47 protein-coding genes and 2 pseudogenes (1 of these 49 only partly in view) are annotated in these 57,387 nt (G+C 72.5%); 19 read left to right on the top strand and 30 right to left on the bottom strand.

What is annotated here, in order from left to right; all coding sequences use genetic code 11:
* The 3 genes from ACZ7L7_RS26430 to ACZ7L7_RS26420 all read left to right on the top strand — a co-directional run.
* On the top strand, positions 1–471 hold the 3' portion of the coding sequence (locus ACZ7L7_RS26430) for an effector-associated domain 2-containing protein (protein ID WP_453604788.1). 666 nt of this gene lie to the left of the window's left edge; only the last 471 of its 1,137 coding nucleotides appear in the window; its start codon lies off the left edge, out of view; the stop codon is at positions 469–471.
* Between the two features lie 202 nt (positions 472–673).
* Entirely contained in the window at positions 674–856 is a 183-nt protein-coding gene (locus tag ACZ7L7_RS26425) for a hypothetical protein (RefSeq protein ID WP_285512041.1), read from the top strand.
* Between the two features lie 14 nt (positions 857–870).
* Positions 871–2,751 (top strand): HEXXH motif domain-containing protein, encoded by a 1,881-nt coding sequence (locus ACZ7L7_RS26420; protein WP_285512042.1) that lies wholly within the window; start codon positions 871–873, stop codon positions 2,749–2,751.
* Here ACZ7L7_RS26420 and fxsT read toward each other — a convergent pair.
* The 5 genes from fxsT to sigJ all read right to left on the bottom strand — a co-directional run bounded on the left by fxsT (position 2,694) and on the right by sigJ (position 11,466).
* A complete protein-coding gene (gene fxsT, locus ACZ7L7_RS26415) occupies positions 2,694–6,488 on the bottom strand; it encodes an FxSxx-COOH system tetratricopeptide repeat protein (RefSeq protein WP_472077443.1) in 3,795 nt (1,264 codons plus the stop codon). The genes ACZ7L7_RS26420 and fxsT overlap by 58 nt on opposite strands.
* Positions 6,485–7,423 carry an AAA family ATPase gene (locus ACZ7L7_RS26410; protein WP_472077441.1) on the bottom strand — a complete coding sequence of 313 codons (939 nt, stop codon included), beginning with the start codon at positions 7,421–7,423 and terminating at the stop codon, positions 6,485–6,487. The genes fxsT and ACZ7L7_RS26410 overlap by 4 nt, the downstream gene beginning before the upstream one ends.
* Before the next feature lie 32 nt (positions 7,424–7,455).
* Entirely contained in the window at positions 7,456–8,904 is a 1,449-nt protein-coding gene (locus ACZ7L7_RS26405) for a VMAP-C domain-containing protein (protein WP_471431817.1), read from the bottom strand.
* A gap of 139 nt (positions 8,905–9,043) precedes the next feature.
* Positions 9,044–10,516, bottom strand: a complete 1,473-nt coding sequence (gene qcrB, locus ACZ7L7_RS26400; protein WP_285512046.1) for a cytochrome bc1 complex cytochrome b subunit — start codon at positions 10,514–10,516, stop codon at positions 9,044–9,046.
* A complete protein-coding gene (gene sigJ, locus ACZ7L7_RS26395; protein ID WP_285512047.1) occupies positions 10,513–11,466 on the bottom strand; it encodes an RNA polymerase sigma factor SigJ in 954 nt (317 codons plus the stop codon). Before sigJ ends, qcrB begins: the two co-directional genes overlap by 4 nt.
* A 187-nt stretch (positions 11,467–11,653) precedes the next feature.
* Here sigJ and ACZ7L7_RS26390 point away from each other — a divergent pair, with 187 nt between their 5' ends.
* From ACZ7L7_RS26390 to ACZ7L7_RS26375, 4 genes are all read left to right on the top strand, one after another.
* Positions 11,654–11,899: a hypothetical protein gene (locus ACZ7L7_RS26390; protein WP_453602309.1), complete on the top strand. Its 246-nt coding sequence runs from the start codon at positions 11,654–11,656 to the stop codon at positions 11,897–11,899.
* 3 nt (positions 11,900–11,902) lie between these two features.
* Complete coding sequence (locus ACZ7L7_RS26385) at positions 11,903–12,280, top strand: toxin Doc (RefSeq protein ID WP_285512049.1); 378 nt, start codon at positions 11,903–11,905, stop codon at positions 12,278–12,280.
* A gap of 9 nt (positions 12,281–12,289) precedes the next feature.
* A complete protein-coding gene (locus tag ACZ7L7_RS26380) occupies positions 12,290–12,703 on the top strand; it encodes a hypothetical protein (protein ID WP_472077438.1) in 414 nt (137 codons plus the stop codon).
* Positions 12,704–13,353: 650 nt separating this feature from the next.
* A complete protein-coding gene (locus ACZ7L7_RS26375) occupies positions 13,354–14,931 on the top strand; it encodes an RICIN domain-containing protein (RefSeq protein ID WP_453602303.1) in 1,578 nt (525 codons plus the stop codon).
* On the opposite strand, the gene ACZ7L7_RS26370 is transcribed toward ACZ7L7_RS26375, so the two are convergent.
* The 3 genes from ACZ7L7_RS26370 to ACZ7L7_RS26360 form a co-directional block, all read right to left on the bottom strand.
* Positions 14,825–15,901 (bottom strand): 2-hydroxyacid dehydrogenase, encoded by a 1,077-nt coding sequence (locus tag ACZ7L7_RS26370; RefSeq protein WP_471593091.1) that lies wholly within the window; start codon positions 15,899–15,901, stop codon positions 14,825–14,827. The genes ACZ7L7_RS26375 and ACZ7L7_RS26370 overlap by 107 nt on opposite strands.
* Entirely contained in the window at positions 15,898–17,067 is a 1,170-nt protein-coding gene (locus tag ACZ7L7_RS26365; protein WP_285512053.1) for a lactate 2-monooxygenase, read from the bottom strand. The genes ACZ7L7_RS26370 and ACZ7L7_RS26365 overlap by 4 nt, the downstream gene beginning before the upstream one ends.
* A gap of 80 nt (positions 17,068–17,147) precedes the next feature.
* Positions 17,148–17,843 carry an alpha/beta fold hydrolase gene (locus ACZ7L7_RS26360; RefSeq protein WP_472077436.1) on the bottom strand — a complete coding sequence of 232 codons (696 nt, stop codon included), beginning with the start codon at positions 17,841–17,843 and terminating at the stop codon, positions 17,148–17,150.
* 372 nt (positions 17,844–18,215) lie between these two features.
* Here ACZ7L7_RS26360 and ACZ7L7_RS26355 point away from each other — a divergent pair, with 372 nt between their 5' ends.
* On the top strand, positions 18,216–18,650 hold the full coding sequence (locus tag ACZ7L7_RS26355) for a subtilase-type protease inhibitor (protein ID WP_472077434.1): 435 nt from the start codon (positions 18,216–18,218) through the stop codon (positions 18,648–18,650).
* Positions 18,651–18,808: 158 nt separating this feature from the next.
* On the opposite strand, the gene ACZ7L7_RS26350 is transcribed toward ACZ7L7_RS26355, so the two are convergent.
* From ACZ7L7_RS26350 to ACZ7L7_RS26340, 3 genes are all read right to left on the bottom strand, one after another.
* Positions 18,809–19,609 (bottom strand): VOC family protein, encoded by an 801-nt coding sequence (locus ACZ7L7_RS26350; protein ID WP_472077432.1) that lies wholly within the window; start codon positions 19,607–19,609, stop codon positions 18,809–18,811.
* Between the two features lie 145 nt (positions 19,610–19,754).
* A complete protein-coding gene (locus tag ACZ7L7_RS26345; RefSeq protein WP_453602292.1) occupies positions 19,755–20,762 on the bottom strand; it encodes a Ppx/GppA family phosphatase in 1,008 nt (335 codons plus the stop codon).
* Between the two features lie 155 nt (positions 20,763–20,917).
* The gene (locus tag ACZ7L7_RS26340) at positions 20,918–22,417 is read right to left on the bottom strand and encodes an MFS transporter (protein ID WP_453602289.1); all 1,500 of its coding nucleotides are present in this window, start codon (positions 22,415–22,417) and stop codon (positions 20,918–20,920) included.
* Positions 22,418–22,590: 173 nt separating this feature from the next.
* On the opposite strand from ACZ7L7_RS26340, the gene ACZ7L7_RS26335 reads away from it, so the two are divergent.
* Complete coding sequence (locus tag ACZ7L7_RS26335; protein WP_285512058.1) at positions 22,591–22,935, top strand: ArsR/SmtB family transcription factor; 345 nt, start codon at positions 22,591–22,593, stop codon at positions 22,933–22,935.
* A gap of 6 nt (positions 22,936–22,941) precedes the next feature.
* Positions 22,942–23,469, top strand: coding sequence for an SRPBCC family protein (locus ACZ7L7_RS26330; protein ID WP_285512059.1), 528 nt, complete (start codon positions 22,942–22,944; stop codon positions 23,467–23,469).
* 64 nt (positions 23,470–23,533) lie between these two features.
* Here the strand turns inward: ACZ7L7_RS26330 and ACZ7L7_RS26325 are convergent, their stop codons facing one another.
* The 5 genes from ACZ7L7_RS26325 to ACZ7L7_RS26305 form a co-directional block, all read right to left on the bottom strand.
* Positions 23,534–26,350 (bottom strand): NHLP bacteriocin export ABC transporter permease/ATPase subunit, encoded by a 2,817-nt coding sequence (locus ACZ7L7_RS26325; RefSeq protein WP_453602284.1) that lies wholly within the window; start codon positions 26,348–26,350, stop codon positions 23,534–23,536.
* A 1-nt stretch (position 26,351) separates the two neighbouring features.
* The gene (locus ACZ7L7_RS26320) at positions 26,352–28,574 is read right to left on the bottom strand and encodes an NHLP family bacteriocin export ABC transporter peptidase/permease/ATPase subunit (protein ID WP_471593098.1); all 2,223 of its coding nucleotides are present in this window, start codon (positions 28,572–28,574) and stop codon (positions 26,352–26,354) included.
* Positions 28,571–29,377 carry a biotin/lipoyl-containing protein gene (locus ACZ7L7_RS26315; RefSeq protein WP_285512062.1) on the bottom strand — a complete coding sequence of 269 codons (807 nt, stop codon included), beginning with the start codon at positions 29,375–29,377 and terminating at the stop codon, positions 28,571–28,573. The genes ACZ7L7_RS26320 and ACZ7L7_RS26315 overlap by 4 nt, the downstream gene beginning before the upstream one ends.
* A 96-nt stretch (positions 29,378–29,473) precedes the next feature.
* Positions 29,474–29,689, bottom strand: coding sequence for a type A2 lantipeptide (locus ACZ7L7_RS26310; RefSeq protein WP_093723990.1), 216 nt, complete (start codon positions 29,687–29,689; stop codon positions 29,474–29,476).
* A gap of 470 nt (positions 29,690–30,159) precedes the next feature.
* Positions 30,160–30,573, bottom strand: coding sequence for a PaaI family thioesterase (locus ACZ7L7_RS26305; protein WP_453602276.1), 414 nt, complete (start codon positions 30,571–30,573; stop codon positions 30,160–30,162).
* Between the two features lie 203 nt (positions 30,574–30,776).
* Between ACZ7L7_RS26305 and ACZ7L7_RS26300 the strand changes: the two genes are divergently transcribed.
* A complete protein-coding gene (locus tag ACZ7L7_RS26300) occupies positions 30,777–32,120 on the top strand; it encodes a S1 family peptidase (protein ID WP_472077428.1) in 1,344 nt (447 codons plus the stop codon).
* Positions 32,121–32,201: 81 nt separating this feature from the next.
* Here the strand turns inward: ACZ7L7_RS26300 and ACZ7L7_RS26295 are convergent, their stop codons facing one another.
* The gene (locus ACZ7L7_RS26295; RefSeq protein WP_472077536.1) at positions 32,202–34,349 is read right to left on the bottom strand and encodes a SpoIIE family protein phosphatase; all 2,148 of its coding nucleotides are present in this window, start codon (positions 34,347–34,349) and stop codon (positions 32,202–32,204) included.
* Between the two features lie 232 nt (positions 34,350–34,581).
* Between ACZ7L7_RS26295 and ACZ7L7_RS26290 the strand changes: the two genes are divergently transcribed.
* The 5 genes from ACZ7L7_RS26290 to ACZ7L7_RS26270 all read left to right on the top strand — a co-directional run bounded on the left by ACZ7L7_RS26290 (position 34,582) and on the right by ACZ7L7_RS26270 (position 40,810).
* On the top strand, positions 34,582–37,023 hold the full coding sequence (locus ACZ7L7_RS26290; protein WP_472077426.1) for a SpoIIE family protein phosphatase: 2,442 nt from the start codon (positions 34,582–34,584) through the stop codon (positions 37,021–37,023).
* 82 nt (positions 37,024–37,105) lie between these two features.
* Positions 37,106–38,173 carry a glucose-1-phosphate thymidylyltransferase gene (locus ACZ7L7_RS26285; RefSeq protein WP_453602271.1) on the top strand — a complete coding sequence of 356 codons (1,068 nt, stop codon included), beginning with the start codon at positions 37,106–37,108 and terminating at the stop codon, positions 38,171–38,173.
* Positions 38,170–39,150 (top strand): dTDP-glucose 4,6-dehydratase, encoded by a 981-nt coding sequence (gene rfbB, locus ACZ7L7_RS26280; protein WP_453602268.1) that lies wholly within the window; start codon positions 38,170–38,172, stop codon positions 39,148–39,150. The genes ACZ7L7_RS26285 and rfbB overlap by 4 nt, the downstream gene beginning before the upstream one ends.
* Positions 39,147–40,022, top strand: coding sequence for a dTDP-4-dehydrorhamnose reductase (rfbD, locus tag ACZ7L7_RS26275; protein ID WP_472077423.1), 876 nt, complete (start codon positions 39,147–39,149; stop codon positions 40,020–40,022). The genes rfbB and rfbD overlap by 4 nt, the downstream gene beginning before the upstream one ends.
* Positions 40,019–40,810, top strand: coding sequence for a class I SAM-dependent methyltransferase (locus tag ACZ7L7_RS26270; RefSeq protein WP_285512068.1), 792 nt, complete (start codon positions 40,019–40,021; stop codon positions 40,808–40,810). The genes rfbD and ACZ7L7_RS26270 overlap by 4 nt, the downstream gene beginning before the upstream one ends.
* A gap of 10 nt (positions 40,811–40,820) precedes the next feature.
* Here ACZ7L7_RS26270 and rfbC read toward each other — a convergent pair whose 3' ends face one another.
* The 9 genes from rfbC to ACZ7L7_RS26225 all read right to left on the bottom strand — a co-directional run bounded on the left by rfbC (position 40,821) and on the right by ACZ7L7_RS26225 (position 50,947).
* On the bottom strand, positions 40,821–41,438 hold the full coding sequence (gene rfbC, locus ACZ7L7_RS26265; RefSeq protein ID WP_285512069.1) for a dTDP-4-dehydrorhamnose 3,5-epimerase: 618 nt from the start codon (positions 41,436–41,438) through the stop codon (positions 40,821–40,823).
* A gap of 5 nt (positions 41,439–41,443) precedes the next feature.
* Positions 41,444–43,369 carry a glycosyltransferase gene (locus ACZ7L7_RS26260; protein ID WP_453602260.1) on the bottom strand — a complete coding sequence of 642 codons (1,926 nt, stop codon included), beginning with the start codon at positions 43,367–43,369 and terminating at the stop codon, positions 41,444–41,446.
* Positions 43,370–43,443: 74 nt separating this feature from the next.
* Positions 43,444–44,070, bottom strand: a complete 627-nt coding sequence (locus ACZ7L7_RS26255; RefSeq protein WP_285512071.1) for an SRPBCC family protein — start codon at positions 44,068–44,070, stop codon at positions 43,444–43,446.
* 28 nt (positions 44,071–44,098) lie between these two features.
* Positions 44,099–45,199, bottom strand: coding sequence for an XdhC family protein (locus tag ACZ7L7_RS26250; RefSeq protein ID WP_285512072.1), 1,101 nt, complete (start codon positions 45,197–45,199; stop codon positions 44,099–44,101).
* On the bottom strand, positions 45,192–46,337 hold the full coding sequence (locus ACZ7L7_RS26245) for a vWA domain-containing protein (RefSeq protein WP_285512073.1): 1,146 nt from the start codon (positions 46,335–46,337) through the stop codon (positions 45,192–45,194). The genes ACZ7L7_RS26250 and ACZ7L7_RS26245 overlap by 8 nt, the downstream gene beginning before the upstream one ends.
* Before the next feature lie 31 nt (positions 46,338–46,368).
* Complete coding sequence (locus ACZ7L7_RS26240) at positions 46,369–47,226, bottom strand: AAA family ATPase (protein WP_453602253.1); 858 nt, start codon at positions 47,224–47,226, stop codon at positions 46,369–46,371.
* Positions 47,227–47,259: 33 nt separating this feature from the next.
* On the bottom strand, positions 47,260–48,114 hold the full coding sequence (locus tag ACZ7L7_RS26235) for an FAD binding domain-containing protein (protein ID WP_285512075.1): 855 nt from the start codon (positions 48,112–48,114) through the stop codon (positions 47,260–47,262).
* Entirely contained in the window at positions 48,111–50,480 is a 2,370-nt protein-coding gene (locus ACZ7L7_RS26230; protein WP_453602247.1) for a xanthine dehydrogenase family protein molybdopterin-binding subunit, read from the bottom strand. Before ACZ7L7_RS26230 ends, ACZ7L7_RS26235 begins: the two co-directional genes overlap by 4 nt.
* Positions 50,477–50,947 carry a (2Fe-2S)-binding protein gene (locus ACZ7L7_RS26225; RefSeq protein ID WP_285512077.1) on the bottom strand — a complete coding sequence of 157 codons (471 nt, stop codon included), beginning with the start codon at positions 50,945–50,947 and terminating at the stop codon, positions 50,477–50,479. Before ACZ7L7_RS26225 ends, ACZ7L7_RS26230 begins: the two co-directional genes overlap by 4 nt.
* Before the next feature lie 174 nt (positions 50,948–51,121).
* Between ACZ7L7_RS26225 and ACZ7L7_RS26220 the strand changes: the two are divergent.
* Together ACZ7L7_RS26220 and ACZ7L7_RS26215 are read left to right on the top strand one after the other, a co-directional pair.
* Positions 51,122–51,390, top strand: a pseudogene (locus tag ACZ7L7_RS26220) (GTP-binding protein); the annotation flags it as partial.
* 142 nt (positions 51,391–51,532) lie between these two features.
* Complete coding sequence (locus ACZ7L7_RS26215; RefSeq protein WP_453602243.1) at positions 51,533–53,392, top strand: cellulase family glycosylhydrolase; 1,860 nt, start codon at positions 51,533–51,535, stop codon at positions 53,390–53,392.
* An 11-nt stretch (positions 53,393–53,403) separates the two neighbouring features.
* Here the strand turns inward: ACZ7L7_RS26215 and ACZ7L7_RS26210 are convergent, their stop codons facing one another.
* Positions 53,404–54,660, bottom strand: a complete 1,257-nt coding sequence (locus ACZ7L7_RS26210; RefSeq protein ID WP_472077417.1) for a YncE family protein — start codon at positions 54,658–54,660, stop codon at positions 53,404–53,406.
* A 198-nt stretch (positions 54,661–54,858) separates the two neighbouring features.
* On the opposite strand from ACZ7L7_RS26210, the gene ACZ7L7_RS26205 reads away from it, so the two are divergent.
* A complete protein-coding gene (locus ACZ7L7_RS26205; RefSeq protein WP_285512080.1) occupies positions 54,859–55,521 on the top strand; it encodes a TetR/AcrR family transcriptional regulator in 663 nt (220 codons plus the stop codon).
* Here ACZ7L7_RS26205 and ACZ7L7_RS26200 read toward each other — a convergent pair.
* The 3 genes and pseudogenes from ACZ7L7_RS26200 to ACZ7L7_RS26190 all read right to left on the bottom strand — a co-directional run.
* The gene (locus tag ACZ7L7_RS26200; protein WP_453602392.1) at positions 55,508–56,746 is read right to left on the bottom strand and encodes a glycosyltransferase; all 1,239 of its coding nucleotides are present in this window, start codon (positions 56,744–56,746) and stop codon (positions 55,508–55,510) included. The genes ACZ7L7_RS26205 and ACZ7L7_RS26200 overlap by 14 nt on opposite strands.
* An 87-nt stretch (positions 56,747–56,833) precedes the next feature.
* A complete protein-coding gene (locus ACZ7L7_RS26195) occupies positions 56,834–57,172 on the bottom strand; it encodes a hypothetical protein (protein ID WP_285512081.1) in 339 nt (112 codons plus the stop codon).
* Positions 57,169–57,387, bottom strand: a pseudogene (locus ACZ7L7_RS26190) (aa3-type cytochrome oxidase subunit I); the annotation flags it as partial. The gene ACZ7L7_RS26195 and the pseudogene ACZ7L7_RS26190, both read right to left, overlap by 4 nt.

The raw sequence follows: 57,387 nt of genomic DNA, 5'->3' as shown, positions 1-57,387 counted from the left end.
TCCAAGGGCTGGCCCCCGGACCCCGCCCTGCTCATGGACCGCCTGCGCGACCGCTTCACCCGCCTGCGCGCCGACGGCCTGGCGGCCCAGACCCCCACCTACGTCTGGTCCCGCACCTGGGACGGCGACGAGGGCCAACTGCTGTCCAGGGGCAGCCCCGAACCGGACGGCGCCGCCCCGTCCCCCGACCTCACCCCCGAACGCCTGCGCACCCTCACCGACGCCCTCCTGGCGGTGGGCGAGTTCGTGGAGCCCCAGGGCCGCGAGGAGATCCTCGGCCTGCTCCGCATAGGCGTCCGGGCCGCCATTCCCCGCCATGCCCGTCCCCGCCTCGACGCCATCAGCATTCTGCGCACCTGCGCCCGACGCCCCGGAGCACTGCGCGAGTTGGGCGAGGCGGTGCTCCTGTGCGCCGGGGGGAGTGCCGAGGCGGAGAGGGCGCATCGGTTGTTGGGGGACGCGGGGGCGTGAGGCGTCTGCCGGTTCGGGGGACGCGGGGGCGTGAGGCGTCTGCCGGTTCGGGGGACGCGGGGGCGTGAGGCGTCTGCCGGTTCGGGGGACGCGGGGGCGTAAGGCGTCTGCCTGTCTGGGGGAAGCCGGGGCGTGACGCGTCTGCCTGTCCGGGGGCCGATAGGGCCGTAGCAGCCTTCCACGTACCTTAGGATCGGGAGCCATGTACGAGTCCCGTGATGCGGCGGAGTCCGCGAGCGTCGAGTCCTGGCTCCCGCGCCTTTCCCACCTGTCGCTGGACGAACTTCCCGAGGTCGGGCACGCCGCGCTGCGGCCCGCGATGGACACGCTGCTCGCCGGTGTCGACCGGCCGTTCAGTACCCGGGGCGGCAGCGAGCCCAGCTGAGGAAGGACGTGTTCGTGCACGCTTCGGACGCGGCCTCCGAGGGCTCCGGAAACAGCGCCCTGCGCCCCCACCGCCTCGACGAACGCACCCTCGCCGAGCTGTGCTCCGCCGGGGAGTCGCCGAGGGCGACCCGGGCCCTGCTGGACGCCGAGTACAGCCGACGCCTGCTCCTCCTGCGCGCCCTGGTCGACGAGGTGTCCTCCCGCCCCGCCGGGACCGGCCCCCTCCCACCCGCGCGCGCCGCCTGGGACCTGCTGGCCCGCTCCCAGCGCGAGAACCCCGAGGCCGTGCACCGGTTGCTGATGGACCCGCAGACCGGGCTGTGGGCGGCCCAGGCGCTGCGCCGACTGCGCGGCTCGCAGGAGGCCGACGGACCGCTCTGGTGCGAAGTGGGCCAGTTGCACGCGCTGGCCGCCGCCGCGGCCGTACGCGCCGGACTCGGCTTCCGGATCCGGGTCCCGGCAGTCGGCGGAGCGGTGCTCCTCCCCGGACTCGGCCGGGCGCACCTGGACATCCCCGAGCCGTGGACGACGGCCGAGGTCCACCGACAGGACGGCGTCACCCGCATCAGCACCAAGGGCGCGGTCGTGGACGTACCGGCGCACGCCGCCGAGGACGCGCCCCACTGGTGCGGCCTGCGCCAACTGACCCTGAGCCACCGGGGACTCACCCTCGACCTCACCTTCGACGACCTGGCCCGCTACCCCGTCATCGCGGGCACCGCCGCCCCCGAACGCCTGGACGAAACGGCTCTACGGCACTGGCGGCGCGGCCTCGAACGGGCGTGGGCGATGCTGGTCGACGACCACCGGGACAGCGCCGAGGCCCTGAGCGCGGGACTGTTCTCCCTCGTGCCGCTGCCGCCCGCCGACCGCTTCCGGCCGCGCAGCGCCTCCGCCTCCGAGGCCTTCGGCTGCGTGACCATGTCCGCGCAGCACCCGCACATCCCGGACGACGAGGCCACGGCGGAACTCGCGGTCACCCTCGTCCACGAGTTCCGGCACACCCTGCTCAACGGGCTGATGCACCTCACCCTGCTGGCCGAGGACTGCCCCGACGTCTTCCGGGCGCCCTGGCGGGACGACCCCCGGCCCCTGACCGGGGTCGTCCACGGCGCCTTCGCCTTCTCCGGCGTCGCCCGGTTCTGGCGGACCCGCGCCGAGCGGGATCACGGCAGCGCCCGCGACCGCGCCCGCTTCGAGTACGCCCTGTGGCGGCGCGAGTCCCGCGCCACGCTCGAACTCCTGCACCCTCACCCCGCGCTCACCGACACCGGCCGCCTGCTGGTGCGCGGCCTGCTCGCGGACCTGCGGTCCTGGGAGTCGGACCGGGTGCCCGAGTCGACACTGAGCCTCGCCGAGCAGGCCGCGGCCCACCACCGTGCCGCCTGGCGCGCCCACCACCTGGTGCCGGACGAGTCGGCCGTCCGGGCCACCGCCGACTCCTGGCTGCACGGCACCCCGCCGCCCCGCCCGGCGGCCGAGGAGCCCGGGAGCGTCGTCATCGATCCCGGCGGCTGCCGCATCGACGCCTACGCCCATCTGGTCCGCCTGCGCATCACCGACCCGCCCGCCTTCGCGGAGGCCGCCGACGGCGGCCCCCGCCCGAACGGCGTCACTCCCGCCGACGTGGCCCACGTGGCGGGCGACCTGACCGAGGCGGCCCGCCGGTACGCCGAGGACACGACACGCCCGGCCTCCTGGGGCGGCCTGAGCCTCCTCCTCGGCGCCGAACGCCCCGAACTGCTGCGTGCCGTCTCCCGGACGGTGACCCGTAGGACCGGACGGCCGCCGCACCCGGCGGAGCTGACCCGCTGGCTGGCCGGGGCCGAGGACGCCTACAGGGGGAGCGGGTCTATGTCGCAGTCCGCCCGGGTCTCCCAGTCCACGGCCTGACGCACCGCCGGATGGTCCGCTCCCAGCACCCGGTTCAGCCGTTCCGCCGTAGCGGTGTGCAGCCGCTCCGCCTCCTCGTGCTCGCCGAGGGCCCGTAGGTCCAGCGGGAGGTTCGCCGCGCAGGCCAGCGTGGAGGGATGGTCCGCGCCCAGCACGTCGGTGGAGAGCGCGAGAGTCCGTTCGTCCAGCTCCCGGGCCGCCGCGTACTCGCCGAGGGCGTAGAGGTCACTGGCCAGGTTCGTGGCACAGACCAGCGACGAGGGGTGGCGCTCGCCGAGCGCCCGGTGGAAGGCGCCCAGGGCCTGTTCGTCGATGGCCCGGGCGGCCTCCGTCGCACCCATGTGCCGCAGCGTCACGGCGAGATCCACCTCGGCCGACAGGGTGTGCGGATGGGTGCTGCCGTACGTCTCGGCGTACTGGACGTGGATACGGGTGCCCAGCTCCCGCGCGGTGGTCAGTTCACCCGCGTGCCGGAGGTCGATGGACAGCTCCAGCGTCGAGGCCATGGACCCCGGATTGTTCGCGCCGTACCGGGCGACGAGCGCGTCCTGCGCCTGCTCGGCGGTCTCCCGCGCCTCCTCGTGCCGGCCGGCCTTGCGCAGGGCCACCGCCAGGTGGCGGTGGTTCGACAGAGTGAAGGGGTTGACCTGCCCGAGCAGCCGCTCGCACCGGTCGGTGAGGTCCCGCTGATGGGTCAACGCCGCGTGGTAGTCGCCCAGTTCACGGTCGTCCAGGATCAGGCTGAGCCAGGTCACCAGGCTCAGCACATGATCCTGCCCGTACATCTGCTGCTTGCTGTGCCAGGTCCGCGCGTCCAGTCGGCGCGCCCGCGCGAACTGCCCCGCGAGCCGGAGGCTGACCCCCAGGTTGTGCGCCGCGCGCAAGGTCTCGGGGTCCTCCTCGCCGAGCTGGCGCAGATAGCGCTCGTGCACCGACTCCGACAGCTCCAGGGCGGCGCCGAAGTCGCCCTGTACCCGCTTGTCGATGGCCACGTTGCCGAGGGCGTCCAGGGTGTCCTCGTGGTCCTCGCCGACGGTGCGCCGGTACGCCTCCAGCACCCGGTCGTTGACGGCGGACGCCTCGGCATAGCGGCCCATGCTCAGCAGCACCGCGCCCATCCACTTGGACAGCTCCAGCGTCGTGGGGTCGTCCTCCCCGTCGCCCCGGCGCCAGGCCTCGTAGGCGGACTCGGACAGGTGGAGCGCGGCCTCGTAGTTGCCCCAACGCAGTAAGTACCGCACCTCGTTGATGATGAGTGTGCGCACGTACGGGTTGGTGGAGCCGACCGCCTCGGAGACGACCAGATGCGGGTACAGCTCGCCGTAGCGCGGCCACTGGTTGGCGTTGTACGGGTCCCGGGGATCGTTGGCGGCCAGCAGCAGGTGGATGCCGTTGCGGATGCGTTCCTGCTCGGACTCCGTCATCCGGGCGATCAGGGCCGTCTGCACGAGCCGGTGCATCTGGAGGGAGTTGGCGCGGAAGTCGAAGCGGGCCAGGGAGTAGCGGCCGATCTCCCGGATGGCCTGGCCGAGGCGGATCGGATCGCGCAGCACCAGGTCGAGTTCGGGGGTGATCGAGGCGCCCGGCAGCCCCGAGAACAGATTGCGCGAGATCGACTCCGGCGCGCAGAACGCGCACAGTTGCAGCAGTTGCATGGCGGCCGGGTTCCGCGTCTCCAACTGGTCCAGGGACACGTTCCAGGCGGCGATGACCGGCAGTTGGTAGTCGAGCGGCGGCGCAAGACCCAGCAGGTCCACCTGCTTCTCCTCCAGCAGGCGCAGGTATTCGTCCGCCGGCATCCCGGTCTCCGCCCGCCAGGCGGCGGCCTGTTCGAGGGCCAGCGGGAGATCGCCGAGCGCGGTCGCGAGCCGGTCGGCCTCGTCGTCGGTGATGTCCGGCCCACGCCGCCGCAGCAGCTCCACGCTCTCCTCGCGCTGGAAGACGTTCACCTCCAGCGGCTTGGCCACGCTCGCCCACTGCGGATTGCGGGAGGTGACGAGGATGTTCCCCGGCCCGCCGAGCGGGAAGTAGGGGCGCACCGCCTCCGGGCTGTCGGCGTTGTCGAAGACCAGCAGCCAGTTGGCGTACGGCTCCCCGCGGCGCAGCGCCTCCAGCACCGCCGCCACCGACCAGGACGCCTCGTTCCCGGCCTCCAGACCGAGATGGGGGGCCAACTCCACCAGGGACAGCGCGATCTGGGCGGTGCGCTCGGCGGAGATCCACCAGACGACGTCGTACTCCGCGAGATGCCGGTAGACGTACTCCACGGCGAGCATCGACTTGCCGACGCCCCCCATGCCGTGCAGGGCGTTGGGGAGGACGGCCGTCGCCTTCTCCTTGCGCAGCCTGCGGTGCAGGGCGTCGAGCAGCTCGGCCCGGCCGGTGAAGTTCGGGTTGCGCGGCGGTACGTGGCCCCACACGGCCGGGCTGCTGTTGCCCCGCCGTTCGGTCGTCGGGGCCGCACCGGACGGGACGTCGGTGCGCGGCTGCTTGGTCGGCTGGTTCACCAGGTCCTCCTGCTTCCGCAGGTACGAAGGGGACGGGCCGCAGGCCGGGGTGTCGGGCGGCCGGGGCTCGGCGGTCAGTTGCTCCAGCGCCCGCGCCTGGGCGGCGTGCGGGCCGGATACGGCGTGCAGTACGGCGATCTGGGGTTCCGCCCAGGCGCGGGCCTCCGCGCCGGGCCTCAGCGGAATGAACGACTCCGCGCCTGTCAGCAGCGCGGGCACCTGCCAGCGTCCGCGCGCGTATTCCCCGAGCGCCTCCCCGACCAGGTCGACGACCAGCCGGAGTTCCTCGGTGCGTCCGGCGGCCAGCAGTTCGCCGCGCACACCGGGTGCGAAGTCGTAGGCGAGCGGCGGGCCTTCGGCCGGGGGCGGTCCGGTGCGCGGGCGGATCAGCCGGTGGGTGAGCAGTTGGGTGAAGTCGAAGATCCGTGCCTCGGGGCGCAGCCGGGCGAGCACATGTCTGATCACCGGCACCGCGAGGGGCACGGCGGCGAGCAGGGTGGCGACGGCGAGTACGTCGGGCGTGACGGACCGGCGGAACGCGGCGACGCGTTCGGCGGGCCGGGGCTCGGGGCCCGGGGGCGGCGCGGGTTCGGGGCACGGGGTGGCGAACGTCAGCGGCAGCCGGGCCCGGGTGCCCCGGGCGCCCGTGACCAGCCGTACCCAGGAGCGCAGGCTGCGCGGTGCCGGCTCCAGGACCGGCACCGGGAGGGCGGGGCCGCCCTCGTCGGGCGCGCCGAGGCTGAGGTGGCGCGGGCCGGTGCCGTGGGCGCGGTTCGGCGCGCCGGGTCCCGCGGAGCGAAGCGACAGCGGCCAGGTCGGTACGCCGGTCTCGGGCCAGGCGTGGTGGGGCAGCAGATGCACCACGGCCACCGGTCCCGCGCCCGCCCACCGGTGCAGGATCCGGGACCGGGCGCCGGAGCGCCAGGGGGGCGCGTTGCCGTCGGTGACCACGAGCGTCAGCCGGTCGGCGCAGCCGCCGGCGGGCGGCAGCGGTCCGAGACGGCGGCGGTCCACCCGGCGGAAGACGCGTGCGCGCCGCAGCAGTTCGGTGAACTCCACGACCGTGTCCTGCCAGATGGCCATCCCGGGGTCCGGGTCCACCGCGACGAGCATGTCCCAGCCCCGGCGCGGGCCGCGCCCGCGCAGTCCGCCGAGGGCCCGCACCACGCCGTGCGGGTCGGTGATGTCCGACCAGCGCGTGACCGGGTCGCCCGCGTCGAGGCTTGTCATGACCCCTCCATGGCGGCCCAGCTCCAGAGGGTGTCCAGGGCCGCGCTCCCTTCCCCGTCACGTTCCCGGATCGCGGCCAGGGCACCCGTGGCCACCAAGTGCAGCACGTCCAGGAGCTGTTGGGCCGACGCCGGTTCCGCGGCCGCCCGGTCGAGGAGCGGTTCGAGCACGTCGTCGGCAACGGCCGGGAAGCGGGACCTCGCCAGCTCGGCCAGCCGCTCCCGGGTCGGCGGCGGCAGCTCCAGCCGGACGCAGGCCCGCACGAACGCGGGCGGCAGCTCACGCTCCCCGCCGGTCGTGGCGACGACGACGGGCAGCTCCCGGCAGCGCACAAGCCCGTCGCGGAGCGCCGCCGTGCCGCCCGGCTCGCAGGTGTGCACCGTGGCACTGCCGGAGCCGAGGAGGCCGGGGACAGTGAACTCCCCGTCGTGCAGCACCGCCAGCAGTTCGTCGGGGAGGTCGAAGCCGCCCCGGTCCAGATCGTCGACGAGGACGACGCGGGGTAATCGGCGCGGGAGCAGCGCCGTGCCGAGCGGACCCAGGCGCACCCGTCCGGGCGCCGTCTCTGCGTACAGGGCCTCGGCGAGCGTGCTGCCGCCCGTCACCGGCCAGCGCAGTACCGAGCCCAGGCCGAGCTCCCGGGCGATCCGGTGGGCCAGCGCCGACTTGCCCACGCCCGGTTCACCGCCGACGAGCAGCGGTCGGCGCAGCCGCAGCGCCGTGTTGACCCGGGCCACCTCCTCGGGGGCCGGGGTCCTGGGCGTGCCCGGCGGACCGAGGACCCGGGCGGCCGTGTCGTCCCGGGCCGGTGCCGGGGGCTCGTCCGGCGGGTGACCGGCGTAGGCGCGCCAGGGCGGCGGTGCGGGCCAGCGGCGGTCCCGCTCGACCGGGTCGAGCGGGATGCCCGTGCCCCGGTACAGCCACCAAGTGTCCATGGACGTGTCCTCCCTGCGCGGTGATGTCACGGTCACAGCGGTTTGCGGTCGGGGTCGTCCCACAGCACCGCCAGATGCCGGCCTATGTGGTGCTCCGGCGTACCCGCGCCGAGCGCGGCGGCCTGCCGCCGGAAGCGGGTGATGCGCGGCAGCAGGTCGGCGAAGCCACCGGCGAACAGCTCGCTGATCACCTGCCGGAACTCCGTCGTGGACTCACTGGTGCGATGCCAGACGACCACCGGATAGCCCATGCGGAGCGCGGTCTTGAACTCCTTGCGGCCGTGCGGGCGGCCCTCCTCCGGGGGTTCGCTGAGCACGGCGGCGACATGCTCCTCGTCCAGCAGTCCGGGCAGGCCCGGGTGCCGGCCGTTGGCGCCGGGGATGCCCATGTAGACGGAACCGGCCGCCGGTTCCTGCCGCAGCCTCTGCCAGCGCAGCCGCCATCTGCCGTGCCAGCTCTGGTCGAGCAGCCGCTCCAGGCTGCGGATCACCACCGCCGGGTAGGTCATGCCGAGCGGCAGATGCGGGTCCTCGGCAGCGTCCAACGGCCAGGACTCCACCGGCAGGTTGATCAGTTCCAGGGGCAGTACGAACTCCAGCCGAAGCTGCCCGGGTCTGTCCCCCTCGGCGCGCTCCACCTCGCAGATCACCTCGCTGACGCTGCGCTGGAGATCGTCGAAGGGGATCACCGCGCTGTCCCGGCGGCCCTCGAAGTCCGGCCCCCGAGCGTCGGAGTGGAACCAGTACGACACCGTGTAGTGGCCCTCGTCGAACGGCGCGGGCATGATCCGGATGGCCAGGTGCTCGTCATGGGTGGCGGGCTGCCGGTCCGCGCCGCGCGTGTAGCGCAGGCGGTCGAGGGTCTGCGCGATGCCCCAGCGCGCCGCTCGCCGTCGGTTGAGCGCCCGGATCTCCTGGGACGCCCCCGCGTCCGGGAGCCAGTCGGCCGTCTTGTCCAGGTAGGCCATCCACGGCGGCACCCGTTCCGGCGCGGAGTTCTGCCCCACCAGGTACAGGAAGTCCGACCAGGGAGTGGTGGAGTGCGGGGGCGGGTCGGTCAATCGGCTCTCGGTCGCCAGGGACAGCAGCCGCCGCCGTTGGTCGGCGGGCAGCGGCAGGGGTTCCAGGGAACGCGTCAGCAGCTCCCAGACATCGGGGTACTCGGGCGGCAGGCTGCGTACGGCCCGCCACTCGTCACCGAGCCGGAACATCTGCAGCGCTTCCGCCGAGTCGGGGTCCAGCAGATCCACCGTGGCGGCGAGGCAGGACAGGCCGTCCGGTGCGTTCTTCATACAGAGCCTGAGCAGGGCCACCCACTGACTGCGCGGTACCGAGTGCCGGGGGAGCTGACCGCCCCGCCCGAGCCGGTCGAGCACCAGATCCAGGAACTGCTCCCGGTCCTCGGGCGCCCGCGCACCGTCCCAGCCGACCAGGACGTCCACGGAAACGCGCCGTATCCGGTCCTCGATCTCCTCGCGCAAGGAGGCCCCCCTCCGGCGCCCCCGTCCCGGGGCGCGCTCCCTCGCCCTGCCCGACGACCCCCGTTGGTACCGCCGGTGACACAAGATTAGGGGCCACGGTCGCCGACGGAAGGGGATCGGCGGACAGGGCGGGCGTGTGCTAGGGGATCTCCGCCCGGGACTCGTGTTCGACGAACTCCCCAGGCCGTTCGTGCGCCGTCAGTGTGTGGAGGCGGCCCCGGTCGAGGGGCTCGTGGATCTCTGCGTACTCGCCGTGCGGGAGGCGTTTGACGATGCCGGTCTCACGGCCGTGGGCGACCAGTTCACGGTCGCGCAGTTGCAGGCCCAGGCAGATGCGGCGGGTGAGGACGTAGACCAGGACGGGGACGACGAAGACGGCGACGCGGATGGTCCAGGTCACCGTGTTGATGGACAGGTGGAGCCGGGTCGCCACGATGTCGTTGCCGCCGCCCGCCAGCAGGATCAGGTAGAGGGCGATCCAGGCCGCGCCGAGGCCGGTGCGCACCGGGTGGTTGCGGGGGCGGTCGAGCAGGTGGTGCTCGCGTCGGTCGCCGGTCACCCAGGACTCCACGAAGGGGTACGCGCCGATCAGGACCAGGAGCAGGGGGAAGACGACGATCGGGATCAGGACACCCAGGACCAGGGTGTGGCCCCACAGCGTGATCTCCCAGCCCGGCATCACCCGCACCAGGCCCTCCGCGAAGCCCAGGTACCAGTCGGGCTGGGCGCCCGTGGAGACCTGGTCGGCGCGGAAGGGGCCGTACGCCCAGACCGGGTTGATCGTGGCGACCGCGGCGAGCAGGGTGAGGGTGCCGAAGACCAGGAAGAAGAAGCCGCCCGCCTTCGCCAGGTACACGGGCAGGAACGGGGCGCCCACGACGTTGCGTTCGCTGCGGCCGGGACCCGCGAACTGGGTGTGCTTGTGGTAGACGACCAGCAGCACATGGGCGACGACGAGAACCGCCATGACGCCCGGGATCACCAGGATGTGCAGCGCGTAGAAGCGCGCCACGACGTCCTCGCCGGGGAACTCCCCGCCGAACAGGAACATCGAGAGGTACGTGCCCACGATCGGTACGGACAGCAGCGCCCCGTTGACGAACCGCAGGCCCGTGCCGGAGAGCAGATCGTCCGGGAGCGAGTAGCCGAACAGGCCCTCGAACAGGCCGAGAAGGAGCAGCAGCCAGCCGAACAGCCAGTTGATCTCCCGGGGTTTGCGGTACGACCCGGTGAAGAAGTGCCGCATCATGTGCGTCAGCATCCCGGCGACGAACACCAGCGCCGCCCAGTGGTGCAGTTGCCGGATGAGCAGACCGCCGCGCACGTCGAAGCTGATGTCGAGGGTGGAGGCGTACGCCTCGGTCATCCGCACGCCGTTGAGGGGGACGTAACTGCCCTGGTACGTCACCTCGTTCATCGACGGGTGGAAGAAGAGGGTGAGCCAGACGCCGGTCAGGATCAGCACCACGAAGCTGTACAGGCAGATCTCGCCCAGCAGGAACGACCAGTGGTCCGGGAACACCTTGCGCAGGTACTTGCGCCCCAGCGCGTGGATGCCGAGGCGGCCGTCGAACCAGTCGGCGACCCGTTCGCCCCCGGACGCCTCCGTCATGACCCAAGTCCTTCCTCTTCGTCGTCGCCGCGTTCGACCCGGGTGAGCTTCTCGGGGTTGCTGACGATGTAGATGCCCGAGACCCGGTCGCCCTCCGGGGTGAGGTCCATGACCATCACCGCGAACGGCTCCTCGCCCTGGAACAGCACCGCCGCCTCGTCGCCGTTGACCCGCCGGAACGTCACGTCCAGGTCGCCCACACCGTGCCGGGTGACATGGCCGGTCAGCAGTCGGGCCACCTTGTCCCGGCCGTGCACCGGGCGCAGCCCGGCCCCGCTGCGGTTGCCGCCGCCGTCCGACCACACCGTGACGTCCGGCGCGAGGATCTCCAGCAGCGCGGCGATGTCCCCGCCGAGCGCCGCCCGGACGAACCGTTCCGTGGCCTCCCGGCGCACCCGCGGATGCGCCTCGTACGCCGGCCGCCGCGCGTGCACATGGGCGCGGGCGCGCCGTGCGAGCTGCCGTACGGCAGCGGGGGTGCGGTCCAGGATGTCCGCGATCTCGGTGTGCGGGTAGCCGAACACCTCGTGCAGGACGAACACCGCGCGCTCCAGCGGGGACAGCGACTCCAGCACCACCAGCAGCGCCAACGACACCGACTCGGCGCGCAGGGCCGTCTCGTCCGCGCCCTCGTCGGTGGAGACCAGCGGCTCCGGCAGCCAGGGGCCGACGTAGGTCTCCTGGCGGCGGGTGATCGTGGCGCGTCGGCGCAGCGCGTGGTTGACGGCGACGCGGACGAGGTACGCCCGCGGGTTGGCGACGTCCGGCGGCTGGCCGCCGCCACCGCGGGCCGTCCAGGACAGCCAGGTCTCCTGGAGGACGTCCTCGGTGTCGACGACGCTGCCCAGCACGTTGTAGACGACGCCGAACAGCAGCTCGCGATGGGCGACGAAGACACCGGTCGCCCGGTCCAACCGGTCGCCGGTCTCGGGCAGGGATGTCTCGGACATTCGGGGCCTCCGCAGCGGTGCGCTCACCACTGGGAGCCTTCGAGGAGGTCCGTTTGTGACAGGAACAGGGGGCAATGTGACCCAGGTCTCATCGAGTCGTGCCCGCATTGGTTCCGCAGGTACCGTTGCACACCTGTTCTGACCTGGGTGTATTTACGGTTAAGTACCCGCGCGGTACCGTGAGGTCATGCCAGCTCTCAATGTGGAGTTCAGCGACCGCGAACTTGAGGACCTCAGGCAGATCGCCAAGGAACGCGGCACATCGATGAAGGCGCTCGTACGGGAGGCCGCGGCGGCGGACATCGCCCGGCACCGGGCGCTGCAGGAAGGCGCCGCGGCGTTCCGCCAGTTCTTCTCCTCGCACGCCGACGAATTCGCGGCCGCCTTCCCGGACGACGAACCACCCGCCAAGGACGAGGGGCGGGCCGCCTGAGCGATGGCACCCGTCATCCATATCGACGTGCCCTGGCTGCTCCAGCGGCACGAAGAGGTCCTGCCGGACCAGCCGACGATCAACGACTTCTCGGCGCTGGTCGCCGCGGTAGCCCGGCACCGCGTCGACCCGCCGCGGCTCGGTGTGAACTCCGACGCCGCCTGGCGGGCGGCGGCGCTGCTGCACACCCTGGCCCTGCTCAAGCCGCTGCCTTCCGCCAACGCCCGCTTCGCCTGTGCCACCGCCGTGGCCTACATGTTCGTCAGCGGAGTCGGCATCGATCCCCCCTACGGTGCCCTCGTCGACCTCGTCCGCGACCTGATCGACGGCAAGACGGACATCTACGGCGCCGCTGACCGCCTGCGGTCCTGGCAGATCTGAGCGGCGCCCGTGCGGGAGTCGGTCACCTGGCCGGCGCCCTGCCCGGACTGCGGGGCGGAGCTGGAGTGCGCCGGCGTCCAGGCGCTGGTGGCCGGACGGCTGCGGTGGGACGTCGAGTCGGCGTGCCCCGGCTGCGGGTTCGCGCTCGCCGAGTGCGGCGGGGACCTGCCGGGGGAGCGGCGCGAGCACCTGCTCGCCGCGCACGGTCCGGCCCGGCTGCGGGTGAGTGACGCGGGGCTGGCCGGGCGCGTCCGGATCATGCGGGTCCTACGGGCCGAGGCAGGACTCGACCCGGCGGGCGCCAAGGCCGAGGCGTGGCGCGTGCTGGACGGCGAGTACGCGGGGACGCTGCCCGAGATGGAACTGCTGGCCGGGAAGCTGCGGGCGGTGGGGGTCGATGCCGCCGCGGTGCGAGAACGCTGAAGCCGGGGGTTCCCTTCGGACGACTCAAGGCGGGCATTCCCCTTGGGGCGGCTGAAGCCGGGTGCCCCCTTCGGGGTCGGCTGAAGGTGGGTGTGCTTCGGGGTGGGCTGGAGCCTGGTGTCCCCTTTCGGGGCCGGCTGAAGGTGGGCGTTCCCTTTGGGACGGGCTGAAGCCTCGTGTGCCCGTGCGATCGGCTGAAGCCGGGTGTCCCCCTCGGGGCCGCCGGCCCGGTGTCTCCCCCTCGGGGCCGCCGACCGAGGGCGGGAGATCGGGGTCGGCGGCCCGTTCGCGCGGGAGAGCCGCCGTCCTGCGCGTGGCCTTCCGAGGGGCCGGTACCAGTTCATCGCGCGCGGGTCCGGGCCGGGAGCGTGCGTCGTGGACCGGTGCGGGTGTGTGTTTCACACGGGGCGCAGGGCAAAGCCGAAAGTCGGTGCCGGTGACGCGAGTTGCCGTCGATTCTGACTTAGTTTCAAAGGTGCTGATGTTGCCCGAGTGCCTTGTTGGGCGTGAGTGTGATGTGCGAGGGTTAAGTGCCCGTGCGGGGGGTAAAAGCCGGGTCGCATTCGGACCGATGGGGGATCGGCTTCGGATGGGAGAGGGTGAATTTCACTCCCCGCGCTGTTCTCCGCGCGTGGGAAGGAATCCGCTCAGTGCCCACCCCCCACCCCCCTCGCCCCCCATACCCCCCGCCCGCGGGTGTCCACGAGGAATCGGACGACGCTCTCGCGGCCCGGCTCAGAGGCCGGTCCGACGGCGAGACAACCACCACCGTCGCCCTGCTCATGGCCCGCCACTGGCGCCCCGCCCAGGAATACGCCGCGATCTGCCTCGCCTCCCGGGCCGACCTCGCCGCCATGGTCACCGCCGCCGCCTTCCACCAGGTACTCGACCGGCTGGCGCTCGGCGAACCGGCGTCGGCGCTGCGCCCCTTCCTGCTGGTCGCGGTCCGCGACACGGTCCGGGTATGGGCGGCGGAGGAACGGATATCGGCCGTTCTGCCGGAGCTGGGGAAACCGGCCGGAGGGCGCGGTATGCGCACCGCGAAGTCCATGACTCCGGAAAACCGGAAGCTCGCCGGTCGTTCATTCAACGGTCTTCCCGGACTCGCCCGGTGTCTGCTCTGGCACACCGAGGTCGAGGCGGAACCGATAACCGTCCCCGCCGGACTGCTCGGCATGGATACCGACACCGCGACCGCCGCACTCGAACAGGCGCGTGAAAAATTCCGCGAAGGTTGTGTACTGGCACATCGCGAACTCGCTCCGACCAAGGATTGCCGCTTCTACAACCGGCTCCTCGACGTCCCCATTCGCCGTGGCGGGGCCCTGCTCCCGGATGTCGAGCAGCATCTCTCCCAGTGCCGATACTGCCGTTCCGCCGCCGAACAACTGAGCCATTTCGAGGGCAATTTGGGCATGCTGCTGGCCGAGGCGGTACTCGGCTGGGGCGGCGGCCGCTACTACGACTCCCGGCCGGGCCGCGAGCGGCCGGGCACCCGCCCCCGGGGCCGGGCCCGGCACGGCGGCGGACGCCGGGGCCTGCTGTCCCGGGTGCCCCCGCAACTGCGCCGCGTGCCGCACGCGCCGCGCCCGGCCCGGGTGCTGCGCACCGGCGTCGGCATAGCCTCCGTCGGGCTGATCGCCTCCGTGCTCGCCGCCACTCTCTGGGCCGACGACGGCACGGCCCCGGCACCCTCGGCGACCAGCGGCGACACGGGTAGTGAGACCCCGGGGGTGTCGTCCGCGCCTCCTGACCAGGCCCAGCTGCCCGTCCCGCCCCGGCAGACCCGGCTGCGCAACGACGGGGCAGACCTGTGCCTGGACATCCGCGACGAGCCGGAGCCCGGCGCCGCGGTCGAACTCGCCACCTGCTCGACGGCCCGCACCCAGCAGTGGTCGTACGAGGAGGACGGGCTGCTGCGCAGTGCCGCCGACCGTGACCTGTGCCTGGACTCACGGGTGGACGCCGGTGTCGTCGTCCTCGGCGAGTGCGCCGACGACGACGGCAAACGTGCCGGCGATGTGCGCTACGACCTCAGCGTGCGGGGCGAGTTGCTGCCCCGCTGGGACGAACAGCTCGCCCTCGCCTCCACCACCGGTGACGCGGGCGCCGACATCGTAGTCAAGGCCCGCGACGGCTCCGACGGACAGCGCTGGCTGGGCGATTTAGGCAGATCTCAGAAGCCGGGGTCGCTGTCGGTCGCCGCGCCGTCGCCCCGGACTGGTTGACGACGTCCCTCGGGGTGCCGCCCTCCAGGTAGGAGGTCACGTTCGCCACTGCGGCGAGCGCGATACGGACCAGGGTCTCGCGGGTGACGCCGCCCGCGTGCGGGGACAGCACCACGTTCGGGGCGCGCAGCAACCGCAGGGCCGGGGTGGGCGGTTCGGGGTCGAAGACGTCGATTCCCGCCCCGGCCAAGGCGCCCTTCTCCAGCGCGTCTGCCAGGGCGTCCTGGTCGATCAGGGCGCCCCGCGCAGTGTTCACCACGAACGCCGTCGGCTTCAGCAGCGCCAGCCGCTCCGCGTTCAGCAGGTGCCGGGTGTCCTCGGTGAGCGGGGCGTGCAGGGTGACGTAGTCGGCCGTGCGCAGCAGGTCCTCCAGCGGGAGCCGACGGGCACCGAACCGGGCCTCCGTCTCGGGGGAGACCTGGTTGCGTCCGGCGTAGACGACCGTCATGTCGAAGGCGACCGCGCGCCGGGCGACCTCCTGGCCGATCGCCCCCAGGCCCACGATGCCGAGCGTCTTGCCGGACAGCTCCGTCAGTGAACTCCGCAGCCGGGGCAGCGCCCAGTCGGCCTCGACGAGCGCGGTGTGCGCAGCAACCAGCTGCTTGGCGAGCGCGAGCATCAGCGCGAAGGTCTGCTCCGCGACGTTCTGCGCCTCGGCGCCGCTGGAGCCGATGGTGCACACCCGCACACCGCGCTCGCGCGCGGCGACGGTGTCGACGTAGTCGAACCCATGACTCGCACACTGCACCAGTGCCAGCTCCGGTGCGGCGGCGAGGTGTTCGGCGGTGACGGGGGCGAGGGCGGTGATGATCGCGTGCGCGGAGCGCAGCGCGTCCGGGTCCTCGTCCGCCGCCTCCACGACGGTGACGCGCGCGTCGGCGGGGAACAGCGTCGCCAGTGCCGCTCCGGCGGCCCGACCGCCGACGTGCGGCGCTATGACGGCGAGGACGCTGCGGGAGTCGGCGGTCACGCGGGGGCCTTTGTCAGGTCGGCGGGGCCGAGCGATGCCGGGCCGGCGTGGCCCGACAGGGCGAGGGTGAGGTCGAGTTCGGCCAGCAGGCAGCGGATCACGTGCTCCACGCCCTGCCGGCCGTCCAGGCCGAGGCCGTAGACGTAGGGGCGGCCGACGAGAACCGCCCGGGCGCCGAGCGCGAGTGCCTTGGCGATGTCGTCGCCGGTGCGGATGCCGCTGTCGAAGAGGACGGTGAGCCGGTCGCCGACCGCCCGCACCACGCCGGGCAGCGCGTCCGCCGCCGCGACCGAACCGGCGACCTGGCGTCCGCCGTGGTTGGAGACGACGACCCCGTCCATGCCGGCGTCGACGGCGGCCCGGGCGTCGTCGGGGTGCAGGATGCCCTTGAGCACGATCGGCCCGTCCCAGTGCTCGCGCAGGAACGCGAGGTCCGGCCAGGTCTTTCCCGGGTCGGCGAACATGCCCACGAAGTGCATCACCGCCGCGTTCGGGTCCTCGTGCACCGGCTTGGCCAGGCCCGCCTGGAACGCCGGGTCGGTGAAGTAGTTGGCGGTGCCGACCCCGTGCAGGAACGGCAGGTACGCCTGGTCCAGATCACGGGGCCGCCACGCCAGCAGCGGTGTGTCCAGGGTGACCACGAGCGCGGTGTACCCGGCCGCCTTCGCCCGGTTCAGGAAACTGAGCGCGACCTCGGGGTCCTTGGGCCAGTACAGCTGGAACCAGCGCTCGGCGTCGCCCATCGCCTCGGCGACCTGCTCCATGGGGGTGCTGGAGGCGGAGGACAGCACGAAGGGCACGCCCTGCGCGGCGGCGGCGCGTGCCGCGGCGGACTCGGCGTCCGGGTGCATGATCGACAGCACGCCCACCGGGGCGAGCGCGAGGGGCGCGGGCAGCGAGCGGCCCAGCACCTCGACCGACAGATCCCGCTCGTGCACGTCCCGCAGCATGCGCGGCACGATCCGGTGCCGCTTCAGGGCGGCCCGGTTGGCGTGCGCGGTGCTGCCGTCCCCGGCGCTCCCCGCCACGTAACCGACCGGCCCCGGCCCGAGCCGCCGCTCGGCCATCTCCTCCAGCCGCGTCAGGTCGGTGGGCAGCCGGGGCACGGCCCCCGTCATCCCGTTGAGGTAGATCTCGTACTGGAAATCCGCCCAGTGCTTGGCCATGCCGACCGTCCCGCCTCTCGTCGTTGAGAACGCGCAGTACGCAGACCATACCGACCAGTAGGGAGGGGTGGGACGGCCGGTCAGGCCTCTCCTGCCGACGCCCCCAGGATCCGGGCGAGTTCCCGGGGCCAGGAGAACATCGGCCAGTGCCCGGTGTCGAGCTCGACCAGGTTCCACCGCGGGCTCTTGAGCAGTTCGGCCGCCGCACCCCACGGCTCCTCGCCGTCCAGCAGGCACTTGACGTACGTACCGGGCAACTCGCCCAGCGGGCGGGACAGGACCACCGGTTCCACGAGCGTGGTGCCGGGGTGCGGGGTGGCATCGACGAGCAGGCGCGCCACCTGCTCATCCGTCAGGCCCTGGCCCGCGAACTCGGACGGGTCCGGAGGCGGCCACACCCCGTCGTGCGCGGCGATCGCCTCCCGCACGGGGTCGCTGGGCCACCCGTCCAGGAACGACTCGCCGTCGACGGGGACGTTGGCGTCCACGAGCACGACGTGACGCAGCCGGTCCCCGATCCGCTCCGCGGCCTGCCCCACCGGCACCCCGGCATAGCTGTGCCCCACGAGCACGACATCCCGCAGCCCCAGCCGTTCGACCTCGTCGACGATGTCCCGCACATGGGTCCCCGGCCCCGCGTGGGCGCCTCGCTTCTCCGCGAGCCCCGACAACGTCAGCGGATGCGCCGCGTGCCCGTCGGCCCGCAGCCCGTCCACCACGTCGTCCCAGGCCCACGCCCCGAGCCAGGCACCCGCCACCAGTACGAAGGAAGTCATGCCCGCAACGTAACCGAGGGGTCTGACAACGGCCCTCCGGAGGCGCGGAGTTCGGGGTCGACGTGACGCCCCGATGAACAAATGGGGCAACCGGGTAGTCGTTCGCGAGCAGAATCGGAATGTTTCAGGCCGATTAATGAACGTATTGATTTAAGCCACTTGGCTGCTTCGGGCGATCAAGAATGGCGTGCTCAAGGGGTTGGAACGTTCGAATTCCGTTACTTCACGCCACTGATTCAATACGCAAGGTTACCGAAACGTATGGGGTCGATGTGTGTTCCGGCGGCGGACTCGGCAGACTCGCGCTCGCCGGTTCCGGCCCGATCGGGCGGGCTCCGGCACACCCCCGAACCGAGCGGAAGGATGCACACAATGCGGACCACCGCGCGCTGGGCAGCGACCTTCGGCCTGACGGCCACCGCCGTCTGCGGCCCCCTCGCCTCGGCCGCCCCCGCGGCCCCCGGCAACGCGCCCGCCTCGCTCTACGCCCCGTCGGCACTGGTACTCACCGTGGCGCACGGCGAGAGCTCGGCGCTCGCAGCCCCCGAGCGCGCTGTCACCCTCTCCTGCGCGCCCACGCCCTCCGGCACCCACCCGGCACCCGCCGAGGCCTGTGCCGACCTGCGCGCGGCCCAAGGCGACTTCGACGCTCTCGCGAGCGGCGACAACGTCCTGTGCACCCGGGAGTACAACCCCGTCGTCGTCACGGTCAACGGCGTCTGGCGCGGCCAGCGGGTCTCCTACGAGCGGACCTACTCCAACGAGTGCATCAAGAACGCCCTCGGCGCGAGCGTCTTCGCGTTCTGAGGGACCGGGATCGCACGGTCTTCCGTGAACACGTGCAGCGGCCCGCAGCTGGGGAGTGCGAGTCCTGTCGCGGGACCGGTGATCTCGAACAGGGGGCCGGCCGGGCGGAGTGGGGCCGCCCGGCCGGCACCTCGAAGCAGGCGCCCGTACCGGCGCGTTCAGCGCTGGACGGGCTTGAGCACAACGAAGTCCGCGCCCGCCGGGTCCACGCACACGGCGAGCCGGCCGACGTCCTCGGCGTCGTCCGGGCCCATCTGCACCGAGCCGCCGTTCTCCGTGACCCGGGCGACCGCGGCGTCGCAGTCCTCCACGTCGAAGACCGGATGCCAGTACGGCTTCCCACCGTTGAGGCCGAGGGCCTCCGCGGGCAGGGCCATGATGCCGCCCTGCATCCGCTCCTGAGGCAGCCCCGCGGGGGTGATCAGCGAGTACGCCCCGCCCCCGCCCGGCAGTGCCATGTCGCTGTAGGACCAGCCGAACACATCGGCGTAGAACGCCTTCGCCGCGTCGGCGTCGGTGGTGTACAGCTCCGTCCACGACAGCGAACCCGGTGCGTCCACCAGCTCCACCCCGGAGTCCGAGCCGGGCTGCCAGGCCGCGAACTGCCCGCCCTGCGGGTCGGTGAACTGGGCCATCCGGCCCCACTCGCCGAGGTCCACGGGCGCCACCCGCACCGTGCCGCCCGCCTTCTCGACCGCCTGGGTGGCGGCGTCCGCGTCGGCGACGTTGTAGTAGATCATCCAGGCCGAACGGGCGCCCTCCTCGGTGAGCTTGCCGAGCCCCGCGACGACCTTGCCGTCCCGGCGGAACATCCCGCCTTCCATGTCCTCGCCGCCGCCCTCCATGGCCTCGTACTGCCAGCCGAACACGGTGGCGTAGAAGGCAGCGGCGGCGGGTACGTCGGGTGCGCCGAGGTCGAGCCAACAGGGCACGCCGGGGGCGGGTTCCGTGGTGATCATGAGGCTTCCCTTCACTGTTCCGTGCCGTCAGCCTGGCACCGGCCCGCCATACGCGCGCGTCGGGCCGAGCGGCCGGACGGCCTCTCGAAGGACAGACCCGGACGGCCCCCGAAACTCATCGGCGCCCGTGCCCGATCACCTCGCCTCAGCCGCGGGCGCCCGCCAGCCGCAGCGGTACCGGCTCCGGCGGCGGCGCCGACTCGTCCAGGTGGGCGACCCGGTTCCACCATGACGCGCCGTCCTCGATATGGCGCAGGAGGATGCCCTCGCGGATGGCCCAGGGGCAGACGGTGAGGGCGCGCAGACCCGTGAGCTTCATCGTCGTGTGCGCCACCAGCGCCCCGGCCAGGCTCTGCGCGGCGCGCGGGGCGGAGATACCGGGCAGCAGCGCGCGCTCGGCGGCGGGCAGCCGGGCCAGCCGTTCGGCCGCCTCGCGCAGATCGCGGCGGGACAGCACGCGGTCCACGAACGGGCCGTTCCGGCCCGGCGCGGCCCCGCACAGGCGGCCGAGCTGCTGGAACGTACGCGAGGTCGCCACCGCCGTACGCGGCCCCTCCCAGCGGATCCGCGCCGCCGCGTCCCGCAGCTGGTGGCGCACCTTGCGGCGCAGCGCCCTGATCTGCTCGGGGTCGGGCGGATCGGTGTCGCCGAAGAACTCATGGGTCAGCCGTCCGGCGCCCAGCGGCAGCGACGCCGCGAAGTCCGGCAGCCGGCCGCGTCCGAAGGCCACCTCCAGCGAGCCGCCGCCGATGTCCAGCAGCGCGAGCGGCCCGGCCCGCCAGCCCATCCACCGCCGCGCCCCGAGGAAGGTCAGCTCGGCCTCCACCTCGCCGGGCAGGGTGCACAGATCCACCCCGGTCCGGGTGCGCACCGCGCGCAGCACCTCCGCCCGGTTCGGGGCGGAGCGCACCACGGCCGTGGCGAAGGCCGGCGGATCGGAGGCGTGCCAGCGGGCCGCCGTACGGCTCGCGTCCTCGACCGCGTGCACCAGCCGGTCGACGGCCTCCTGCGGAATCGGCTCCCCCGGACGGACGTATGCGGACAGCCGCAGGCGCCACTTGGCGGTGTGCACCGGAAGCGGCACCCCGCCCTGGGCGTCCGCCACCACCAGGCGAACCGTGTTCGAACCCACATCCACCACGCTGATTCGCATGGCCTCGTGGGTACCCCATTCCCGGCGTGTCGAACAGAGAGCGCTTCGCATGCGCATGGATTCGGCCGCCGTCCGGACACGGGACAGGGGCCGCCGTCCCCTGCGGACGGCGGCCCCTGCGCGGCTCCCCGGGTGGTCCTGGTGGACCGGGACGGTCACATGTGGACGACGGGCGCCGCCTCGGCGTCCTGCTCCGCCACCCCGCGCCGGAAGAGCAGGAAGGAGATCACCGCGCCCGCGGCGAACAGACCGGCCGACCACCAGAAGGCGGTGGTGTAGCTCTCGATCGACGCCTGCGCCTGCACCACCGGGCTGGTGGCGTCCTGGCCGGCCAGGTAGTCGGTCGCGGCGCTCGCGGCGAGGGTGCTCAGCAGCGCGGTGCCGATCGAGCCGCCCACCTGCTGCATGGCGTTGACGGTCGCGGAGGCCACTCCGGCGTCCTCGGCGGCCACTCCACCGGTGGCGAGCTGCATCGCGGGCGGCATCACCATGCCGAGGCCGACGCCGATGACGATCAGCTGCGGCAGCACGGAGGTCAGGTAGTCCGAGCCGACGCCGATCCCGGTCAGCCAGGCCATGCCCGCGGTGGCGACGGCGAAGCCCAGCGGCAGGACGACCTTGGGTCCGAGCCGCGGTACCAGGACCGTGGTGCCGAGCTGGGCCATCACCATCAGCGCGCCGACCATCGGCAGGAAGGCGACACCGGTCTTCGTCGGGCTGAAGCCCAGGTTGAGCTGGAGGTAGTAGGTGAGGAACAGGAACACGCCGAACATGCCCGCACCGGTGATCAGCACCGTGAGGAAGGAGGCCGCGCGGTTGCGGTCGAGCAGGATGCGCAGCGGCAGCAGCGGGTGCGCGGCGCGGGTCTGCCACCAGGCGAACACCGCCAGCAGCACCCCGCCCGCGAGCAGGAAGCCCCAGGTGAGCGGGGAGCCCCAGTCGTGGGACTCGGCGTTGGAGAAGCCGTAGACGACCGAGAACAGACCGGCCGCGACCAGGATCGTGCCCGGCACGTCGAGCTTGGAGTTCGCGGCGTCGCGGTGGTTGGACAGCAGCATCCAGCCGCCGGCCAGGGCGACCAGCGCGATCGGCACGTTCACGTACAGCGTCCAGCGCCAGTCCAGCGCGTCGGTCAGCACACCGCCGAGCAGCAGGCCGACGGCGCCGCCCGCGCCGGCGATGGCGCCGTAGACGCTGAAGGCCGTGGCGCGCTCGCGGGCGTCGGTGAACGTGGTGTTGAGCAGCGAGAGCGCGGCGGGCGCGAGCAGGGCGCCGAAGACGCCCTGGAGGGCGCGGGCGACGACGAGCATCTCGAAGCTGGTGGCGGCGCCGCCGAGGGCGGAGGCCGCGGCGAAGCCCGCGACACCGATCAGGAAGGCGGGCTTGCGGCCGAACAGGTCGGCGATCCGCCCGCCGAGCAGCAGCAGGGAGGCGAACGCCAGCGCGTACGCGGTGACGATCCACTGCCGGTTGCCGTCGGAGAAGCCGAGGTCGGCCTGGGCCGAGGGCAGGGCGATGTTCACGATGGTGGCGTCCAGCACCACCATGAGCTGGGCGACGGCGACGATCGCGAGGATCCACCACCGCTTCGGGGAGGCCGCCGGCGGCGACTCTACGGCGCCGGGGGCGCTGTCGGTGACGGTCTTGTGGGGCATCGGTTCAACTCCGGGAAGTCGCGCGAAGGCAGAGCCACGGTGAACGAAACGGTTTCGTTCACATGAGGAGGCTAGAACACCCCGAGCGAAACGGCAACGTTTCGCTAAGGCGATCTCGCATGGCGAGCGCATATTCCTTGACTGGCATATAACCCGCGAGGCATATTGGAGTCATGTCCGATGTCCCCGAGCTCTGGACCGCCCTCGCCGATCCGCACCGGCGGGCCATCGTCGCGCTGCTCCTTCAGCGGCCCCGCTCGGTCGGGGAGATCGTGGAGGCGTGCGGGCTGAGCCAGCCGAGTACGTCGAAGCACCTGAAGGTGCTCCGGGAAGCGGGCCTGGTCCGGGTACGACAGGACGCCCAGCGCCGGGTCTACGGCCTCGACCCCGCCCCGATCGCCGCGCTCGACGCCTGGCTGGCCCCGTACCGCAGGCTCTGGAACGAGCGCCTCGACGCCCTGGGACGCCGCCTCGACGAGACGTCGGACGAACCCGCACCCCCCACCCCCGAGGAATGAGCCACCATGCCCGTCGAACGCACCGGCACCTTCGTGACCCTGGACGACGGCCGTCCGGCCGTCCGCTTCACCCGCACCTACGACCATCCCGTCGCGCGCGTCTGGCGGTTCGTGACCGACGCCGACGAACTCGCCCAGTGGTTCCCCTCCCGCGCCGAGATCGACCTGCGCCCGGGAGGCACCATCACCTTCAGCGGTGACCCGAACATGGCGGACTCCACCGGCCGCGTCATCGCCGTGGACGCGCCCCGGCACCTGTCCTTCGACTGGGGCGGCGACGAAGTGCACTTCGACCTGGAGCCGCTGGACGGCGACCGCACCCGCTTCACCCTCACCAACGTCCTCGTCGCCGAGAACACGGCCGCCCGCAACGGCGCCGGCTGGGAGCTCTGCCTGGCCGCCCTCGACGCCAAGGCCCGCGGCGAGCGCTTCGAAGGGCCGCACGCCGGGGCCGAGGCGCCCTGGAAGGAGATCTACCGGGCGTACGTCGACGCGGGCGTCCCCTCCGGTGCCCCTGTGCCGGGACAGGACTGACCGGTTCGGGTGTCGCCGGGCTCTCGTCCTCGACGGCGCGCCCGCACCGGGACCTGCCTGACGCTCACGCCATCTGACGCCGTACCAGCTCGTGCAGCCGTCCGCCCGTGTCGGCGAGCAGTTGCGCGGGCGGGCCTTCCTGGGCCACTTTGCCGTCCTCCATCACGATCACGCGGTCGGCGTCCAGGACGGTCGACAGCCGGTGGGCGATGACGATCCGGGTGGCGTTCAGGGACTTGGTGCTCTCGATGACCGTCCGCTGTGTCTCGTTGTCCAGCGCGCTCGTCGCCTCGTCGAAGAACAGGATCCGCGGGCGCCGGATCAGCGCCTGCGCGATCATCAGCCGCTGGCGCTGCCCGCCGGAGATCGCGCCGCCGCCCGAGACGATGGTGTGCAGGCCCATCGGCATGCGCTTGATGTCCTCGGCCAGCCCCGCCAGTTCGGCCGCCGCCATCGCCTCCTCCGGCGTGTACGGCTCGGTGCCGCAGATGACATCGAGGATGGATCCGGTGAACGGCTGCGCGTGCTGCAGGACCACCCCGCACTGGCGGCGCACCGCCGACCGGTCCAGCGCCGCGAGGTCCTGGCCGTCGTAGAGCACGCTGCCGGAGACCGGCTTGTCGAAGCCGATCAGCAGGCGCAGCAGGGTCGACTTGCCGCAGCCGCTCGGGCCGACGATCGCCACGAACTCGCCCGGCCGGACCGCGAAGGACACGTCGTCCAGGACCAGTGGACCGTCGTCGGAGTAGCGGAACGACAGCCGACGGGCCTCGATCGCCCCGGTGAGCGGACCCGGGCGGGTGCTCGCCGAGCGCACCTCCGGGGCCGCCTCCAGCACCGGCTTGATCTCCTCGAACAGCGGCAGCGCGGCCACCACCGACACGAACGCGCCGGTGAGCTGCGTGACGGAGGTCAGCAGCATCGTCACCGAGGTGTTGAAGGCCAGGAAGGCCGCCGCCGACATCGAACCGCGCGCCGGGCCCGCCAGCAGCATGAACATCAGCAAGGTGCACAGCGGCAGGTAGATCGCCCCCAGCACCGCGCTGAGGTTCTTGATCCGGCCCACCTTCTGCTGCAGCTCCCGGCTGCGCGCGAACTGCGCGGCCCAGGCGGCGTACGCGTAGTTCTCCGCCGCCGCCACCCGCAGCTTGGGCAGCCCGCGCAGGGTCTGGAACGCCTGGTTGTTCAGCTTGTTGCTCAGCACCACGAGCCGCCGCTGCCAGCGCACCTGCCACATCCCGAGCCCCAGGAACACCGCCGTGACGACGACCAGCACAGCGATCGCCACGAGCGCCATCGGCACGCTGAACCACAGCAGCAGTCCCAGGTTCATCGCGCCGACCGTCACCGACTGGGCGACCGTGGGGCCGACCCCTGCCAGCAGTCTGCGGATCGCGCTGATGCCCATCGCCGCGCTCGCCAGCTCACCCGTGGAACGCTCGGTGAAGAACTTCGTCGGCAGCCGCAACAGCCGGTCCCAGACGGCGGGTTGGAGGGTCGCCTCGATCCGGCCCTCCAGCCGCAGGACGGTCAGGTTCTGCAGCAGCAGGAACGCCGCCGCCACCACACCGCTGACCATCACCGCCAGACACACCTGCGCGATGAGGCCGGTCTGCGCCCGCGGTACGAACTCGCCGAGCACCTTGCCCGTCGCGAGCGGCACCAGTGCCCCGATTGCCACCGTGACCAGACCGCTGAGCAGCAGGTTCAGCAGATCGCGTGAGGTGCCGCGCAGGGTGAACCGGAGCAGGCCGAGCGGGCCGAGCGCCCGGTCGGGCAGCGGCCGGTAGAGCATCACCGCGCGCGGCTCGAACTCCTCCGCGTTCGCCTTCTCCACCGGGGTCTCCCGGCCGGTCGCCGGATGCACGGCGACATAGCCGCCGCGCCGCCACAGCAGGGCGACCGGCGCCCCCGACAGGGCGCGCCGGCCCACCAGCGGGCCGATGTCGTCCCGCCACCAGCGGCCCTGAAGCCGTACCGCGCGGGTGCGGACGCGGGAGGCGAGGGCCACCCGCTCCACCGGGTCGAGCCGGTCGCTCTCGGTGCCGGTGCGCGCGGGGTCGGCCAGGGTGATCCCGGCGGCCCGGGCGACCAGTTCGCAGGCGGCGTAGGTGGCGTCCGCGTCGGCGGCCGTCGTGCGCGGTCCCGACCGCTTGCCGATGGACGCCAGCAGGGTCCTGTCGGCCTGGGCGCGCACCGCCTCACCGGCCCTGATGCCCTCGGCGGTGCGCGACTCGTGGGTGCGCTCCAGTTGCTCGATCCAGCGGTCGAGCGTGGTCAGCAGGCGGTATTGCTGGTCCACCATGCTCTGCCACAGCGCCGGGTCGATCAGCAGGTCGGCGGCGGCCTCCTGGCCGTACAGCGAGCCGTACTGGACGCTGCCGGGCGGCACCTGCATCCAGAACACGTCGTCGTCGGTGATCTGCGCGGCCCGCTCACCGGCCATCGGCGCCTGGAACAGGATCGACAGACTGCGGCCCACGCCGAGGGCGAGGGCGTACTCCAGCGGCCCGGCCTGCGGCGGCACGTACTGCGGGTTGCCGTAGGCGTCGTACGACCAGGTCTCGGTGGGCGCGGCCCGGTACAGCTCGCGCAGGGCGACGCGGTGCACCACGCAGTCCCTGAGCGGGCGCGCGACCAGGGTGTGCCGCGCTCCCGCGACCGGCCCGAGCAGCAGCGAGCCCGCCTCCAGGCGCCCCAAGTGGTGCCAGTGGCCCTGCTGTTCGGCGTCCACCGCGAACAGGTCCACCGCGCCGGACACCACCAGCCACAGTACCTGCGGGCCTTCGAGGTCCAGGCGGTTGAACCCGGCGCAGTCGATCCGGCCGCCCAGCGCGCCGAGCGCGTTCAGGACCAGGTCGCCCTCGTGCACGGACGTCATCTCACCGCTCCCTGACCAGCGCCGCGTACGCGCCACCGCGCGCGACGAGCTCCTCGTGCCGGCCGCGCTCCACGATCGTGCCGTGCTCCAGTACGACGATCTCGTCGCTGTCGCGCACGGTGCTCAGCCGGTGCGCGATGACCACACAGGCACAGCCCCGCCTGCGCAGGTTGTCCATGACGACCAGCTCGGTCTCCGCGTCCAGCGCGCTCGTCACCTCGTCCAGCACCAGGATGCTCGGCCGCCGCACCAACGCCCGGGCGATCTCCAGGCGTTGGCGCTGACCTCCGGAGAAGTTCCGGCCGTCCTGCTCGACCGGGCTGTGGATGCCCCCGGGACGGCGCGCGACCACGTCGTACAGGGCCGCGTCCCGCAGCGCCTCGACCACCGCCTCGTCCGGGACGGACGGGTCCCACAGCGCCACGTTGTCCCGGACCGTGCCCTCGAACAGGAACACCTCCTGGTCCACGAAGGAGACGGACGCGGCGAGCGCGCCGCGCGGGATGTCCTCCAGCCGCTGTCCGTCGATGCGGATCACGCCCTCCCAGGGCGTGTACAGGCCCGAGATGATCCGCGACACGGTGGACTTGCCGCTGCCGGAGCCGCCGACCAGGGCGACCTGCCTTCCCGGGCCCACGGTGAGGTCGAAGCCGGTCAACAGGGGCTTGTCCAGCGGGTTGTAGCCGAAGGTGATGTTCTCCAGCTCCACGTGCCCGTGCAGGCGGCGGGTGGACTCGGCGCCGCCGGGGCGGGCGTACAGCGGGTCCGTGCGGAAGTTCTCCACGTCCTTCAGCCGGGCCACGTCCGCCGCGAAGTCCTGGATGCGGCCCGCGACGCCGTTGAGGCGGGTCAGCGGGGCGGTGAAACGCGTGACCAGCGCCTGGAAGGCGACCAGCAGACCGACCGTGATGTGCCCCTCGACCGCGCGCATACCGCCGATCCACAGGATCAGCGCGCTGTTCAGGGTGGCCAGCGTCGGTGCGACCACGCCCAGCCAGGCGCTCGGCACCCCGAGGCGCTGCTGCTCCTCCAGGGTGGTGGCGTGCTGCCCGGCCCACTTGCGGAAGTAGCCGTCCTCGCCGCCGGTCGCCTTCATCGTCTCGATCAACTGCAGGCCTGTGTAGGCGGTGTTGGTGAGCCGGGCGCTGTCCGCGCGCAGCTTGGCGGTACGGGTCGCGCGCAACCGGACGACGACGCGCATCGCCACGATGTTCAGCAGGGCGACGCCGATGCCGACGACGGTCAGCTGCGGGTCGTAGGTGTAGAGCAGGACCGCGTACAGGACCACGACCACCGCGTCCACGCCCGCCGCCGCGAGATCGCGGGCCAGGGTCTCGGCCACCGCGTCGTTGGACTGCAGGCGCTGCACCAGGTCGGCCGGGCTGCGCTGGGAGAAGAAGGTGACCGGCAGCCGCAGCAGATGGCGCAGGAAGCGGGCGCTGGAGAGGGTGGAGGAGATGATCCGGCCGCGCAGCAGGTTCGCCTGCTGGAGCCAGGTCAGCGCCAGCGTGAGCAGCACGGAGGCGCCCATCGACGCGAACAGCACACCCAGCGGGGAGGTCTGACCGCCGATCAGGAAGGTGTCGATGTAGGTGCGGCTCAGCGCGGGCACGGTCGCGCCGACCGCGACCAGCAGCAGGCTCGCCAGCACGGCGGCGGGCAGGGTGCCCGCGGTGCCGCGCATCCGGGCGGGCATCGCGCCGAGCACCCCCGGCTTGCGGCCGCCCTTGCGGAAGCCCTCGCCGGGCTCCATCACCAGCACGACTCCGGTGAAACTGCCGTCGAAGTCCTCCATCGGCACGAATCGGCGGCCCTTCGCCGGGTCGTTGATGTAGACCCCGCGGCGGCCGAAGCGGCGCCCCATGCCGTCGTAGACGACGTAGTGGTTGAACTCCCAGAACAGCACGGCCGGTGCCGTCACCTCGGCGAGGGCGGCCGTGTCCATCTGCATGCCCTTGGCCGTGAGGCCGTAACTGCGGGCGGCTTTGAGGAGGTTGCCGGCGCGCGAGCCGTCCCGCGAGACACCGCAGGCGATGCGCAGCTCCTCCAGCGGGACGTGCTTGCCGTAGTGGCCGAGGACCATCGCGAGGGAGGCGGCACCGCACTCCACGGCCTCCATCTGGAGCACGGTCGGCGTGCGGACGGTCCGCGAACGGCCCTTGGGCACGGGGCGCTTGGGCGGGGCGGCCCGGCGGCGGTGCCGCGTCTCCTGGACGGCGCTCACGGCAGCAGCCAGTCGACGGGACGCTCGTCGGCCAGGCGCACCGAGGCCTGGGCGAGGGTCATGGAGGTGAGGGAGAAGGGCGGGCCGTCGGCGGACGACCACGCGTAACCGCTCTTCGTGGCGGCGGACCTGTTCAGCTTCACCAGGACCGCGACCGGCCTGCCGTCCTTGGTGAACTGCTCGCCGAGCTGGCTGTCGCCGAGGAAGGAGGTGATGGACTGCGCGGACTGGGCGGAGCGGTCCACGGACTTCACCTGGCCGCGCAGCACGCCGTACCGCTGGGCGGGCACCGACTGCACGGTGAGGTCGACCGCGGCGCCCTCGGGGATGGAGGCCGCGTTCTGGGCGGGCACATAGACCGTCGCGTACAGCGGGTCCTTGGGGCCGGCGACCTTCTCGACCGCGGCCACGTTCGCGCCGGTCGAGACGATCTGGCCGATGGTGGCGGCGAGCGCGGTGATACGGCCGGCGGCGACCGTGCGCACGACCGTCTCGCTCTTGGCCGTACGGACCTTCAGGACCGGGGAGTCGGCGGGCAGCCGCTCGCCCTGCTTCGCGAGGACCGCGGTGACCTGCCCCGCGACGGGGCTCTGGAGGACGTAACTGCCCTGCCCGTGCGTGAGGATGGCCGGCCCGCCGACGGTGGACGTCACCGATCCGGTGACCGCCCATACGGCGGCCGCCGCCATGACGACGACCGTCACGGTCAGCGTGAGCCAGCCCTGGGGCCGGGCGAATCGCACCGGGAGATCGAGCTCTTCCGGCGACTGGAGCTTGGCGAGGGCCTGTTGGCGGAACTGCAAGGGACTTCCCTCACCTCGTGCGGGTACGGCTCGCACGCCATCCGAAGAGTCCCGGAGCCTGGGCGGCTCCGGGACTCGACGACGCACGCGGTGCGATCAGAGACCGGCGACCAGGCTGGTGACCGGGGCGGTGTTCAGACCGGTGACACCCTCGACGGTGCCGACGGCCGTGTCGACCAGGCCGGAAACCGGGGCGATGCCGTCCACCAGGCCGGTGACGGTGCCGAGGGCGTTCACGGACAGGCCGCCGGAGACGTTGTCCAGCTCGGCGTCGGAGATCTCGACGGTCTCAACCTGGGGGGTGGAGTTCATGATGGAACTTCCCTTCGTATGGATATTTCACAAGGGGGAGAGCGGCCCCCTCTGCGTGCCCGTGGGGGACAGGCGGACGGCCGCGACCGAGGGCCGCCCGGCACCCGTTCCCGAGTGCCGCCGCGGTCCGTGCGGTGCGATGGATCAAAGCACGCGGCGGGTTCGCGCTTCCAATCAAACAGCCGCCTCACCTGGGCAATTGGCCCTCAGGGGCGGACATCCGTGAGGGTGCGCGCACGGCTTGTCGGCGACTTCTTCACATGCGTCACGGCATCGGCTCGTACGCGCTCTTGCGGGGCGGGAGCCGAAAGCGACACTCCCGTCCCAATGGTGTGACCGGCGGTAGCGGGTTGTGGGGGAGTCCGGCCCGCCGTGACTTCGTTGGGCATGGGATGTGCAGATTCGCTGAAGCCCTGATTCCGCTCTCCGGTCGCGACGGGGAGTGACGAAGAGGACGCGTTTGGTGAGGCTCAGCCCAACAGTGCGTAGACCGTGCTCGCGCGGGCCGCGATCTCACCCGTCGCCGCGTCGGTCATGGTGATGTCGGCGAACGCCATCCGGCGGCCCAGCTTGGTGATCACCGCTTCGATCAGGACATCCGAGCCCGTCACCGCGCGCTGGAAGGACGTGGACTGCTGAACGGTCGTCATCGGCCCGTACGCGCCGCGCGCCGCCGACACGGCGATCACGGTGGCGGTGTCCGCCGCGGCCATCAGCGCCTGCCCGGACAGCGCCCCGCCCTCCCGGGCCAACCGCTGTGACCAGGGCAGACGCAAAACGGCGCGGTGGTCTTCCAAGCCCTCGACGGTCAGCCCCAGTTCGAGCACCCAAGGGGCGAAGTTGTCGGCGAGGATCTTGTCGGCTTCGGCGGTGGTCATCGTCATATGGGGGATTGTTCCCGCCGCCGCCCGCCGGGACGCGGAGCTTGGCCGAAACGGTCGTCCGACTGGGCTGCGTGGAAACGGAATTGAACGCACCACGTGACCCGTGCGTACCAGTGACCATCCAGGCGCCCCGAACAGCCGCCGGACGACACGGTGGCACGTCCCCCGTCCCCAGGAGGTCGAGAAGGTTGAGTCACAAGCGAATGCCGAAGCGCAAGGCCGCGATAGCCGCGGGCGGTGTGGCGGCGCTCGGAGCGGCCGTGATCCTGCTGCCCAACGCGAACGCGTCCCAGGACGGCGCCTCGGACAGTGCCGCGGCCCCCAAGACCCTCAAGGCGGCGGACGCCTCGGATCTCGCCTCACAACTCGCCGGACTGCTCGGCGACGCGTTCGCCGGCTCGTACTACGACGCCGACAACCAGCAGCTCGTCGTCAATGTCGTCCCCGGCGACAACAACAACGTCATCGTGCAGGCGAAGAAGGCGGGCGCGAAGGTCCGCCAGGTGGACAACAGCCTCGCCGAGCTCGACGCAGGCGCGAAGACCCTCAAGGCCGAGGCGACCATCCCCGGCACGTCCTGGGCCGTCGACCCGCGCACCAACAAGATCCTGGTCACCGCGGACAGCACGGTCACCGGCGACAAGTGGGACCAGCTGGAGTCGACGGTGGAGAGCCTCGGCTCCGGCATGGCCACCATCAAGAAGTCCCAGGGCACCTTCAAGCCCTTCCTCTCCGGCGGCGACGCCATCTTCGCGGGCGGCGCGCGCTGCTCGGCGGGCTTCAATGTCACCGCGGGCGACGGCACCCCGGCCTTCCTGACGGCCGGTCACTGCGGTGTCGCCGCCGCCCAGTGGTCGGACAGCCAGGGCGGCGCCCCGATCGCCACGGTGGACGCCGAGACGGCGACCTTCCCCGGCACGGGCGACTTCGCGCTCGTCAAGTACGACGACCCGGCGACCGAGGCGCCGAGCGAGGTCAACCTCGGCAACCAGACCGTCGCGATCAGCCAGGCCGCCGAGGCCACCGTCGGGCTCCAGGTCTTCCGGATGGGCAGCACCACCGGTCTGAGCGACGGTCAGGTCCTCGCCCTGAACGCCACCGTCAACTACCCCGAGGGCACGGTCACCGGGCTCATCCAGACCAACGTCTGCGCCGAGCCCGGCGACAGCGGCGGCTCCCTGTTCACCCAGGACGGCCTGGCCATCGGCCTCACCTCGGGCGGCAGCGGCGACTGCACCGTGGGCGGCGAGACGTTCTTCCAGCCGGTCACGACCGCGCTTGAGGCGACGGGCGCCACGCTCGGCGCCGGTGGCGCGGCCGGTGACGGCGGCGCGGGCCAGGACGCGGGCGCCGGCGAGGAAGCGGGCGCCGGTGACGAGGCCGGTGCGGGCCAGGACGCGGGCGCCGGTCAGGACGCGGGCGCCGGTCAGGACGCGGGCGCGGGCCAGGAGGCCGGTGCCGGTGACGAGGCGGGCGCCGGTGACGAGGCGGGCCTCGGCGAAGAGGTCGACATGGGCGAGCAGGGCCGCGGCAACAAGTCGCACTGACCCCGTAGCACCGTGACAGACCGGGTGGCCGGCCCTTCGGCGGGAGGGCCGGCCACCCACGTCATACGGGTGGTACGCCCGTCAGTCCTCGGCCCGCAGCAACAGCACCGCCACATCGTCCGCCCGCCCCCGGGGCAGCGCGGACGCCTCCACCAGGTGGTCCGCCAGGGCGTCCAGGCGAGCGTCGCCCGCCTCCGCCAGGAGGTGGCCCAGTTCGGCGAGGGCATCCTCGATGTCGATGCCCGGGGACTCGATCAGACCGTCGGTGTACAGGGCGAGGACGGAGCCCGGGGCCATGTCCACCTCCGTCGTCTGGTAGCTCGCGGAGCCGTCGATGCCCAGCAGCGGACCCCCGGCCAGGTCCAGGACCCGTACCTTTCCGTCCGGCCGGCGCAGCAGCGGCGGCGGATGCCCCGCACGGGCCATCACGGCCCGGCCGCGCTCCGGGTCCAGCCGCAGGTACAGACAGCTCGCGAACAGTTCGGCCCCGAGGTCGATCAGCAGCCGGTTGGTGCTGCGCATGACCTCCTCGGGCGGCTGCCCGACCGTCGTGTAGGCCCGTACGGCCGTACGGATCTGCCCCATCAGACCGGCCGCCGTCACATTGTGGCCCTGTACGTCCCCGATCACCGCCGCGGCCTGTCCCTGCACGGGCACCAGGTCGTAGAAGTCGCCGCCGATGTCCATGCCCTGAGTGGCCGGCAGATAGCGTGCCGCCGCCTCGATCCCGGGCAGCGGCGGCAGTGAGTGCGGCAGCAGCGCCGCCTGCAGGCCGTGCGCGAGATGGTGCTTGGCGTCGTAGAGCATCGCCCGCTCCAGCGCCTGCGCGATCAGCCCGCCCATGCTCGTCAGCACCGACCGTTCGTCGGCGGGGAAGGTGTGCGGCTCGGTGTAGGCGAGGACGACCGTGCCCACCGGGCGGCCGGAGGCGATCAGCGGCAGGTACGCCCAGGCCGCGAACCCGTCGGGGGTGGCCTCGCGGACCGGATACAGCCGCTCCAGTTGCTGCCGGTCCTCGAAGAACGCCGGAACACCCGTGGTCAGGGCGTGGGTGCCCGGGGTCCGCTCGGTCATCGGCAGTCCGTCGAACTGCTCCACGAACGACGCGTCCGGATAGCCGTGGTGCCCGAGCACATGCAGCCGCCCCGCCCGGGAGCCCAGCACCACCAGAGCCTGGCTGCCGACCGTCGGCGCGATCTCGTCGGCGACCAGCTGCACCACGTCCTGCACGCCGACCGCCTCGGTCAGCGAACTCGCCAGGCTCAGCAGCTGCGAGATCGTCACCAGCCGTGTCGGCGCGTCGGGGGCAGGCCGGTGCCCGCGGTTCATCTCGGCGACCGCCCGCGCCCGGGTCACCCGGACACTCAGCCCGGTCGTGCTCGGATACAGCCGGAACGACAGCCAGTCGCCCGGCGGCCGCAGCGCCACGAACGACGTGCTCTGCTGGCTGAACAGCGCCGCCCGGTAGCGGTCCTCGTACACCGGATCGTTCAGCCAGGGCACCGAGGCCCACAGCTGCGTGCCCAGCAACTGACTCACCGGCAGCCCGATCAGCTCGGCCGCCGCCGCGTTGGCGAAGCAGATCCGCCCGTGCAGATCCAGCGAGCACAGCCCGTACGGCAGCCGGGCCACCATCCGCGCCGACTCCACCGTGCCGAGCGTCCCGGCCGCGCCCGCGAGGGAGGGCGCGGCGAGCAGATCCGGCTCGGGCAGCAGCGGCACGCTGTCCTCCAGGGCGCGCGCCAGCCGGGTGGCGAGCCGGTCGCACGCGGCCGTGAGATGGGTGCGCTCGCGCTCCGACAGCTCCGGCGGATGCGAGCCCGGCCAGGTCACGAAGACCGCGCCGTAGACAGTGGAGTCCGTCGCCACCGGCAGCGCCGCCAGCGCGAAGGGGTACGGCAGCACCACCGAGATCCGCGGATACAGCCGGGCCATCTCCTCCTCGCCGCTGACCCACACCAGCCGCCGTTCGCGCGCCGCGTCCGCCACCGGCACCGGAGCGCTCAGCCCCACCCGCTCCCAGGGTGCCGCGAAGGCCCGGGGGAGCCCCGCCATCACCGCCATCTCCAGCACCGGCTCCTCGGCGGCCCGCAGATAGACCGCGCCGGAGTGCGCGTGGACCTCGTCCATCATCGAGGCCAGCGCCAGCGACAGCAGCGGTCGGCCGACCCGCGTCCGCGTCATCGCCGGCGCCTGGGCGGAGTCCTGCCCGTCGGACACGCCGACCACCTCCTCGCACGGCCGGGCGACGGATCCCCGGAACAAATCTCCCCCCTGACGGGCCGGACCGCACGGCGAGCGCTCCCGGGTCGGGCGGGCAGGGCCCCGTTGTCACGGGACGATGGTCCCGAACACTTGCGTGACCACTTGTTCGGTGGGTTTCGAGCACCGCCCTCCGCGAAGATTCCATCGGACGCGCACAGGGGCTGCGCGGGTGTCTCATTAGCGCTGTAATGGCGACGTGGGTGGCGACGGAGCTGCGGGACGCAGATCGAGAAGGCACCGTGCCGAAGATGCCCTTTCCACGGTCACCGCCCCCGACGCGCCCGACCGGCTGCGCCGCGTCCTCGAACAGGCACTCGTCCACGCCCGCGCCGCCTTCGCCGCCGTCTACACCCTCGCCGAGGACGGCGAGGTGCTGTGCCTGGTGGAGTGGACCGGCTCCCCGCGCACCCAGTACGGACTGCGCGACAGCTACGCCGCCTCCGGCGGCTCCCCGGTGGCCGACGCCCACCACTCCGGGCGCCCCCGCTGGCTCGGGCCGAAGGACCTCGCCGAGCGCGCCCAGTCCCGGCGTGCCTCCGCCGACGACTTCCACCTGGCGGTGCTGCCCGCGCGCGGCGAGACCGCCGACGGCTGTCTGGTCGCCGTGAGCGAGTGCGCCGACGGGTTCGACCCCGAGGACCGCGCCTGTCTGGCCCTGATCGCCCACGCCGTCGCCCATTCGGCCCCCGTCCCGAGCGCCGAACCCGGCGACCTGCCGTCCAACGCCTTCAGCCTGGCCATGGACACCGGCCGCGTCGAGGTCGGCGACGACATCCTGGACCTGTTCGGCCTCGTGCCGGAGGAGTTCGACGGCAAGGTGGAGACCCTGCTCGGGCTGACCGTGCCGGAGGACCTGCCCGCGCTGATGAGCGTCGTCGAGGCCGACCACATGTCCATCGGTGACCGTGAGCTGGAGTTCCGGGTGCTCCAGTCGGCCGGACCGCCCAAGTGGCTCAGGCTCCGCGGACGGCTGGTGCCCGGCGGGGAGGGGCAGCCCGCGCGGCTCTCCGGCACCGTCGCCGACGCCTCCAAGCTGCGCTCCGACGTCACCGACGTCGCCCGCGTCCAGCGCCTGGCCGCCGCCCTCGCCACCGCCGGCACCGTCCGCGACGTCAGCCAGGCCGTCGTCGCCGCCCTGCGCACCCCGCTGCGCGCCGACCGGATCGCGCTCGCCGAGCTGGAGAACGACCGGCTCGTCGTCACCGTCCTCGACCCGCCCGAGCCGGAGTCCTGGCCCGAGCTGTGGCGCTCGGAGTGGCGCAGCGAATGGCCCGACGCCCCCGTGCGCGCCATGCCGACCCTGGCCGCCGCCCTGCGCGAGGGCCGCGCCCAGATCTGGCCCGCGGGCGCCCCTCTGGAACCCGCGCTCGCCGATGTCGGCCCCGGCGGCCTCGCCGTCCTGCCGCTGCCGGCCGGCGGACGCATGGCGGGCGCCTGCCTGATCGGCTGGGACAGCCCGCACCACTTCGGACCCGACGAACGCGCCCTGCTCACCGCCTCCGCCGGACTCGCCGGACAGGCCCTGATGCGCGCCCACGCCTTCGACGCCGAGCACGAGCTGGTCGGCATGCTCCAGCGCCAGCTCCTGCCCCGCCGCCTGCCCCGGCTGCCCGGCGGCATCGCCGTCGCCCGCTACCTGCCCAGCACCGCCGGTCTCGAACTGGGCGGCGACTGGTACGACGTCATCCCGCTGCCCGACAACCACGTCGCCCTCGTCATCGGAGACGTCCAGGGCCACAGCGCGGCCGCCGCCACCCTGATGGGCCAGATGCGCACGGCTCTGCGCGCCTACGCCGCCGAGGGGCACCCGCCCGACGTGGTCGTCTCGCACGCCAACCGGCTGCTGATGGAGCTGGAGACCGACCTCTTCGCCACCTGCGCCTACGTGGACGTCGACCTGGAGGAGGGAACCGCCTGGTGCGTCCGCGCCGGACACCTGCCCCCGGTGCTGCGTCACCCGGACGGCGCAACCGACATCGCCGAGGCCGAGGGCGGCCCCCCGCTCGGCGTGATGACCCAGGCCGAGTTCCCGATGAGCCCCCTGCGCCTGCAGCCCGGCACGCTGATCGCGCTCACCACGGACGGCCTGGTGGAGTCCGTCGAGGCCGACATCGACGCCGGGATGGAGCGCTTCGCCCACGAACTGGCCGCCGCCGACCCCGCCCACCTCGGCCAGGTCGCCGACGCCCTGCTCGGCAACGCCCGCCGCAGCGACGACGTGGCCCTGCTGCTGATGCGCTACGACGGCATGGACGCCCGCCCCCGCCGGGAGAGCTGGACGGTCTGGCGGGTCCCGGAAGCCGTCGGCCACGCCCGCCGCTTCACCCGGCGCACCCTGCGCGCCTGGGGCCTGGACGTCGAGATCGACGCCGTGCTCCTGGTCGTCTCCGAACTGGTCACCAACGCCCTCGTGCACACCGACGGCCCCGTCCGCCTCTACCTCACCCTCGTCAACAGCCGCCTGCGCGTCGCCGTCGCCGACACCTCGCCGCGCAGCCCCGTCAAACCCACCAGCATCGGCTGGGAGGCCACCGGAGGCCGCGGCATCCTCCTGGTGGAGGCCATGTCGGCGACCTGGGGAACGGTTCCGGTCAGCGGCGGCAAGCAGGTCTGGAGCGAAATCCAGCTGAACCGCTGAACGCGGGGTACCCGCACAAGCCGCGGCGAAGGCTCCGTCCCCGAGCCGTCCCTCCCGCACAAATCCGACTATGGTGAGGCAAATGAAGGCTCTCGTGCTGTCCGGCGGAGCCGGTACACGGCTGAGGCCGATCACCCATACATCGGCCAAGCAGCTGGTCCCGGTCGCCAACAAGGCTGTGCTGTTCTACGGGCTGGAATCCATCGCCGAAGCGGGCATCACCGAAGTGGGTCTCGTGGTCGGGGACACCGCAGCGGAGATCCAGGACGCGGTGGGCGACGGCTCCAAGTTCGGTCTGCAGATCACCTACATCCCGCAGGAACGCCCCCTGGGCCTGGCGCACGCGGTGCTGATCGCGCGGGACTGGCTCGGCGACGACGACTTCGTCATGTACCTGGGCGACAACTTCATCGTGGGCGGCATCCGTGATCTGGTGGCGGAGTTCACCCGCAACCGCCCCGACGCCCAGATCCTCCTCACCCGGGTGGCCGATCCGCGCGCCTTCGGCGTCGCCGAACTCGACGACGCGGGCCAGGTCGTGGGCCTGGAGGAGAAACCCGAGCACCCCAAGAGCGACCTCGCCCTGGTCGGCGTCTACCTCTTCACCCCCGCCATCCACGAGGCGGTACGGGCGATCAAGCCGTCCTGGCGCGGCGAACTGGAGATCACCCACGCCATCCAGCACCTCATCGACGCCCGCGCCGACGTCCGGTGCACCGTCATCGAGGGCTACTGGAAGGACACCGGCAACGTCGACGACATGCTGGAGGTCAACCGGACGGTCCTGGAAGGGCTGGAGCGGCGGATCGACGGCGAGGTCGACGAACGGTCCGAGACCGTCGGGCGGGTGGTGGTCGAGGAGGGCGCCCGGATCGTCAACTCCCGCATCGTCGGCCCCGCCGTCATCGGCTCCGGCACGGTCGTCGACAACTCCTACATCGGACCCTTCACCTCCGTCGCCGAGAACTGCCGGATCACCGACAGCGAGCTGGAGTTCTCCATCGTGCTGCGGGACTCCTCCATCGCCGGCGTGGGACGCATCGAGTCCTCCCTGATCGGACGGCACGCCGAGGTGACCCCGGCCGACCATGTCCCCAGTGCCCACCGATTCGTTCTCGGCGACCACAGCAAGGTGCAGATCCATCCATGAACCTCCTCGTCACCGGCGCCGCCGGCTTCATCGGCTCGGCCTACGTCCGCAAGCTGCTCGCCTCCGACGCGCCCGACGCGCCGGACATCACCGTGCTGGACAAGCTGACCTACGCCGGCAGCCTCGACAACCTTCCCCTCGACCATCCCCGCCTGGAGTTCGTGCAGGGCGACATCCGCGACGCCGAACTCGTGGGCAAGCTCACCGAACAGGCCGACCAGGTGGTGCACTTCGCCGCCGAGTCCCATGTGGACCGCTCGATCACCGGCGCGGCCGACTTCGTCCTGACCAATGTCGTCGGCACCCAGACCCTGCTGGAGGGCGCCCTCAGGGGCGGGGTGTCGACGTTCGTGCACATCTCCACCGACGAGGTGTACGGCTCCGTCGGGACCGGCTCCTCCTCGGAGGAGTTCCTGCTGCGGCCCAGTTCGCCGTACTCCGCCTCCAAGGCCTCCGCCGACCTGCTCGCCCTGGCCTACCACCGCACCCACGGCCTGGACGTGCGGGTCACCCGCTGCTCCAACAACTACGGTCCGCGCCAGTTCCCCGAGAAGGTCATCCCGCTGTTCGTCACCAACCTCCTCGACGGCAAACCGGTCCCGCTCTACGGCGAGGGCCGCAACGTCCGCGACTGGCTGCACGTCGACGACCACTGCCAGGGCGTCGAACTCGTCCGCACCAAGGGCCGCCCCGGCGAGGTCTACAACATCGGCGGCGGCACCGAGCTCAGCAACCGGGAACTGACCGGACTGCTCCTGGAGGCCTGCGGCGCCGACTGGGACCGGGTGCGCCAGGTCGAGGACCGCAAGGGACACGACCTGCGCTACTCCGTCGACTGGAGCAAGGCCCGCACCGAACTCGGCTACCACCCACGGCACGACTTCCGTACCGGCCTCGCCGAGACCGTCGACTGGTACCGCGACCACCGTTCCTGGTGGGAGCCGCTCAAGCGACGCGCGGAGGAGGAGCACCGATGAGGTGGCTGATCACCGGCGCGGGCGGCATGCTCGGCCAGGACGTCGTCGGCGAACTCCGCGGCCGCGGCGCCGAGGTGACCGGCCTCGACCACAGCGCCCTGGACATCTGCGAACCCGCCTCGGTGGAGCGGGTGTTCACCGCGCACCGCCCGGACATCGTCGTCAACTGCGCCGCCTACGCGGCCGTCGACGACGCCGAGGCTCACGAGGAGGCGGCGCTGCGCGTCAACGGCGACGGCCCCCGCCTCCTCGCCCGCGCCTGCGCCGCCCACGGCGCCCGCCTCGTCCACGTCTCCACCGACTACGTCTTCCCCGGCAAGGGCCGCACCACCCCCTACCCGGAGGACCACCCGCCCGCCCCGCGCACCGCCTACGGCCGCACCAAGCTCGCCGGCGAGCGGGCCGTGCGCGAGGAACTCCCGGACGCGTCAGCCGTGGTGCGCACCGCCTGGCTCTACGGCGTCCACGGCAAGAACTTCGTCCGCACCATGATGGACCTGGAGGCGAGCCGCCCCACCGTCGACGTCGTCGACAACCAGACCGGCCAGCCCACCTGGACCGTCGACGTCGCCACCCGCATCGCCGACCTCGGCCCGCTGATCGGCCCCCACGCCAACGGCGTCTTCCACGCCACCAGTTCGGGCGAGGCCACCTGGTTCGAACTGGCCCGGGAGGTGTTCCGGCTGCTCGGCGCCGACCCCGACCGGGTGCGCCCCACCGACACCGCGCCCACCCCGCGCCCCGCCCCCCGCCCCGAGTACAGCGCCCTCGCGCACGGCCGCTGGCAGGAACTGGGCCTGCCGCCGCTCCGCGACTGGCGCACCGCCCTGCACGAAGCACTGCCCCGCATCCGCAAGGAGTCCCCTTCGTGAAACGCCATGAGTTCCTGAGGGAACTGCACAAGGTCAGCGCCAACCGCAACTACCTGGAGATCGGGGTCAACGACGGGCGCAGCCTGCGGCTGTCCCGCGTACCCAGCATCGCGATCGACCCCGCCTTCAAGGTGGTCACCGAGATCCGCTGCGACGTCCACCTGGTGAAGGCCACCAGCGACGACTTCTTCGCCCGCGACAACCCGCTCATCCATCTCAAGGGCGGCCGCCACCCGCTGCGCAACCTGCGCCGGGGCCGCAGCCCGTTCGGCTACTGGCGGCGCACCACGCTGGACCTGTCGTTCATCGACGGCATGCACCTGTTCGAGTACGCGCTGCGCGACTTCATCAACGTCGAGCGGCACTCCGACTGGGCCAGCGTGATCGTCTTCGACGACATGCTGCCGCGCAACGCCGACGAGGCGGCCCGCGACCGGCACACCGGCGCCTGGACCGGCGACGTGTACAAACTCGTCGAGATCCTCGCCCGCTACCGCCCCGACCTGGTCACCGTGCTGGTCGACACCCAGCCCACCGGGCAGCTCGTCGTCTTCGGCGCCGACCCTAAGAACACCGTGCTGCGCGACCGCTACGACGAGATCGTCGCCGAGTACGACCTGCCCGACCCGCAGAAGGTGCCCGAGAGCATCCTCGAACGCACCGGCGCGATCCGCCCCGAGACCCTCCTGGAGGCGGGTTTGTGGCGCCCCCTGACCCGCGCGAGGAACCTGGGCGTACGCCGCTCACGCGGCTGGGACCCTCTGCGCAAGGCGCTGGAACAGCTCTAGGGGCGAGCTCTCAGAAACCGGACGAAGGACCCTGGCCGGCCCGCACCTCCCGGTAGCGGGCCGCGCAGTCCTCGTACGACGGCAGCAGCCCGGCGCGCAGCGCCTCGGCCAGCGGCGGCGCCTCGGCGTCCTTCGGGGAGAGCACCGGCGCCACGCTCTCCGGCCAGGGCAGCGCCAGGTCCGGGTCGAGCGGGTGCACGCCGTGCTCCCGGTCCGGGGCGTAGCCGGTGGAGCACAGGTAGACCACGGTGGCGTCGTCGGTCAGCGCCATGAAGGCGTGGCCCAGGCCCTCCGCAAGGAAGACCGCGTGCCGGGTGTCGTCGTCCAGCCGCAGGGCCTCCCACTGGCCGAACGCCGGGGAGCCGGTGCGCAGGTCGACCACCACGTCCAGGACCGCGCCGCGCACACAGGTGACGTACTTGGCCTGGCCGGGCGGCACGTCGGAGAAGTGCACCCCGCGCACCACGCCCCGCCGGGACACCGAGCAGTTGGCCTGCGCGAGCGTGAGGTCGTACCCGGTGGCCTCGCGGAACTCCTCGCTGCGGTACCACTCGTGGAAGCTGCCCCGGTCGTCCGGGAACAGCTTGGGCTCCAGCACCCAGGCCCCGTCGATCCCCAGTGCGCGCAACGCCGTCACCTCCGTGTCTTCGCCAGCAGGCTCCTCGCCCTGCGCGCCAGCCGCCGAGGCAGCCCCGGGCCGGGCAGACGCCGTACTCGCACGCCGTGCGCTCCCGAGCGCAGCGCGAACGGCAGCGGCAGCAGCCGGGGCCCGGAGGTGTCCGGGACCGGGGCGAGCGCGGCGCGCCAGGTCGCCTTGCCCATCAGCAGGGCGGGCAGCGCGGCGGTGAGCAGGGCGCCGGAACCGCCGGGCGCCGGGGACAGCGTGGCGTCCGCGTCCAGCACCTGCTCCTTGGCGGTCAGCCGCAGCTGTACGGCAGTGTCGCGCGGCACGTGCAGCGGCACCGGGGCGCTGAGCCGGTCGTGCGTGACGGTGACGTCCGCCGGCGCGATGCGCCCGAGCCCGAGGGAGCGGGTCGCCCGGTCGACATCGAGCGCGAGCGAGGTGTGGCGCGCGGTCCAGTACGGCAGCACCAGCCGCCCGGCGACGAGCCCGGCGGGCGCCGTGGGGCGCTCGGTGCGCGGGGGTGGGACCAGCCGGCACTCCTTGGTCCAGCCGCCGAGCCGGACCCGGACCACGGTGTCCCAGAGCCCGCCGCCGAGGACGGTGCCCCCGGCCGCGCTCGCCGGGTCGACGGTGGCCGTCGCCCGCAGCACCAGCCGGAACCGGCCCGGGTCGTCGGTCGGCACGGTCTCCCGGGTGAACTGGGCGGGCTGGAAGTACTGGGCGGCGCTGTCGCGCTGACGCAGCAGCAGATCCGCGCGGGCGGAGCCGAACCGGGCCACGGTGTCGGCGCCCACCCAGGCGACGGCCTCGGCGACGTCCTTCGGCGCGGACTTCAGCGGATCACCACCGCCCCCGGCCGCGAAGGTCAGCGGCTCGCCGTCGGAGTGGTACTCGGCGGCGAAGGAGACCAGCAGTGAGCCGTCCCGCCACTGAAGGCCCTCGGGCACGGCCTTGAGCGCGACGCCCGCCTCCCACTCGGCGAACGCCTCCACATCGGCGTACCGGTCGGCGGCGATCAGCGCGGCCACCACCTGCTGGGTGGGCGCCAGACCGGCCGCCACGCCGGGCCCGAACCGTTCGACGACGACCGAGTGGATCTCCCGGAACAGCTCCTTGCGGTAGTCGGCGGGCATGGCCAGCAGCCGCTTGCCGCGCAGCCGTTCGACCATCTCCACCCGCAGCCAGCGGCGGAACAGCCGGTCCCGCAGCGGCCCCGGCTCGGTGTACTCCTCCACGACGTCCAGCGCCTCGCGCAGGTTCTTGAAGTAGCCGACCGGGTCGAAGCGCTGGAAGCCCGCGTTGGAGGAGTCGTCCCGGCGGACGTGGTAGTAGCAGACGTAGTCGCTGAGCACCGCGACGTTGTCCGCGCGCAGGTACGCCTCCGCGATGAAGACATGGTCCTCCAGGCGCCGTCTGCCCTCCGGGAAGCGCAGGCCGATGCGGTCGAGGAAGGCGCGCCGGACCATCTTGTGCGGGGTCAGGCTGTCGATCAGCGGGGCGTTCTCCACGGTGGCCCGCGGACGGTTCTCGCGGAACAGCTCCACCGGCACGCCGCGGCCCTGGCCGGCCATCTTGCCGACCACGACATCGGCGTCGTTGGCCACGCCGTAGTCGTACATCCGCTCAAGGGCCTCGTCGCCGAGGTAGTCGTCGTTGTCCACGAACATCACGTACTCGCCGCGGGAGGCGGCGATACCGACGTTGCGGGGCTTGCCCGACCAGCCCGAGTTCTCCTGGTGCACCACCGTCACCCGGGGGTCCTCGGCGGCCAGCGCGTCGAGGCGGGCCGGAGTGTCGTCGGTGGATCCGTCGTCGACGAAGATCACTTCGTACTCGTCGGGGGGCAGGGACTGCCGCAGCAGTGAGGAGACGCAGTCCTCGATGTACGTTCCCGGGTTGTAGACGGGAACGATGACGCTGACCTTGACCGGCATCGCGCTCGAAGTCCCCTCGGGTCGTCGCTTGCCTTGCTTGGGTGCGTTGCGGTCGATGCTAACGCGCTGTGCCCCTACCGGCGCTGCCGCACCGCCCGCCGCAGGCGCCAGGCGAACAGCACCAGGACCGCCGCGACCAGCGGAGGTCCCACGCGACGGGCGACGGGAAGTGCGGCCGTTCGGGTGAGGTCGATGGGCGCGGCCGGCTCGGGCTCCGGTGCCCGCTCCTGCTCATGCCCCTGTTCCTGCTCCTGTTCCGGTTCGGTCAGGCGCTCCGCGAGACATTCCGCGAACTGGGTGACCAGACGTCCGCCCACGTCCGACAGCAGGCCGCGCCCGAACTGCGCGGGACGCCCGGTCACCGCCAGGTCGGTGCGCACGGTGACCGCCGTTTCCTTCTCCCGTTGGGTGAGCGTGCCGGTGACGGTGGCCCGCGCGGTGCCCTGACCGCGGGTCTCCCGGCCGCTGGCGATCAGCACCATCCGGTGCTCGGTGTCGTCCCTCTCCTCGAAGACGGCGGTGCCCCGGTACGTGAGGGTGACGGGACCGACCTTGACCCGGACCGAACCGGTGACGGTCTTGCCGTCGTAGTCGGTCACGCTCGCCCCGGGCAGACAGGGCGCGATCCGCTCGATGTCGAGGAGCGCCCGCCAGGCGTCGTCGACCGGGACGGGCACGGTGAACTCGTGCTGAAGTTCCATCACTTCCTCCTCGGAGCGGTGGCATTTCTCAGGGCGAGGTGTGAATCGCACCCTCGGTCACGGTCAGCGGGGCACCCGTGCCGCCCCAGCGCAGGGCGACGATCTCCGCGGCCACCGACACGGCGACCTCCTCGGGCGTACGGGCGCCCAGGTCGAGGCCGACGGGCGAGCGCAGCCGGGACAGTTCGGCCTCGGTCAGCCCGGCCTCCTTCAGCCGCCGCGTCCGGTCGTCGTGGGTACGGCGGCTGCCCATCGCCCCGATGTACGCGGCCGGCCGGCGCAGCGCCTCCTCCAGCAGCGGTACGTCGAACTTGGGGTCGTGGGTGAGCACGCAGATCACGGTGCGCCCGTCGGTCGCGGTGCCCCGGAGATAGCGGTGCGGCCAGTCCACGACGACCTCGACGCCCTCCGGGAACCGCTTGGGCGTGGCGAACACCGGGCGGGCGTCGCACACGGTGACCCGGTAGCCGAGGAAGTCCCCGATCCGGGCGACCGCGGCGGCGTAGTCGATGGCGCCGAAGACCAGCATCCGCGGCGGCGGGGCGAAGGAGTGCAGGAAGACGGCGACCGCGTCCTCGCGGCGCTCGCCGTGCGGCCCGTAGTGACGCAACCCCGTGGCACCGAGGGCCAGTTCACCGCGCGCGTCGGCGGCGACCGCGGCGTCCAGGCCCTCCGTACCGAGGCTGCCGAGCACCCGGTCGGGCCACACCGCGAGGCTCGCCCCGCGCGGCGCGGGACCGTCGGTCACCGTGGCGACGGTGACCGGCTCCCCGGCGGCGACGGACTCGGCGAGGGCACCGAAGGAAGGGTCGAGGTCAGGGGTCACGGGCCGTACGAGGAGGGTGATCTCCCCGCCGCAGGTGAGCCCCACGGCGAAGGCGTCCTCGTCGCTGTACCCGAAGGTCTCCAGCCGGGCCTCACCCTCGGCCACGACCTCCTGCGCCAGCTCGAACACGGCGCCCTCGACACACCCGCCCGACACACTCCCGACCACCTCGTCGTCGGGCCCGACCGCCATGGCCGCCCCCGGCCCACGGGGCGCGCTGCGGCTGGTCGCGACGACGGTGGCCAGTCCGAACGGCACACCGGCCGTGTACCAGCGACTCAGTACCGGGAGCAGGTCACGCATCTCTGGTTCCTCTCACCGCACCGGGACAACGGTCCTCTCTCACCGCCGCCGCCAGGCGTTCCAGCGCCGCCAGGCTGTGGCCCTCGACGAAGGTGTCGACGCTGGGCAGCGCCGCCGCCATGCCGGCCGCCAGCGGGGCGTAGCCGGGGCGGGCCTTGAGGGGGTTGGCCCAGATGACCCGGTGTGCCAGGCGGTGCAGGCGGCGCATGGCCGTGGCGAGGGTTTCCGGGTCGCCGCGTTCCCAGCCGTCGGACAGCACCACCACGATCGCACCGCGCGCCGTCCCGCGCTGCCCCCAGCGGTCCAGGAACGCCCGCAGCAGCTCGCCCAGCCGGGTGCCGCCGCGCCAGTCCGGGACCGCCTCGGCGACCGCCGCCATCGCCAGGTCGGGATCCCGGTGCGACAGCTCCCGGGTGACCCGGGTCAGCCGGGTCCCGATCGTGAACACCTCCGTCCGGGCCCCGCGCACGGCGGCGTGCGCGAACCGCAGCAGCGCGTCCGCGTACGGCGCCATCGAGCCGCTGACGTCGACGAGCAGCACCACCCGCCGGGGCCGCTCGGTGCGGGTGTGCCGGAGCGGCCGGGCGGGCTCCCCACCGTGCCGCAGCAGCTCACGGACCGTGCGGTGCGGGTCGATGTCCCCGCGCCGGGCCGGCCGCCGCCGCGCGGACCGGCGGGCCGCCCCGCGCAGCGAGAGCGCCGCCAGCAGCCGCCGTACCTCTGCCCGCTCCGCGTCGGTCAGCTCGGCGAAGTCGCGGTGGCGCAGCACCTCGGAGGAGGTGGCGAGGGCCGCCACGGGCGGTGCGTCCGGCGCGTCGTCGGCCCGCGCCCCGCCCTCCGCGTCCCGCGCGATCAGGCGCGCCCGGGTCGCACGGCGTACGGGCACCGGCCGCCGGGGCGGGGCCGCGGCACCGTCGAAGAAGGCGCCGAACACCCGGTCGTAGCGATCCAGATCGTCCCGCTCGCCGCACAGCGTCAGCCGCCCCGCCCAGTACACGTCCGCCCGCCGCTCGGGCCCCAGCACGTCCACCGCCGACAGAAAGGCATGCACCCGCTCACTCCCGGCCTCGACCCCGGCCGCCCGCAGCGCGCGGGCGAAGCCGAGGAGGGTGGCGTCGGCGGGGAACACGGCGCTCACGTCCGTCGGGCCGCAGGCGGGAACACGGCACTCACACCTCCCTGCTCGCCAGTACCGCCGCGAAGTCCAGCGCCCGCGCACGCTCCGCGTCCTCCCGGTACTTCAGGACCGAGCCCAGGGTCGCCAGGGCCAGATCCGGGTCCGCCTCCTTCGCGCCGAGCGCGTCCAGCGCCTCCGTCCAGTCGATCGTCTCGGCGACCCCGGGCGGCTTGAGCAGATCGTGCCCGCGCAGGGCCTGGGTCAGGGCCGTCACCTGTTCCGCGAGGCGGGCGGAGACGTGTGGCAACCGGCGGCGCACGACGGCCAGTTCGCGGGCGAAGTCGGGGTGGTCGAACCAGTGGTAGAGGCACCGCCGCTTCAACGCGTCGTGGACCTCGCGGGTGCGGTTGGAGGTGAGGACGACGACAGGCGGCTCCTGCGCGCGCAGGGTGCCCAGCTCCGGAATCGTCACCGAGAACTCCGACAGCAACTCCAGCAGGAACGCCTCGAACTCGTCGTCCGCCCGGTCGATCTCGTCGATCAGCAGCACCGACGGATGCGTCTGCAGCGCCCGCAGCAGCGGCCGGGCGATCAGGAAGCGCCTGTCGTACAGCTCGCCCTCAAGACGGTCCGCGTCGGTCACTCCGGCCGCCTCCGCGGCCCGCAGGTGCAGCAGTTGGCGCGGGAAGTCCCAGTCGTACAGCGCCTGCGAGGCGTCGATGCCCTCGTGGCACTGGAGCCGGATCAGCGGCGCGTCGAGGGCCCCGGCGAGGGCGGAGGCGAGCGCCGTCTTGCCGACGCCCGCGTCGCCCTCGCAGAACAGCGGCCGGTGCAGGCGCAGCGCGAGGAAGCAGGCGATGGCGAGCCCGTCGTCGACGAGGTATCCGGTCGCCTCCAGACGGGCCCGCACCTGTTCCGGACCGTCGATCCCGGTGATCGCGGCTCACCCCATTCCGGCCGCGGTCAGCACCGCGCGCCTGGTCAGCACCTGCGCCAGGTGCGCCCGGTACTCGGGCGAGGCACTGGTGTCCTGGGTCGGGTGGGTTCCGTCGGCCGCCTCCCGGGCCGCCCGCGCCACCGCCTCCGCGTCCCCGGCACCGGCCAGCGCCTCCTCGGTCGCGTAGGCGCGCAGCGGCGTGGCGCCCATGTTGGTCAGCCCGATCCGCGCCTCGGCGATGTGCCCGTCGTCCCGCCGCACCAGCGCGGCCACGCCGACGATCGCCCAGGCCTGGGCCACCCGGTGGAACTTCTCGTAGTGGAAGCCCCAGCCGTCCGCCTTGGGTACCCGTACCTCGGTCAGCAGCTCGTCCGGGGCGAGCGCCGACTGCAGGTAGTCCACGAAGAACTCCCGCGCCGGGATCACCCGCCGGCCGCCCGGCCCCTGCGCCACCAGCTCCGCGTCCAGGGCGAGCACCACGGCGGGCAGGTCACCGGCCGGATCGGCGTGGGCGAGGGACCCGCCGAGGGTGCCGCGATGCCGTACGGCGGGATCGGCGACCGTTGCCGTGGCGGTGGCCAGCAGACCGGCGTGCCGGCGCACCAGCGGGTCGTGGATCACGTCGTGGTGGGTGGTCATGGCGCCGATCACCAGGGTGTCGCCGTCCTCGCGGACCCCGCTCAGACCGGGCACCCGGCCGACGTCCACGACCAGTTCGGGGAAGGCGAGCCGCATCCGCAGCAGCGGCAGCAGGCTCTGCCCGCCCGCCAGCACCTTGGCGTCCTCGCCGCCGTCGGCGAGCGCGCGCACCGCCTCCTCGACGGTGCCGGGGCGGGCGTAGTCGAATGCGGGAGGGATCATGACCGGGCCTCCTGTGCCGAGCGCAGGGCACGCCAGACGCGTTCGGGCGTGCAGGGCATGGGGACGTCCTGGACGCCGAGCGGGCGCAGCGCGTCCACGATCGCGTTGACCACGGCGGGCGTCGAGGCGATGGTGCCCGCCTCGCCGACCCCCTTGACGCCGAGGGCGTTGGAGGTGGCCGGGGTCTCCGTGCGGTCGGTGACGAACTCGGGCAGGTCGGCCGCCGACGGGACCAGGTAGTCGGCCATCGTGCCGGAGAGCAGGTTGCCCTCGTCGTCGTAGACGGCCTCCTCGTACAGGGCCTGCGCGATGCCCTGGGCGAGCCCGCCGTGCACCTGTCCCTCGACGATCATCGGGTTGATCACCTTGCCGACGTCGTCGACCGAGACGTACGACCTGATCCTGCTCTGCCCGGTCTCGGTGTCCACCTCCACCGCGCACAGGTGGGTGCCGTGCGGGTAGCTGAAGGTGTCCGGGTCCAGGACGTGCTCGGCGTTGATCGTGGGTTCCATACCGTCGGGCAGGTCGTGCGAGGAGAAGGTCTCGAAGGCGATCTCCTGGAGGGTCTTGCGGGCCTCGGGGGAGCCCTTGACGGAGAAGACGCCGTTCGCGAACTCCACGTCCTGCTCGCTCGCCTCCAGCAGGTGCGCGGCCACCTTGCGGGCCTTGTCGACCACCTTGTTCGCCGCGTGGTGGACGGCGAGACCGCCCACGACCAGCGAACGGGAGCCGTAGGTGTCCATGCCCTGCGGGGCGGCCTTGGTGTCGCCGTGCACCACTTCGACGTCCTCGAAGGGCACGCCGAGCACGTCGGCGGCGATCTGGCTCCAGCAGGTCACGTGCCCCTGGCCGTGCGGGCTGGTGCCGGTGACCACCTCGACCTTGCCGGTGGGCAGCACCCGTACGGTCGCCGCCTCCCAGCCGCCGGCCGCGTACCGCAGGTCCCTGAGGATGCGGCTGGGGGCGAGCCCGCACATCTCGGTGTACGTGGACACGCCGATGCCGAGCCGTACGGAGTCGCCGCGCTCGTTGCGGTCGGACTGCTCGGCGCGGAGCTTGTCGTAGTCGAACAGCTCCAGCGCGCGGGCGGTGGCCGCCTCGTAGTGGCCGCTGTCGTAGGTGAGTCCCGCGATCGCGGTGTACGGGAACTCCTCGTGCCGGATCCAGTTGCGGCGCCGCAGCTCCACCGGGTCCATGCCGAGTTCGGCGGCCAGTTCGTCCATGGTCCGCTCGATGGCGAACGTCGCCTCGGGGCGTCCGGCGCCCCGGTAGGCGTCGGTCGGGGTGCGGTTGGTGAAGACGCCCGTACAGGTGAAATCGTAGGCGTCCATCTTGTAGATCCCCGGGTACATGAAGGCGCCGAGGAGCGGGATGCCCGGGGTGATCAGCATCAGGTAGGCGCCCATGTCGACCAGCAGGTCGACCTTCAGCCCGAGGAGCGTGCCGTCGCTCTTGGCGGCGATCTCGATGTCCTGGATCATGCCGCGCCCGTGGTGGGTGGCGAGGAAGCCCTCGGAGCGGGACTCCGTCCACTTCACCGGGCGGCCCAGGCGCCGGGCGACGGCCAGCGCGATGGCCTCCTCGGCGTACACCTGGAGCTTGGAGCCGAAGCCGCCGCCCACGTCCGGGGCGATCACCCGCAGCTTGTGCTCGGGGATGCCGGTGACCATGGCGAGCAGGACGCGCAGGATGTGCGGGATCTGGGTGGAGGAGTACAGCGTGTACTCGCCGGAGGCCGCGACCGGGGTGACCACGACCGCCCTCGGCTCCATGGCGTTGGGGATGAGCCGCTGCTGGTGGTAGCGGCGCGTGACGGTGACGTCGGCGCGGGCGCGCACCGCGTCGAAGTCCTCGCCGGTCTTCAGGGGCCAGGTGTAGCAGCGGTTGGTGCCCTTGTCGGAGTGGACCAGCGGGGCGCCGTCGGAGAGCGCGGCCTCCAGGTCGAGGACCGAGGGCAGCGGGTCGTAGTCGACCTCGATCGCCTCCAGGGCGTCGGCCGCGGCGTACCGGTCCCGGGCCACGACGACCGCGACGGGGTCGCCCGCGTGGCGCACCTCGTCCACCGCGAGCGGCGGATGGTCGGGCATCACGATGTCCTCGGTGACCGGCCAGACGCACGGCAGCGAGGACAGTCCCTCGCCGAGATCGGCGCCGCTGAACGCGGCGACCACGCCGGGGCGCTCCAGGGCGGGGGAGACGTCGACGCGGGTGAGCCGGGCGTGCGCCATCGGGCTGCGGAGCAGGGCGATGTGGAGCAGTCCGCTCGCCGTGATGTTGTCGGTCCAGGTGGTCTGCCCGGTCAGCAGGTGGGCGTCCTCCTTGCGGGGCCGGGCGCGGCCGACCTCGCGTGCCACGGTCTCGGTCATGCCGTCACCTCCTCCTCGGAGGCGGCCAGGACCGCCCGCACGATGTTCTGGTAGCCGGTGCAGCGGCAGAGGTTGCCCTCCAGGCCCAGCCGTACCTCGTCGGCGGTGGGGTGCGGGTTCTCCCGCAGCAGATCGCGGGCCGCCATGATCATGCCCGGGGTGCAGTAGCCGCACTGCAGGGCGTGGCCCTCGTGGAAGGCGCGCTGGAGCCGGGTCAGCTCGCCGTCCCGGGCGAGTCCCTGCACCGTGGTGACCTCGCCGCCGTCCGCCTGGACGGCCAGCACCGAGCAGCTCTTGACGCTGACGCCGTCGAGGTCGACCGTGCAGGCCCCGCAGTTGGAGGTGTCGCAGCCGATCGGGGTGCCCGTCAGGCCGAGCCGGTCGCGCAGGTAGTGGACCAGCAGGAGCCGGGGCTCCACCTCGTCCTCGTACGTGGTGCCGTCCACCTTCACCGTGATGTGGGTCATGGGCCCTCCAGAGAGGGAGATCGTCGGGCGGGACGTGATGTAGGTCACTCTATGACGACACGCAGGACCCGGCGAGGGGCGCGGCGGCGGTTTTGTTGAGCGTTAATCCATTGCCGGTGCGAGCCCGGCTTCGCTGCACTGCACGGACCCGACACGTCACACGCAAGGCCCCCCGACCCCTTCCTGGCCGCGGTCGGCCTGCGCGTCGACCCGGCTCCCGTGGGTGCCAGGGCCTCCTTCGCGCCGGAGGTGGAGCTGGGCTCCATGCCGTACGCCTTCTTCGAGGCCGTCGAGGACGCCATCCGTGAGACCCTCGGCCGGGGCCCGCACGGCTGGCCGGTGCCCGACTGCGCGGTGACGAAGACGCACTCCGGCTACGGCTTCCGCGGGCGACGCCGCGCGTCCTGGCCGAGGCGCTGCGCCGGGCGGGCGCACGGGTGTACGCGCACCGACCGCAACCCGCTGAACCGGAAGGAGTGCCTGCTGAACGTGACCCGGCGGACGGCCGGGCGATCTGACTGAGAATCAACTTACTTGAGAGTCAGAACTATTGACGGTTCTCGGAGTCCGCCGGACTTTGGGGACATGTCGACTACACGTGCGCGTGTGCTCGTTGTGCTGGTTGTCCTCCTCGGATTCCTGACGGCGGCCGGTCCTCGTCCGGCCGCCGCCGACCCCACCCTCCCCGACTCCCTGTGGTTCGACGGCACGGCCCTGACCGTGCGCGACGGCCGGTTCGTCGACGGCCACGGCCGCGAGGTCGTCCTGCGCGGCTACAACGTCTCCGGCGAGACCAAGCTCGCCGAGAACGGCGGCCTGCCCTTCGCCTCGGTCGCCGACGCCCGCAGGTCCGCCGCCGCGCTGCGCGCCCTGGGCGGCGGCAACTCCGTCCGCTTCCTGCTGTCCTGGGCCTACGCCGAGCCGGTGCGCGGCCAGGTGGACACCGCGTACCTGTCCGCCGCCACCGCCCAGATCGGTGCCTTCCTCGACGCGGGCATCCGCGTCTACCCGGACTTCCACCAGGACCTGTACTCCCGCTGGCTGTTCGACGCGGACAGCTGGTACACCGGCGACGGCGCCCCGAAGTGGGTGGTGGAACTGGGCGACTACCCGGACGAGTTCTGCGGGATCTGCCCGTTCTGGGGCCAGAACATCACCTCCAACGCGGCCGTGGCCGAGGCGTCGTACGACTTCTGGCACAACGCGTACGGCGTCCAGGACTCCTTCCTCGACACGGCCCAGAAGACGATGGCGTACTTCAAGCAGCATCTGACGGACACTCAATTCGCGGGCGTGGTCGGCTTCGACCCCTACAACGAGCCGCACGCGGGCGTGTACGACTCGGGGCAGACCAGTCGCACCTGGGAGCGGGACGTGCTGTGGCCGTTCTACGAGCGGTTCCGGGCGCGCATGGACGCGGCGGGCTGGCAGGACAAGACCGCCTTCGTGGAACCGAACCTCTTCTGGAACGCCAACCTCGACTTCCAGCGCCAGGAGGGCGGGCTGCTCGACGCCGGTCGGCTGGGACCGCGGTACGTCTTCAACACCCATTTCTACGACCAGAAGGCCATCTCCGGGATCTTCATGTGGGGCAAGGCGCAGGACGGGCAGTACGCCGGTGACTTCGGTACCGTCCGTGACCGGGCCGCGGCGACGGGCACGGCCGCGATCGTCAGCGAGTTCGGGCACCCGCTGTCCGGCACGGTCTCCGACAAGGCGCCCACCGTGCTGAAGGCCATGTACCAGGCGCTCGACTCCCGCGTGAAGGGCGCGAGTTGGTGGTCGGACCCGACCTCCTCCGGCCCGGTCCTGTCCGGCAGCCAGTGGCAGTGGGACATCTACCACGGCCGTCACCACGAGCTGATGAACGGCAACCCCGACAAGGTGCTCACCGGCGGTGACGCCTGGAACGGCGAGGACCTCTCCGCCGTACGCCTCGACGACTCCGGCACCCCCGTCCTCCGCCAGGACGCCCGCCTGCTGGACCGCCTCTACCCGAGCGCCACCTCCGGCACCACCGTCGCCTTCACCTACGAGGACCGCTCCCGCGACGGCTCCACGACCCTGACCTGGAACCCGGTGCCGTCCTCCCTGCCGAACGTGGCCCGCCTGGTCGGCACCGGGCAGTACGGACTGCTGCTGTGGGAGTCGGGCAGCGGCTCGGCGCCGACGGAACTGCACCTCCCGGCGACCTTCCCGGCCGGCGCCACCACGGTGGTCTCCGACCTGGGCGCGGTGCACGCCCCGCCGGCGTACGGCGACGCCACCCCCATCGCCGTCGCCCCGGAACCCGGCGGTACCGGTAGCCGGCGCCTCCTGCTCGGCGACACCGACTCCGGCACGCTCCACTACGCGCTGGTGACCAACGGGACGGCGAACCCCTCGGCGGCGCTGCTCGCCGCGGCCCGCGGAGAACTCACCGCGTGGGCCGCCGCCGTGCGGTGACCGGGGGCCGGTTACCCGTTCGGTGACGCCCAGTCGGCCTCCACCTGGCCCAGCCGCACCCGCTGGGGGTGGTCGCCGACCGGGACGGAGACCTGCTTGGTGCCGGTGGCGAAGTCGATGGCGGTGACCTGGTCGGTGCCGCTCTCGGAGACCACGCAGGACTTGCCGTCGCCGCTGACCGTGGCCCAGTACGGCTTGGAGGCGGGGACCAGCGGGCCCTCCTGGAGGGTGGCACGGTCGACGACGGTGGCGTAGTCGTCCATCGTGCCCGCGACGCACAGCTTGCTGCCGTCCGGGCTCATCGAAATGCCGTGGTGGCGCGAGTCGTTGACGAAGGTGGTGCGGTCGTCGCTGGTCGCCGGGTTCTTGGGCAGCGTCTTGGTGCGGACGATCCTGTCGGTGGCCAGGTCGTACTCGAAGAACCCGTTGAAGAACGACACCTGGAAGTACAGCTTCGACTCGTCCGGCGAGAACACAGCGGGCCGTACGGCGTCGGAGTAGTCGGTGAGGCCGATCGCGTTGAGCCGGTCGCGCATGTCGATGACCTTGACACGCTGGTACGTGGTGGCGTCGACGACCGTGATGTACCGGTTGCCCTTCGTCCAGTCCAGCCACGGGGCGTCGGTCTGGGTGTTCACGTCGCCGATCGCCATGTTGTAGATGTACTTGCCGTCGCGCGTGAAGATGTTCTCGTGCGGCTTGTCCCCGGTGCCGAACTTGCCGAGCTCCTTGCCCGTCTCGATGTCCAGCACGTGCACGGTGTTGGAGGTCGAGGCCGACACCGCGACCCGCTTGCCGTTGGGGGAGACCGCCATGTGGTCGGAGCGGTAACCCGACACGGGGAAACGCCAGTTGACCGCGCCGGTGGCCAGGTCGAGCGAGACGACGTCGGCGAAGCTGGGCCGGGAGACGACCACGGACTTGCCGTCCGGCGTGGAGTACATGTCGTCCACGAACTGGTCGTGCCCCTCGCCGACACTGTTGCGGATCGCCATGAAGTAGATCCACTTGATCGGGTTGGCGTTGATCTCGGCCATGCGCTGCGCCTTGTCGGGGATCACATTGATCCGGCCGATCTTCGCGAAGTCCCCGCTGGAGCGGATGACATCGGCGGTGCCGTCCCAGTTGTTGCCGACGAACAGGACCTCGCGGAGGGCGGCGGCGTCGGAGTCCGCGGCGGTGGCGGTCGCGGGGGCGGTGACGGTCAGGGCGAAAGCGGCGGCCGCGACGGCGGCGGCGCGCAGGTGCCTGGTTCTGCTGGCAGGCATATGGCTCTCCTCATGGACGGCTGCGGGGTGGCCTGATGCGGGCACACCTGGTGCGGGGGTGGCGTGCGCATGCCAAAGTGCGAAATCTGAACACGAGGTCGTTCAGAGTTTGACTTACTGGAAAGTAAGGATCGGGGGGCCTTCTCCACAAGACTGCGTACACGACAAAATGGCGAACGGCTGAGGAGAGGAAGGACATTGGCGGGCAGGCTCAGGGCGCCGACCGGCCGTTACGGCGGCAAGTCGGCGGAGGAACGCCAGGCCGAGCGCCGCGGACGTTTCCTGGACGCGGCACTGCGACTGTTCGGGGACACACCGGGATACCGGGGCACGACGGTCGCCGCGCTCAGTGAGGCGGCGGGGCTGTCGACACGTCAGTTCTACGAGGAGTTCCGCACCCTGGAGGACGTCCTCGCCGCGCTCCACCTCCAGGTCAACGGATGGGCGGAGGAAGCGGTCCGCACCGCGATGACCGAGGCGGAGGGCCTGCCCCTCGCCGAGCGCGCCGCCGCGATCTTCCGCGCCTACGCCGCGAACGTCACGGCCGATCCGCGCCGCGTCCGCATCACCTTCGTCGAGATCATCGGCGTCAGCCCCCGCCTGGAGGAACAGCGTCTGGCTCGCCGGGCCCGCTGGGTCGACCTCGTCTGCGCCGAGGCGGCGGCCGCGGTGACCCGGGGGGAGGCGGCGGCGCGCGACTACCGGCTCTCGGCCACGGCCTTCATCGGCAGCGTGAACGGGCTGCTGCACGACTGGAGTTCGGGATGGGTGGACGCGACGCTCGACGAGGTGGTCGACGAGCTCGTCCGGTCGCTGCTGAGCATGCTGCAGCCGATGGAGCCGCGGGTCACGGGGAGTTGAGGGGCTGAGCGCCGCCTTCCGCCAACCGCTCCACCTCCGCCAGCACCGGGGCCGTCCCGTCCTCCGCGCGGATGCGGGCGCCGAGAGAGCGGGCGCGCTCCCGGTGCCCCGGGTCACGTACGGCCCGGTCGAGGGCGCTCGCCAGCCTGTCCGCCGTCAGCCCGCGCAGCGGTACCGCGCACGGGGCCACCCCCAGGGCCACCAGGCGCCGGGACCAGAACCCCGCGTCGAACTGGACCGGCACCGGGACGGCCGGGACCCCGGCCCGCAGCCCCGCCGCGGTCGTGCCCGCGCCCGCGTGGTGGACGACGGCGGCCATGCGGGGGAACAGGGCCGAGTGAGCCACCTCGCCGACCGTCAGCATGTCGTCGCCGTCGGCTGCGAGACCGCCCCAGCCGCGCTGGATCACCCCGCGCAGCCCCGCCCGCCGCAACCCCCGTACGATCTCGGCACTCAGCACCTCCGGATCGGGCACCGTCGCACTGCCCAGCCCCACGTACACCGGAGGTTCGCCCGCGTCGAGGAAGTCCTCGATCCCGGCGGGCAGCCGTTCGTCGCGGTCGTACGGCCACCAGTACCCGGTCACGTCGTGTCCGGCCGGCCAGTCCCGGGGGCGGGGCACGACCAGCGGGCTGAAGCCGTGCAGTACCGGTGTCTCCCGGGTACGACGTGCCAGACCCCGGGGCAGCCCGAGCCGGGTCCGCAGCGAGGGCACCATCGCCGCGAGCCCCTGTTCCATCACCACATTCAGCCCGTGTCCGGCCACTCGGTTGCCCAGGGCGCCCCAGGACTTGGCGCCGAGCACCGACGGCGCGAACTCCCGGGTGGGCGCCAAGGGCTGGAGGTAGACACCCAGACTCGGCAGGCGCAGCCCCTCGGCGATCGTCCGCCCGAGCGGCCCGAGCGAACTGGACAGCAGCAGGATGTCGCTGTCCCGGGCCGCGGCCACCAGGTCGTCCGTCATTCTGCCCATCAGCGTCCGCGCCAGCGCGGCCAGTCGTATCAGCTTGCCCACGCCGGTCCTGCTGCGGTGCAGCGCCAGGCCCCGGGCGGACTGCGACTCCGCCCGGGGATCGACCGGGAGCGGGTGAAAGCGCAGCAGCGAGCCCGCGACCAGCGGCTCGAAGCTCCCGTGGGTGACCAGGGTGACCCGATGACCGGCCCGGGCCAACGCCTGCCCCAGACCGGTGTAGGGGGCCACATCGCCCCGCGAGCCCGCCGTCATGATCGCTACGCGCACGTCGGCCAGTATGACCCCCGGAACCCAGGTATGACCCCCGGAACCCGGGTATGACCCCCGGAACCCGCTCCCTCAGCCCGGCGCGGCGCCGAAACCCGCCACGACCACCAGCCCGGCGCCCACCAGCAGTCCCACCGCCAGCAGCCGGCAGCGCAACGCCCGGTACCGCTCCTCGTACTCGGCCCGCAGCTCCTCCGCGCGCTCGGCGGTGCGCTCCCAGGACCGCCGAGCCAGCTCCACGTACTCCGCCGCGAACCGCCGCTCCACCTCCTCCCGCTGAGCCTCCGTCAGCCAGGCCGACAGCGGGGCGCCGAAGCGCTCGGCGGCGCTACGGCCCTCCTCGCGCGTCGCGGCCACCAGCAGATAGCCCTCGACCTGTCCGACCCACCCACGATCCCCGTCGGCCGTCACCGCGGGCTCAACTCCCGCGCCGGGGAGCCGATCGAGGGATGGTGGACGTCGAACGCCGGGGACTCCGAGCGGATACGGGGCAGGGTGGTGAAGTTGTGCCGCGGGGGCGGGCAGCTCGTCGCCCACTCCAGCGAACGGCCGTAGCCCCACGGGTCGTCGACCTCGATCTTCTTGCCGTACTTGGCGGTCTTCCAGACGTTGTAGAAGAACGGCAG

This window comes from Streptomyces sp. NPDC110618, assembly GCF_055657065.1.
Note: the sequence above shows the minus strand (reverse complement) of the source record. Positions and strands in the feature narration are given on the sequence as shown.

Coding starts and splice junctions, on each gene's coding strand:
- ACZ7L7_RS26425 (WP_285512041.1), top strand. CDS start 674: ATGTACGAGTCCCGTGATGCGGCGGAGTCCGCGAGCGTCGAGTCCTGG.
- fxsT (WP_472077443.1), bottom strand. CDS start 6,488: ATGACAAGCCTCGACGCGGGCGACCCGGTCACGCGCTGGTCGGACATC.
- ACZ7L7_RS26410 (WP_472077441.1), bottom strand. CDS start 7,423: ATGGACACTTGGTGGCTGTACCGGGGCACGGGCATCCCGCTCGACCCG.
- qcrB (WP_285512046.1), bottom strand. CDS start 10,516: ATGACGGAGGCGTCCGGGGGCGAACGGGTCGCCGACTGGTTCGACGGC.
- sigJ (WP_285512047.1), bottom strand. CDS start 11,466: ATGTCCGAGACATCCCTGCCCGAGACCGGCGACCGGTTGGACCGGGCG.
- ACZ7L7_RS26390 (WP_453602309.1), top strand. CDS start 11,654: ATGCCAGCTCTCAATGTGGAGTTCAGCGACCGCGAACTTGAGGACCTC.
- ACZ7L7_RS26385 (WP_285512049.1), top strand. CDS start 11,903: ATGGCACCCGTCATCCATATCGACGTGCCCTGGCTGCTCCAGCGGCAC.
- ACZ7L7_RS26365 (WP_285512053.1), bottom strand. CDS start 17,067: ATGGCCAAGCACTGGGCGGATTTCCAGTACGAGATCTACCTCAACGGG.
- ACZ7L7_RS26360 (WP_472077436.1), bottom strand. CDS start 17,843: ATGACTTCCTTCGTACTGGTGGCGGGTGCCTGGCTCGGGGCGTGGGCC.
- ACZ7L7_RS26355 (WP_472077434.1), top strand. CDS start 18,216: ATGCGGACCACCGCGCGCTGGGCAGCGACCTTCGGCCTGACGGCCACC.
- ACZ7L7_RS26350 (WP_472077432.1), bottom strand. CDS start 19,609: ATGATCACCACGGAACCCGCCCCCGGCGTGCCCTGTTGGCTCGACCTC.
- ACZ7L7_RS26345 (WP_453602292.1), bottom strand. CDS start 20,762: ATGCGAATCAGCGTGGTGGATGTGGGTTCGAACACGGTTCGCCTGGTG.
- ACZ7L7_RS26340 (WP_453602289.1), bottom strand. CDS start 22,417: ATGCCCCACAAGACCGTCACCGACAGCGCCCCCGGCGCCGTAGAGTCG.
- ACZ7L7_RS26335 (WP_285512058.1), top strand. CDS start 22,591: ATGTCCGATGTCCCCGAGCTCTGGACCGCCCTCGCCGATCCGCACCGG.
- ACZ7L7_RS26330 (WP_285512059.1), top strand. CDS start 22,942: ATGCCCGTCGAACGCACCGGCACCTTCGTGACCCTGGACGACGGCCGT.
- ACZ7L7_RS26325 (WP_453602284.1), bottom strand. CDS start 26,350: ATGACGTCCGTGCACGAGGGCGACCTGGTCCTGAACGCGCTCGGCGCG.
- ACZ7L7_RS26310 (WP_093723990.1), bottom strand. CDS start 29,689: ATGAACTCCACCCCCCAGGTTGAGACCGTCGAGATCTCCGACGCCGAG.
- ACZ7L7_RS26305 (WP_453602276.1), bottom strand. CDS start 30,573: ATGACGATGACCACCGCCGAAGCCGACAAGATCCTCGCCGACAACTTC.
- ACZ7L7_RS26300 (WP_472077428.1), top strand. CDS start 30,777: ATGCCGAAGCGCAAGGCCGCGATAGCCGCGGGCGGTGTGGCGGCGCTC.
- ACZ7L7_RS26285 (WP_453602271.1), top strand. CDS start 37,106: ATGAAGGCTCTCGTGCTGTCCGGCGGAGCCGGTACACGGCTGAGGCCG.
- rfbB (WP_453602268.1), top strand. CDS start 38,170: ATGAACCTCCTCGTCACCGGCGCCGCCGGCTTCATCGGCTCGGCCTAC.
- rfbD (WP_472077423.1), top strand. CDS start 39,147: ATGAGGTGGCTGATCACCGGCGCGGGCGGCATGCTCGGCCAGGACGTC.
- ACZ7L7_RS26260 (WP_453602260.1), bottom strand. CDS start 43,369: ATGCCGGTCAAGGTCAGCGTCATCGTTCCCGTCTACAACCCGGGAACG.
- ACZ7L7_RS26255 (WP_285512071.1), bottom strand. CDS start 44,070: ATGGAACTTCAGCACGAGTTCACCGTGCCCGTCCCGGTCGACGACGCC.
- ACZ7L7_RS26250 (WP_285512072.1), bottom strand. CDS start 45,199: ATGCGTGACCTGCTCCCGGTACTGAGTCGCTGGTACACGGCCGGTGTG.
- ACZ7L7_RS26235 (WP_285512075.1), bottom strand. CDS start 48,114: ATGATCCCTCCCGCATTCGACTACGCCCGCCCCGGCACCGTCGAGGAG.
- ACZ7L7_RS26230 (WP_453602247.1), bottom strand. CDS start 50,480: ATGACCGAGACCGTGGCACGCGAGGTCGGCCGCGCCCGGCCCCGCAAG.
- ACZ7L7_RS26225 (WP_285512077.1), bottom strand. CDS start 50,947: ATGACCCACATCACGGTGAAGGTGGACGGCACCACGTACGAGGACGAG.
- ACZ7L7_RS26215 (WP_453602243.1), top strand. CDS start 51,533: ATGTCGACTACACGTGCGCGTGTGCTCGTTGTGCTGGTTGTCCTCCTC.
- ACZ7L7_RS26210 (WP_472077417.1), bottom strand. CDS start 54,660: ATGCCTGCCAGCAGAACCAGGCACCTGCGCGCCGCCGCCGTCGCGGCC.
- ACZ7L7_RS26200 (WP_453602392.1), bottom strand. CDS start 56,746: ATGACGGCGGGCTCGCGGGGCGATGTGGCCCCCTACACCGGTCTGGGG.